57 protein-coding genes and 1 tRNA gene are annotated in these 57671 nt (G+C 67.8%); 50 read left to right on the forward strand and 8 right to left on the reverse strand.

Annotated features, from left to right (window positions below):
* The first annotated feature begins 93 nt into the window (after positions 1–93).
* From OXK16_07855 to OXK16_07895, 9 genes are all read left to right on the forward strand, one after another.
* A complete protein-coding gene (locus tag OXK16_07855) occupies positions 94–1017 on the forward strand; it encodes a WYL domain-containing protein (GenBank protein MDE0375858.1) in 924 nt (307 codons plus the stop codon).
* Entirely contained in the window at positions 1014–1961 is a 948-nt protein-coding gene (locus OXK16_07860; GenBank protein ID MDE0375859.1) for a WYL domain-containing protein, read from the forward strand. Before OXK16_07855 ends, OXK16_07860 begins: the two co-directional genes overlap by 4 nt.
* 43 nt (positions 1962–2004) lie before the next feature.
* The gene (locus tag OXK16_07865; GenBank protein MDE0375860.1) at positions 2005–2583 is read left to right on the forward strand and encodes a twin-arginine translocase TatA/TatE family subunit; all 579 of its coding nucleotides are present in this window, start codon (positions 2005–2007) and stop codon (positions 2581–2583) included.
* A complete protein-coding gene (gene tatC / locus OXK16_07870; GenBank protein ID MDE0375861.1) occupies positions 2580–3299 on the forward strand; it encodes a twin-arginine translocase subunit TatC in 720 nt (239 codons plus the stop codon). The genes OXK16_07865 and tatC overlap by 4 nt, the downstream gene beginning before the upstream one ends.
* Positions 3296–5332 (forward strand): DEAD/DEAH box helicase, encoded by a 2037-nt coding sequence (locus OXK16_07875; GenBank protein MDE0375862.1) that lies wholly within the window; start codon positions 3296–3298, stop codon positions 5330–5332. Before tatC ends, OXK16_07875 begins: the two co-directional genes overlap by 4 nt.
* Positions 5329–6213, forward strand: coding sequence for a diacylglycerol kinase family protein (locus tag OXK16_07880; protein ID MDE0375863.1), 885 nt, complete (start codon positions 5329–5331; stop codon positions 6211–6213). Before OXK16_07875 ends, OXK16_07880 begins: the two co-directional genes overlap by 4 nt.
* 72 nt (positions 6214–6285) lie before the next feature.
* Positions 6286–6633 carry a DUF4193 family protein gene (locus tag OXK16_07885; GenBank protein ID MDE0375864.1) on the forward strand — a complete coding sequence of 116 codons (348 nt, stop codon included), beginning with the start codon at positions 6286–6288 and terminating at the stop codon, positions 6631–6633.
* Positions 6634–6681: 48 nt separating this feature from the next.
* The gene (locus OXK16_07890) at positions 6682–7212 is read left to right on the forward strand and encodes a GNAT family N-acetyltransferase (protein MDE0375865.1); all 531 of its coding nucleotides are present in this window, start codon (positions 6682–6684) and stop codon (positions 7210–7212) included.
* Entirely contained in the window at positions 7209–7616 is a 408-nt protein-coding gene (locus OXK16_07895; GenBank protein MDE0375866.1) for an NUDIX domain-containing protein, read from the forward strand. Before OXK16_07890 ends, OXK16_07895 begins: the two co-directional genes overlap by 4 nt.
* A gap of 3 nt (positions 7617–7619) precedes the next feature.
* Here OXK16_07895 and OXK16_07900 read toward each other — a convergent pair whose 3' ends face one another.
* Positions 7620–8357: a rhomboid family intramembrane serine protease gene (locus OXK16_07900; GenBank protein MDE0375867.1), complete on the reverse strand. Its 738-nt coding sequence runs from the start codon at positions 8355–8357 to the stop codon at positions 7620–7622.
* 129 nt (positions 8358–8486) lie between these two features.
* Here OXK16_07900 and OXK16_07905 point away from each other — a divergent pair, with 129 nt between their 5' ends.
* The 14 genes from OXK16_07905 to OXK16_07970 all read left to right on the forward strand — a co-directional run bounded on the left by OXK16_07905 (position 8487) and on the right by OXK16_07970 (position 20807).
* Positions 8487–8732 (forward strand): hypothetical protein, encoded by a 246-nt coding sequence (locus OXK16_07905; protein MDE0375868.1) that lies wholly within the window; start codon positions 8487–8489, stop codon positions 8730–8732.
* The gene (locus OXK16_07910) at positions 8729–9502 is read left to right on the forward strand and encodes a TlyA family RNA methyltransferase (GenBank protein MDE0375869.1); all 774 of its coding nucleotides are present in this window, start codon (positions 8729–8731) and stop codon (positions 9500–9502) included. Before OXK16_07905 ends, OXK16_07910 begins: the two co-directional genes overlap by 4 nt.
* A complete protein-coding gene (locus tag OXK16_07915; GenBank protein ID MDE0375870.1) occupies positions 9499–10320 on the forward strand; it encodes an NAD(+)/NADH kinase in 822 nt (273 codons plus the stop codon). The genes OXK16_07910 and OXK16_07915 overlap by 4 nt, the downstream gene beginning before the upstream one ends.
* Positions 10321–10323: 3 nt before the next feature.
* Positions 10324–11931: a hypothetical protein gene (locus tag OXK16_07920; GenBank protein MDE0375871.1), complete on the forward strand. Its 1608-nt coding sequence runs from the start codon at positions 10324–10326 to the stop codon at positions 11929–11931.
* Between the two features lie 63 nt (positions 11932–11994).
* Entirely contained in the window at positions 11995–13650 is a 1656-nt protein-coding gene (locus OXK16_07925; protein ID MDE0375872.1) for a CTP synthase, read from the forward strand.
* Between the two features lie 7 nt (positions 13651–13657).
* Positions 13658–14536 carry a site-specific tyrosine recombinase XerD gene (locus OXK16_07930; protein ID MDE0375873.1) on the forward strand — a complete coding sequence of 293 codons (879 nt, stop codon included), beginning with the start codon at positions 13658–13660 and terminating at the stop codon, positions 14534–14536.
* 142 nt (positions 14537–14678) lie between these two features.
* Entirely contained in the window at positions 14679–15170 is a 492-nt protein-coding gene (locus OXK16_07935; protein ID MDE0375874.1) for an HD domain-containing protein, read from the forward strand.
* An 88-nt stretch (positions 15171–15258) separates the two neighbouring features.
* The gene (locus OXK16_07940; GenBank protein MDE0375875.1) at positions 15259–16017 is read left to right on the forward strand and encodes a segregation/condensation protein A; all 759 of its coding nucleotides are present in this window, start codon (positions 15259–15261) and stop codon (positions 16015–16017) included.
* The gene (gene scpB / locus OXK16_07945; GenBank protein MDE0375876.1) at positions 16014–16592 is read left to right on the forward strand and encodes an SMC-Scp complex subunit ScpB; all 579 of its coding nucleotides are present in this window, start codon (positions 16014–16016) and stop codon (positions 16590–16592) included. The genes OXK16_07940 and scpB overlap by 4 nt, the downstream gene beginning before the upstream one ends.
* Positions 16567–17331: a pseudouridine synthase gene (locus tag OXK16_07950; GenBank protein MDE0375877.1), complete on the forward strand. Its 765-nt coding sequence runs from the start codon at positions 16567–16569 to the stop codon at positions 17329–17331. Before scpB ends, OXK16_07950 begins: the two co-directional genes overlap by 26 nt.
* The gene (aroA, locus tag OXK16_07955; protein ID MDE0375878.1) at positions 17328–18581 is read left to right on the forward strand and encodes a 3-phosphoshikimate 1-carboxyvinyltransferase; all 1254 of its coding nucleotides are present in this window, start codon (positions 17328–17330) and stop codon (positions 18579–18581) included. Before OXK16_07950 ends, aroA begins: the two co-directional genes overlap by 4 nt.
* Entirely contained in the window at positions 18578–19258 is a 681-nt protein-coding gene (gene cmk, locus OXK16_07960; protein MDE0375879.1) for a (d)CMP kinase, read from the forward strand. The genes aroA and cmk overlap by 4 nt, the downstream gene beginning before the upstream one ends.
* Before the next feature lie 83 nt (positions 19259–19341).
* Positions 19342–20667, forward strand: a complete 1326-nt coding sequence (der, locus tag OXK16_07965) for a ribosome biogenesis GTPase Der (protein MDE0375880.1) — start codon at positions 19342–19344, stop codon at positions 20665–20667.
* Positions 20664–20807 (forward strand): hypothetical protein, encoded by a 144-nt coding sequence (locus tag OXK16_07970; protein MDE0375881.1) that lies wholly within the window; start codon positions 20664–20666, stop codon positions 20805–20807. The genes der and OXK16_07970 overlap by 4 nt, the downstream gene beginning before the upstream one ends.
* 13 nt (positions 20808–20820) lie before the next feature.
* Here OXK16_07970 and OXK16_07975 read toward each other — a convergent pair.
* A tRNA-Pro gene (locus OXK16_07975) sits at positions 20821–20897 on the reverse strand.
* 480 nt (positions 20898–21377) lie between these two features.
* Between OXK16_07975 and OXK16_07980 the strand changes: the two genes are divergently transcribed.
* From OXK16_07980 to OXK16_08055, 16 genes are all read left to right on the forward strand, one after another.
* Positions 21378–23096: an ABC transporter substrate-binding protein gene (locus tag OXK16_07980; GenBank protein ID MDE0375882.1), complete on the forward strand. Its 1719-nt coding sequence runs from the start codon at positions 21378–21380 to the stop codon at positions 23094–23096.
* A gap of 324 nt (positions 23097–23420) precedes the next feature.
* A complete protein-coding gene (locus OXK16_07985) occupies positions 23421–25649 on the forward strand; it encodes an ABC transporter substrate-binding protein (protein MDE0375883.1) in 2229 nt (742 codons plus the stop codon).
* A 105-nt stretch (positions 25650–25754) separates the two neighbouring features.
* Entirely contained in the window at positions 25755–26954 is a 1200-nt protein-coding gene (locus OXK16_07990; protein MDE0375884.1) for an ABC transporter permease, read from the forward strand.
* Positions 26951–28210, forward strand: a complete 1260-nt coding sequence (locus OXK16_07995; protein ID MDE0375885.1) for an ABC transporter permease — start codon at positions 26951–26953, stop codon at positions 28208–28210. Before OXK16_07990 ends, OXK16_07995 begins: the two co-directional genes overlap by 4 nt.
* 76 nt (positions 28211–28286) lie before the next feature.
* Complete coding sequence (locus OXK16_08000) at positions 28287–29720, forward strand: ABC transporter ATP-binding protein (protein MDE0375886.1); 1434 nt, start codon at positions 28287–28289, stop codon at positions 29718–29720.
* Entirely contained in the window at positions 29717–30721 is a 1005-nt protein-coding gene (locus OXK16_08005) for an ATP-binding cassette domain-containing protein (protein MDE0375887.1), read from the forward strand. The genes OXK16_08000 and OXK16_08005 overlap by 4 nt, the downstream gene beginning before the upstream one ends.
* Positions 30718–31299: a CDP-alcohol phosphatidyltransferase family protein gene (locus OXK16_08010; protein MDE0375888.1), complete on the forward strand. Its 582-nt coding sequence runs from the start codon at positions 30718–30720 to the stop codon at positions 31297–31299. Before OXK16_08005 ends, OXK16_08010 begins: the two co-directional genes overlap by 4 nt.
* A gap of 147 nt (positions 31300–31446) precedes the next feature.
* Complete coding sequence (locus OXK16_08015) at positions 31447–31890, forward strand: FHA domain-containing protein (GenBank protein MDE0375889.1); 444 nt, start codon at positions 31447–31449, stop codon at positions 31888–31890.
* The gene (locus OXK16_08020; GenBank protein MDE0375890.1) at positions 31887–32579 is read left to right on the forward strand and encodes a MerR family transcriptional regulator; all 693 of its coding nucleotides are present in this window, start codon (positions 31887–31889) and stop codon (positions 32577–32579) included. Before OXK16_08015 ends, OXK16_08020 begins: the two co-directional genes overlap by 4 nt.
* A gap of 7 nt (positions 32580–32586) precedes the next feature.
* Entirely contained in the window at positions 32587–33741 is a 1155-nt protein-coding gene (locus OXK16_08025) for a D-alanyl-D-alanine carboxypeptidase (GenBank protein MDE0375891.1), read from the forward strand.
* Positions 33738–34304 carry a hypoxanthine phosphoribosyltransferase gene (gene hpt / locus OXK16_08030; protein MDE0375892.1) on the forward strand — a complete coding sequence of 189 codons (567 nt, stop codon included), beginning with the start codon at positions 33738–33740 and terminating at the stop codon, positions 34302–34304. Before OXK16_08025 ends, hpt begins: the two co-directional genes overlap by 4 nt.
* A gap of 9 nt (positions 34305–34313) precedes the next feature.
* A complete protein-coding gene (locus OXK16_08035; GenBank protein MDE0375893.1) occupies positions 34314–34802 on the forward strand; it encodes a bifunctional nuclease family protein in 489 nt (162 codons plus the stop codon).
* A gap of 169 nt (positions 34803–34971) precedes the next feature.
* Positions 34972–35499 carry a MerR family transcriptional regulator gene (locus OXK16_08040; protein MDE0375894.1) on the forward strand — a complete coding sequence of 176 codons (528 nt, stop codon included), beginning with the start codon at positions 34972–34974 and terminating at the stop codon, positions 35497–35499.
* 98 nt (positions 35500–35597) lie between these two features.
* Entirely contained in the window at positions 35598–35948 is a 351-nt protein-coding gene (locus OXK16_08045) for a hypothetical protein (protein MDE0375895.1), read from the forward strand.
* Between the two features lie 126 nt (positions 35949–36074).
* Positions 36075–36905, forward strand: coding sequence for a lysophospholipase (locus tag OXK16_08050; protein ID MDE0375896.1), 831 nt, complete (start codon positions 36075–36077; stop codon positions 36903–36905).
* A gap of 12 nt (positions 36906–36917) precedes the next feature.
* The gene (locus tag OXK16_08055) at positions 36918–37895 is read left to right on the forward strand and encodes an EamA family transporter (GenBank protein MDE0375897.1); all 978 of its coding nucleotides are present in this window, start codon (positions 36918–36920) and stop codon (positions 37893–37895) included.
* Here OXK16_08055 and OXK16_08060 read toward each other — a convergent pair.
* A complete protein-coding gene (locus OXK16_08060; protein MDE0375898.1) occupies positions 37834–38694 on the reverse strand; it encodes a hypothetical protein in 861 nt (286 codons plus the stop codon). The two genes, OXK16_08055 and OXK16_08060, sit on opposite strands and share 62 nt — an antisense overlap.
* Before the next feature lie 56 nt (positions 38695–38750).
* Between OXK16_08060 and mshD the strand changes: the two genes are divergently transcribed.
* Positions 38751–39635, forward strand: coding sequence for a mycothiol synthase (gene mshD / locus OXK16_08065; protein MDE0375899.1), 885 nt, complete (start codon positions 38751–38753; stop codon positions 39633–39635).
* A 60-nt stretch (positions 39636–39695) separates the two neighbouring features.
* Positions 39696–41630 carry a threonine--tRNA ligase gene (thrS, locus tag OXK16_08070; protein ID MDE0375900.1) on the forward strand — a complete coding sequence of 645 codons (1935 nt, stop codon included), beginning with the start codon at positions 39696–39698 and terminating at the stop codon, positions 41628–41630.
* Positions 41631–41656: 26 nt separating this feature from the next.
* Here the strand turns inward: thrS and OXK16_08075 are convergent, their stop codons facing one another.
* Genes OXK16_08075 through fusA form a run of 3 tightly spaced genes read right to left on the reverse strand, consistent with a single transcriptional unit; the run spans position 41657 to position 45483 of the window.
* Entirely contained in the window at positions 41657–42136 is a 480-nt protein-coding gene (locus OXK16_08075) for a hypothetical protein (GenBank protein ID MDE0375901.1), read from the reverse strand.
* The gene (locus OXK16_08080) at positions 42136–43416 is read right to left on the reverse strand and encodes a citrate synthase (protein ID MDE0375902.1); all 1281 of its coding nucleotides are present in this window, start codon (positions 43414–43416) and stop codon (positions 42136–42138) included. Before OXK16_08080 ends, OXK16_08075 begins: the two co-directional genes overlap by 1 nt.
* Positions 43417–43434: 18 nt before the next feature.
* Positions 43435–45483, reverse strand: a complete 2049-nt coding sequence (fusA, locus tag OXK16_08085) for an elongation factor G (protein ID MDE0375903.1) — start codon at positions 45481–45483, stop codon at positions 43435–43437.
* Between the two features lie 89 nt (positions 45484–45572).
* On the opposite strand from fusA, the gene OXK16_08090 reads away from it, so the two are divergent.
* The 6 genes from OXK16_08090 (at position 45573) to OXK16_08115 (ending at position 50407) form a co-directional block, all read left to right on the forward strand.
* A complete protein-coding gene (locus OXK16_08090; protein ID MDE0375904.1) occupies positions 45573–46172 on the forward strand; it encodes a CDP-alcohol phosphatidyltransferase family protein in 600 nt (199 codons plus the stop codon).
* Positions 46165–47070: a phosphatidylinositol mannoside acyltransferase gene (locus OXK16_08095; protein MDE0375905.1), complete on the forward strand. Its 906-nt coding sequence runs from the start codon at positions 46165–46167 to the stop codon at positions 47068–47070. Before OXK16_08090 ends, OXK16_08095 begins: the two co-directional genes overlap by 8 nt.
* Positions 47067–48098, forward strand: coding sequence for a glycosyltransferase family 4 protein (locus OXK16_08100; protein MDE0375906.1), 1032 nt, complete (start codon positions 47067–47069; stop codon positions 48096–48098). The genes OXK16_08095 and OXK16_08100 overlap by 4 nt, the downstream gene beginning before the upstream one ends.
* A 79-nt stretch (positions 48099–48177) precedes the next feature.
* Entirely contained in the window at positions 48178–49080 is a 903-nt protein-coding gene (gene pdxS / locus OXK16_08105) for a pyridoxal 5'-phosphate synthase lyase subunit PdxS (GenBank protein ID MDE0375907.1), read from the forward strand.
* 20 nt (positions 49081–49100) lie between these two features.
* A complete protein-coding gene (pdxT, locus tag OXK16_08110) occupies positions 49101–49661 on the forward strand; it encodes a pyridoxal 5'-phosphate synthase glutaminase subunit PdxT (protein MDE0375908.1) in 561 nt (186 codons plus the stop codon).
* Positions 49662–49666: 5 nt separating this feature from the next.
* Positions 49667–50407 (forward strand): YebC/PmpR family DNA-binding transcriptional regulator, encoded by a 741-nt coding sequence (locus OXK16_08115; protein MDE0375909.1) that lies wholly within the window; start codon positions 49667–49669, stop codon positions 50405–50407.
* 181 nt (positions 50408–50588) lie between these two features.
* On the opposite strand, the gene OXK16_08120 is transcribed toward OXK16_08115, so the two are convergent.
* The gene (locus OXK16_08120) at positions 50589–52307 is read right to left on the reverse strand and encodes a molybdopterin-dependent oxidoreductase (protein ID MDE0375910.1); all 1719 of its coding nucleotides are present in this window, start codon (positions 52305–52307) and stop codon (positions 50589–50591) included.
* A 197-nt stretch (positions 52308–52504) separates the two neighbouring features.
* Here OXK16_08120 and msrB point away from each other — a divergent pair, with 197 nt between their 5' ends.
* Positions 52505–52918, forward strand: coding sequence for a peptide-methionine (R)-S-oxide reductase MsrB (gene msrB, locus OXK16_08125; GenBank protein MDE0375911.1), 414 nt, complete (start codon positions 52505–52507; stop codon positions 52916–52918).
* Positions 52919–53188: 270 nt separating this feature from the next.
* Here msrB and OXK16_08130 read toward each other — a convergent pair whose 3' ends face one another.
* Complete coding sequence (locus OXK16_08130) at positions 53189–53932, reverse strand: TIGR00266 family protein (GenBank protein MDE0375912.1); 744 nt, start codon at positions 53930–53932, stop codon at positions 53189–53191.
* Between the two features lie 167 nt (positions 53933–54099).
* Between OXK16_08130 and OXK16_08135 the strand changes: the two genes are divergently transcribed.
* Positions 54100–55338 (forward strand): YncE family protein, encoded by a 1239-nt coding sequence (locus tag OXK16_08135; GenBank protein MDE0375913.1) that lies wholly within the window; start codon positions 54100–54102, stop codon positions 55336–55338.
* Positions 55339–55900: 562 nt separating this feature from the next.
* The gene (locus OXK16_08140; protein ID MDE0375914.1) at positions 55901–57514 is read left to right on the forward strand and encodes a hypothetical protein; all 1614 of its coding nucleotides are present in this window, start codon (positions 55901–55903) and stop codon (positions 57512–57514) included.
* Positions 57515–57671: the final 157 nt, after the last annotated feature.

Here is a 57671-nt window from a genome sequence, read left to right on the forward strand (position 1 = left end):
GGGACACCGATGACCGCCAGAACACCCGGTTGTTCCGCAGACAGACCACTATCGCCGACGGCCGGGCATCGACATCTGTACATTTGGCAGACCATGAGCACCGTCGTCGAGCGCCTGATCAATCTGCTGGCATATCTGGTCGACTCCCCGCGTCCCGTTACCGCCGACCAGATCCGGAACACGGTGGCCGGGTACGAGAACCTCTCCGACCAGGCCTTCCATCGCAAGTTCGAGCGCGACAAGGCCAGCCTCCGCGAGTTGGGGATCGAGCTCGAGCAGGAAGCCACCGACGCCTGGGAGGTCGAGTGGGGTTACGTGGTCCCCGAGAGCAACTACCGGACCATCGAGCCGGGACTCACTGACGAGGAACGGACCGCTTTGGCCCTCGCGGTCCACATGGTGCGTTCCGGCGGCTGGCCGTCGGGCGCCAACGGCCTGCTCAAGCTGGGAGGAGCGCGGCTGTCCGACACGGACACACCGGTGGGCGCCGACCTGGGCCTGGGCAGCGAGCACTTGGGTCTGATCTTCCAGGCGGTGCTGGAGCGCCGCCTAATTCGATTCCTCTATCGGGGCCGGTCGCGCAGCCTGTGCGCCTATGGCATGCACCATCGGCGGGGCCACTGGTACTTCGCCGGTGTCGAGCCGGAAAAGGCCGGCGCCATTCGGACCTACCGGCTCGATCGGGCGCAGCGGCTCGAGCTGGTGGGAGAACCGGACGCGTTCCCGCGGCCCGAGGGTTACAGCGCCCGGGACATCCTGTCCGCGCTGCCTTGGGAGCAACAGGCGCCGAAACGTGCCCTGATCGAGTGCGATGCCGGCATTGCCTGGTGGGTCGAGAACCGGTTCCCCGATGCCAGGACCGTGGGGCAGAGCGATGCGGGTGGAACGATTCTGGACATCCCCTACACGAGCGACTCGCTGCTCGACATGGTCATACACCTCGATGACGGGGCGGTGATCCTCGACCCGCCGGAGCTTCGCGCCGAGATGGTCCGGCGGCTGGTGGCCGGCCGGTGACGGCCTCTCGGACCCGGCAGAGGTTGGCGCGGATCCTGGCCCTGGTTCCGTGGGCGCTGGCCAACCCGTATCCGACCGTCACCGAGGTCATGGAGCGGTTCGGATACGAGAGCCGTCCGCAACTCGCCGACGATCTCAACCTGCTCTTCTGTTGCGGGCTACCCGGCTACGGCCCCGGTGACCTGATGGTGGCGTACATGGACGGGGACGAGGTGGTTCTCGACATGGCCGATTACTTCTCCCGGCCCCTCCGGCTCACACCCCATGAGGCCTTGGGTCTGCTGAGCGCCGGGCTGGCGGTGGCCGGCACCTCCCAGGGAGACGAGGCGCTGGCGAGGGCGGTGGAGAAGCTGACCGGCGCCCTCTTCCCGGAGGCCGCCACGGTCATCGCGGCCGAGTTGCCTCCCGAACCCGCCCATCTCGGCACTTTGCGCCGGGCCGCCCGTGACGGAACCGTGCTGACCATCACCTACCTTTCGCTGAGCACCAACCGGACCACGGTTCGAGCCATCGAACCGCTGATGGTCCATGCCTCGATGGGAAGCTGGTACCTCCTGGCGCACTGCCGTCTGGCCGGTGACCGCCGCCTGTTCCGAGTGGACAGGATCCGGTCGGTGGAGGCGTCGGGGGACGTCTTCGAACCCCCCGCCCGCCCGCTTGCTCCCACGAACGTCGACTACACCCCGTCCGCTGACGCTATCTACGCCCGGCTTGCCCTGGGACCCGGCGCCAGGTGGGTGGCCGAGTACTACCCGGTCGAGGTCCTGGAGGACACGGGCGAGGAGATGGTCATCCGCTTCGCCATGTCCGACGCGCGGGTGGGAGCCCGCCTGCTGCTCCGGCTGGGCGACCAGGCCCGCTTGATCGAGGGCCGGGAAGTCCGGGAGGAGACCGAACGCCTGCGCGAGGCGATCCTGGCCCGATACGAGGTCTCCCTAGCCTGAGCCGCGGTGGGGCGGGCTAGGCGTGCGCCGGTACCATGGGATCGTGTTCGACACGTTCAGCGGTCTCGAGATACTCACCATCGCCGTGGTGGCCCTGGTGGTCTTCGGACCGAACCGCCTGCCCGAGATAGCCCGCACCATCGGCAGATACGTCCGCGAGCTCCGGGAGGCGGTGAGAGACCTTCGCGAAGGAATCGAGCGGGAGGTCGCTCCGATGCGCGAGCCGATCAAGGACCTCCGCCAAGAACTCACCGAGGGGGCCAGCGACGTGAAGCGCACCCTGGCCGAGACCGCCGATGCAGCCGCCTCGGTTGAACGGGACATACGGCGATCTGTGAAGGACGCCGGCCGAACCGCCCCGGACGAGGCCACTTCCGGCCCGGAGGTGCCGGAGGCGCGATGGGTGGCCCCTGAACCCCGGGTCGGCGTGTCGCCGAGCGAAGTGTGGGAGGGCTTGGACGATCCGATGCCCGAGAATGTGGTGGCGCCCGAGGCGTCCGGCCCTCCTCCGGAGAACAGGCAGGACGTGTCGGCCGAGAACCCTCCGGCAGGGGAGGGCGACCAGGTCGCGGACACGCCGGCCGGCCATGACGGGGACGAGCCACCGGACAAGGGCGAATGACGGAAGGAGCCGATCCGTCCGGCCAGCCGTTGATGGGGCACCTGACGGAGCTCCGGTCACGCCTCGTCAAGACCTTCATAGCGGTCGGAGTCGCCACCGTGGTTGCCTTCTTCTTCCGCAACCAGATGCTCTATCTCCTGCAGAGCTCCTACAGCGAGGTAGCGGGCCGGGATCTGGTGGTGACCGGCCCCACCGACCAGTTCTCGATCGCCATGCGCATGGCGCTCTTCGGCGGGACGGTCCTGGCCAGCCCCGTGATCGCCTACCAGGCGTGGTGCTTCATCAACCCGGGCCTCACCCAGAGGGAACGCAAGTGGGCGTTCCCCGTGGTGGCGGCGCTGGTCACCCTGTTCTGCCTCGGGGTCGGATTCGCCTACTGGAGCCTTCCCCGGGCGGTCGCGTTCCTCGTGTCGATCTTCGAGGACCTGGAGAATCTCTGGACAGTCGAGCTCTACACCCGCTTCGTGATCCGCTTCCTGCTGCTGTTCGGCATCTCGTTCCAGTTCCCGGTGTTCCTGTACGGCGCCGCTGCGGCCGGCGTGGTGACCTCCGACAAGTTGGCTGCCGGTCGGCGCTGGGCGGTACTCATCATCGTGGTGGTGGGGGCCGCGGTCAGCCCCACCGGCGACCCGGTCACGCTCCTGCTGCTCTCGACCCCGCTCTACCTGTTCTACGAGGCCACCATCTGGTTGATCCGCCTGACCCTGAAGAAATGAGGGTTCACACCTTCTTCGACTCCCTTCCCTTCACGGCGGATCCCTATCAGGTGCTGGCCGCCGAGATGGTGGAGATGGGTCGGTCGGTGGTGGTGACGGCCCCAACCGGCGCCGGTAAGACCCTGATCGCCGAAGCGGCCATCCATCTCAGCCTGGCCAACCGGCGCCGCGTGTTCTACACGACGCCCCTCAAGGCGCTGTCCAACCAGAAGTTCCGAGACTTCGGCGCCATCCATGGAAGCGACCAGGTCGGGCTCCTGACCGGCGACAACACCATCAACCGCGACGCACCCGTTGTGGTGATGACCACTGAGGTGCTGCGCAACATGATCTACTCCGGATCGGACCTGTCCATGGTCGACACGGTGGTCCTCGACGAGGTTCACTACCTCCAAGACCGGTTCCGCGGCGCGGTATGGGAGGAGGTGATCATCCACGCTCCGCCCCACATCCGGTTGGTTTGCCTGTCGGCGACGGTCTCCAACGCGGCCGAGTTCACCGACTGGTTACGCACCCGGCGGGGACCCACCGAGTTGGTGGTCGAGGAGCACCGGCCGGTACGCCTCGAACGGTGGTGGTCGGTCTGGGATCGCTTCGAGCGGGAGGTCCATCTCCTGCCGCTCTACATGGAGACGTCCGGTGGGATGAAGCCCAACGCCGCCATTCCCCGCCTCCTGGCCCGGCGAGGTGGCCGCCGCCGCCGCTTCTCGACCCCCAGACGGACATCGGTGGTGGAGCATCTCGCCTTTCTCGACCTGCTCCCGGCCATCTACTTCCTGTTCTCGAGAGCCGGGTGTGACGACGCTGCCGACCGGACGGTCGCCGCCGGTATCCGGCTCACCGATGACGCCGAACGGGACGAGATCCGGCGCCGGGCCGAGCAGGGAACCGCCCACCTCGACTGGTCCGACCTGCGCACCCTGGGACACGACCGGTGGCTGGCGAGGCTCGAGCGGGGAGTGGCGGCCCACCATGCCGGCCTCGTGCCGGCCTTCAAGGAGGTGGTCGAGCAACTCTTCTGCGATGGGCTGATCAAGGTGGTGTTCGCCACCGAGACCCTGGCCCTGGGCATCAACATGCCCGCCCGGACCGTCGTACTCGACCGCCTGTCGAGGTTCACCGGCGAGACTCACGAGCTGCTGCTCCCCGGGGAGTTCACCCAGTTGACCGGCCGGGCCGGACGCCGGGGCATCGACACGGTGGGCCACGGCGTGGTGCTGCACTCGCCCTTCGTGCCGTTCGAGCGGATGGCGTCGATCGCCCGGCTCGGCAGCCATCCCCTGCGGTCCAGCTTCCGCCCGACCTACAACATGCTGGTCAACCTGGTGGCCAACTACTCCCGCCGCCAGGCCGAGCGGCTCCTCGCTGCATCGTTCGCGGAGTTCCAGGACCGGCGGCTGAAAGGCCGGCCACGCGGGAACGGGCCCGGCCGCAGGTCGCCTCGCCGGAGCACCCTCCTGGAGAGGTTCGACCGGTCCCGGCGGCTCCTGGAGCAACGAGGGCACATCCGGGACTGGACGCTCGAACCCGGAGGGGAGACGCTCCGCGTGGTCTACAACGACTCGGGCCTTCTCCTCGTGGAGGCGATACGCAGCGGGATTCTCGACGAGCTGCGCGCGCCGGAACTGGCGGCCCTGCTATCGGCCTTCGTCTACGAGCCGCGACGCGACGCCGAGGAGCCGGAAGGATTGCCCACGGAGCCACTCGAGGATGCTTGGAGCCGGTTGGTGGAGCTGGCGGAGGACCTCGCCGCTGCCGAGGAACGCCTTCGCCTGCCGGTGACCCGCTTCCCCCATCCCGGGTTCGCGTGGCTCGCCTACGCCTGGGCGCTCCGGATCGACCTCGAGGAGCTCCTCGACGAGGGCTCGCTGGCCGCCGGGGACTTCGTCCGTACCACCCGGTCTGTTCTGGACCTCCTGCGCCAGGTGGGCGACGCGGCGCGTGTTCTGGGTAAGGGCGAACTCGAGCGGGCGGCAGGCCGGGCCCGCTCCGGTATCGATCGGGGAATCGTCACCGCCGGCGGCGTGATATGACCCCATGGCTGGTGCTGGTGAACCCGCACGCCGGCCGCGGCCGCTCGGCCGAGGCCGACGCCCTGGCTGCCCTCAGGTCCCATTCGGTGCCCGCCGAAGTCCTGGAGGTGGATGGGCTGACCGCGCTCAGGGGCGCCGTCAGGGCCGCCGCCGCCGCCGACCGGCGGCGCCTGGTGGCGGTGGGTGGTGATGGGACGGTCAATGCAGTGCTCAACGAGATCATGGCTCACGGATGGAAGGCGGCGCCCTTACTGGGCATACTCCCGACCGGTACGGGCTGCGACCTGCTCCGCACCTTCGGGATCGGGCCCGGTCTCGACTCGGCCGCCGCCCGGCTGGTCGAGGGGACGCCGTATCCGGTGGACGTCGGTCTGGCGATAGGCGAGTGGGGCCGGAGGTACTTCCTCAACGTGGCCAGCGCCGGCGCCACGGCCCATGCCGCCAAGACCGCCCAACGCATACCGGGACGGTTGGGCTCGTTTCGCTACGTCGCGGCGGTTGCCGCATCCCTGCCCTCCTGGCGCAGGATCGACGCTCGCGTCGAGGCCGGCAGGCGGGAGTTCTCCGGCCCGGCCCTGACCGTGGTGGTGGCCAACGCCCAGTTCTTCGGTGGTGGCTTCAACATCGCCCCCCGAGCCTCCATGGTCGACGGGCTGCTCGACGTCCAGGTCATCACCAGCCGGAGGAGGGAGGTGGCTGCCCTGATGCGGAAGGCCAGAGGCGGAGATCACCTCGCCGACCCGGGTGTCCGGCGGTTCGTGACCCCCGAGGCGCGGATAGAGACCGACCCACCCTGGCCGGTGGAAGTGGACGGGGAACCCATCGGCCGGACGCCGCTCCTGGTCCGGCTTGAGGCCGGTGGCCTCCGATTGATGATCTGAAACCACCGTCCGTTCGCAGACCGGGACGGGATGCGTATACTCTCGCCGCGATCAGACAGCGGGAATCGAGGATTGGATGACGCCATCCGAGATCCGTTCGAAGGGGAAGGCGGCGACGACCTGGCTAACGAGAACCGCGGCCACCATGCCGGCCACGAGGACAACGATGACGAGAACGGCAACGGCGTTGTCGAACTCGACGCCCTCGAGGCCGAGGAGTTGGAGACTGTCGAGGCTACCGAGTCGGCCACCATGCTCGTCGACGAGACCAGCGAGATACGGGAAATCCGCCGCTCCGAGATGAACCTCGACATCGAGGCGGAGCAGATGCGGGGCGACGAGTTCGTCTGCCGCTCGTGCTTCCTGCGCCTCAAGAAGGTGCAGCTGGCTGCTGACGCCCTCTGTCGCGACTGCGCCTGATAGAGCAGGCCGGCAACGGAGCCTTCCGGTCTGGCTACCGTCTGTGGCATGGATATCTCGGTCACCGCCCGGCGCGCCGATGCCCCGGACGTGGTCTTCCTGGTCGACCTCTATCGCAAGCTGGAGGCGGAGATGAGCGCCATACACCCGATGTGGCCCAGAGCCGACGGCTTGGACGAGCCCGTCGATGAGGCGTTTCTAGCCTGCCTTGGCGACTCGGGCACCCGTATCTACCTCGGTGAGATAGACGGATACCCGCTCGGCTTCATCCTGGGCCGGTCCCGGGAGCTGCTCGTCCACGAGGCGGGGGTGCGGGTGGCCGCCATACGCATGGTCTTCGTGGAGCAGGATGCCCGCGGGGTCGGGGTGGGGGAGGTGATGCGCGACACTCTCATGGAGGAGTTCCGCAGCACCGGCCACCAACTCTTCGACTCCCATGTCCTACCCGGCCACCGCCTCGCCAAGAACTTCTTCGAAGCGGGGGGCTTCGCAGCCCGGTCGATCATCATGCATCACAGCGACCTGGGTGACGGCGGGCGCCGCATCCGGGCCCAGTTCCTGCCCCCGGCCGAGTCGTGACCGACCGGCCATCACCGCTCGTCGGTGTGGGTGTGGTGGTGATCGAGCAGGGCCGGATGCTGCTCGTGGAGCGGGGCAGGGGCATCCTGGCCGGCTCGTGGGCCATACCCGGGGGCAAGGTCCGCTACGGCGAGCGCCTCACCGACGCCGCGGTCCGCGAGGTGATGGAGGAGACCGGCCTCGAGGTGGCGCTGGGCGAGGTGGTCTGGACCGGAGAGTCCCTCGGCGCCTCGGAACCTCCCGAGCACCACGTCGTCCTGGTGGACTTCACCGCCAAGGTGACCGGCGGGGAACTCCGGGCCGGAGACGACGCCGCCGACGTCGCCTTCGTGCCGCTGGAGGACCTGAGGTCGTGGCCGCTCACCCCGACCATGTACGACCTGCTGGCCCGGCTGGGCCTCTGATCCTCAGGCGAAGCCGGCCGCATCTCTCCTCTCGGCCAGGCGGGCGGTCAGCCCCCGCCGGAACAACAGCGTCACCACCATCCCGAAGAGGAATCCCGCCACGTGGGCTTCCCACGCGATTGCCGATGTACCCCCGGCCAGGAGGAACTGGGCCCCCAGCCAGAGCAGCAGGAACAGGGCGGCCGGCATGCGGAAGGGGATGAAGATCGGCGGGATGATGCTCAGTACCCGTGCCCCGGGGAACAACACGAAGTAGGCCCCCATCACCCCGGCGATAGCGCCGGAGGCACCGACCAGGGGGGCCGTGGAGTCCGGATTCAGCACCACGAAGCCGAAGGTGGCCACGACGCCCGATAGCAGGTAGAGCAGCAGGTAGCCGCCCCGACCGTAGGCGTCCTCGACGTTGTTGCCGAACAGCCAGAGGCTCCAGACGTTGCCGATCAGATGGGCCAGACCGCCGTGCAGGAAGATGGATACCAGCACGCTGAGCGGCACGGACTTCTCCGGGAAGACCGGATTGCCATCTCCGGCGACGCACAGCTCGGATCGGATCTCCTCCAGAGAGACGGCCTCGTTGGTGCTGATCTCGCACCCGATGGCCGCCTGCTCTACCAGGAACTCGTACTCGTCGACCGGGTCCGCCGGTTGGATCAGGAAATAGACCGCCACCACGGATGCGATCAACAACAGGGAGACCACGGGTCGCCTGAGACCGGGGTTCAGATCGCGGATCGGGATCATCCGGTCGGCTTCCGATTGGGTGTGCCTGACTGCATGCGCAGCCCACACTAGGAGGGTGAGGTCTGGTACGCAGGCCGGCCACCGGCTACCGGGGTAGCAATCCCGGCGTGACGCGCAATAATTAGGAGCATGAGCCAAGCTCCCGAGCATCCCACCCATCCGGGGCCGGAGGGCCAACCGCCCGCTGAAGCCACCATCGAGGCCTACGTGCGCGCGGTAGAGGGGTTGGAGGCCGACCGGCTAGCAGGTCCGGCCGCCGCGCTGGCCGAGCTCCTAGAGGCCCGTTTGGGGGGTGCCGACGCTCCGGAGGCTCGCCGGGTGCTCGACGACCTGCTGGCCGACTCCGGCCACGCGACCCACCAGACCGGGGAATGATGCAGCGATTGGACGTCGAGATGGTCCGGCGCCGGCTGGTCGGCTCGCGGAGCGCGGCCGCCCGGGCGATCCGGGAGGGGAGGGTGATCGTGGCCGGCATACCGCTGCCGAAGCCTGCCACCCTGGTGAGCAAGGGCACCCCGCTGCGCTGGGCTGCGTCCCCGCCACGCTATGTCAGCCGGGGCGGGCTCAAGCTGGAGGCCGCCCTGGAGGAGTTCGATGTGGACGTTGCGGGGCTCGACGCCGTCGACGTGGGTGCTTCCACCGGGGGCTTCACCCAGTGCCTGCTGGAACACGGCGCAGCGCGGGTGGTGGCGGTCGATGTCGGATACGGGCAGCTGCACGAGTATCTCCGCGATGACCCCCGGGTCACGGTCGTGGAACGGACCAACATTCGTCACGCCGACCCCGATCACCTCGGGGCCCCCTTCGGTGTGATCGTCGCCGACGTCTCCTTCATCTCGCTCCTGACGATCGCTCCGGCACTGGTGGGTCTAGGGAACACCGGCAGCCACTACATCCTGCTGGTCAAGCCCCAGTTCGAGGCCGGACCCGGCTCGGTCGACCGGCGGGGCGTGCTGCGCGACCCGGCGCTGTGGGACCGGACGGTCGCCGCCACCGTCACCGGACTGTCCGCACGCGGCCTGGGAACGGTCGGCCTACTCCGTTCGCCCCTCGAGGGGGCCAACGGGAACCGAGAGGTCCTGGGATGGTTCCGCCAGGGTCCCATGGTCATCGACCTGGAGAGGGCCGTGAAGGGCCTCCGATGAGGATCGCGCTGGTCCCTCACATCCGCCAGGGCCACACGGTGGCCTGGACTAGGGCCCTCGTGGCCGCCCTCGGCGACCGGGGAGTCGAGGTGGTGGCGGCGCCGGACGCCGCCGACCTCATCGGCGTGGCCTCGACCTCCTTCGGCGGGAGGGACGGCCTCGACCTCGTGGTGGCCATCGGAGGCGACGGAACGGTTCTGAAGGCGGTACGGCTGGGGAGGGGCAGCGGGGCACCGGTCTGCGGGATCAACGACGGGCGCCTGGGCTACCTGGCGGAAGCCCTACCCGACGATCTTCCGGCATTCCTGGACCGGATGGCGGCCGGCGCGTGGCTCACGTCGGAGCGGATGTTGCTGGCCGCCTCCATCAACGGCGCCCCTCCCACGATCGGCCTCAACGACGTGGTGGTGGAGAAGGTAGAGAACCAGCGGACCGTCCGCCTCGCCATCTCGATAGACGGGGAGCCCTTCATCAACTACCCGGCCGACGGGGTGGTGGTGGCGACCGCAACCGGCTCCACCGCCTACAACCTCTCTGCCGGGGGGCCGCTCATCGACCCGGCGCTGGAGGTGATGGTGATGACACCGGTCGCACCCCATTACCTATTCTCCCGAGCCATGGTGTTCCCGCCGCATCACAGGCTCCGTTTCGAGGTCATGGAGGACCGCCCGGCGGGGGTGGGCGTTGACGGCAGGGAGGTCGCCATCATGCGTCCGGGTGACTGGATCGAGGTCGAGGGCGCCGGTCACGTGACGTTCGCCCGCTTCGCCGAGCGCTCCTTCCCGGCATCCGTGAAGCAGAAGTTCTCGCTGGCCTGACCCGTGCTTGACGAGCTGTCGGTCCAAAACCTCGGGATCATCGATACCGCCCGGGTGGGGTTCACGCCCGGAATGGTGGTGGTGAGCGGCGAGACCGGAGCAGGTAAGACCCTGATGCTGGGCGCCCTCCGGATGCTCACCGGGGCTCCCGCCCGTTCCGCGCTCATCGGGCCGCACGGTGAGGAGACGCGGGTCGAGGGCAGGTTCTTCCTCGACGGGGAGGAGGTGGTCGTCGCCCGCTCGATACACCCGGGAGGAAGCCGCGCCTACCTCGACGGCCGCATGGTCCCGGCCCGAGCACTGTCCGAGAGGCTCGGAGGGGAGGTGGAGATCGTGGGCCAGCACGATCCGATCTCTCTCACCCGTTCACGGACGGTCCGCGCTCTGATCGATCTCCGGCTCCGATCCGGCCTCGTCCTGGACGACTACCGGGACGCCTGGCGGGCGCTCCGCGAAGTGCAGGCCCTCCGGGCGGAACTGGGTGGGGGCACGCGGGCGCTGGCACGCGAGATGGATCTGCTGGCCTACCAGGTCGGCGAGATCGATCGGGCCGACTTCCGGCCCGGCGAGGACGAAGAGTTGGAGATGGAGTCGAAAAGGCTCGGAAACGCCGAGGAGGTGGCCGAGCTCCTGGCGGAGGCACACCGGGACCTGAGCGCGGCCCGCGACCGCGTCGGCCCGGTGGTGGATGCGGGCCGGCGGGTTCGGGACCTCGATCCGGCCCGGGGCCCTCTCGCCGAACTCGTAGAGAGCCTCGAGGCCACCCTCACCGACACCCTGAGCGTTACGAGGGAGGCATGGGAAGCGACCGAGCCGGACCCCGGGGCGCTGGCCCGCGTCAACCAGCGCCTGAACCTGCTGGGCGACCTGCGCCGCAAGTACGGATCGGACATCGAGGAGATACTCACCTTCCGGCGCCGGGCTCAGACCCGCCTGGCGGAGATCGAGGGCCTGGTGGAACGGGCGTCCCAGCTGGACGCGGAACATGCCACGGCCAGTGGCCACCTGTTCGAGGCCGGGCGAGAACTCCGGCAGGCTCGCCGGGACGCCTCCGCCCGGATCGCCGAGAGCGCCTGCGGGCACTTGCGTGAGCTCGGGATCAGCGATCCGGTGCTGCGGGTCAAGATCGGGGAGGCCGAGCCGCGGGCGTTCGGGGCCGACACCGTGGAGTTGCTGTTCGCATCCGACTCCCGGCTCGCCCCCGGCCCGGTGGGCAAGGTTGCATCGGGGGGAGAGTTGAGCCGCCTGGTCCTGGCCCTGCGGCTGGCTTCCGGGACCGGCGCCGCCCGGGTCGTGGCCTTCGACGAGATCGACTCCGGGGTCGGAGGGACGACCGCCCTGGCAATGGGTTCCAAGCTGGCCCACTTGTCCGAGGACCGCCAGACCCTCTGCGTCAGCCACCTCCCCCAGGTGGCGGCCTTTGCCGACACGCACATCGTGGTGGAACGGGAAGGCCCCCGCGCCGGGGTGCGGCTGGTCGAGGAGGATGCCCGACTCCGCGAGCTGTCCCGGATGCTCTCCGGGCTGGCCGACTCGGAGCGGGGCCACCATCATGCCCGCGAGCTCCGTTCCCTCGCCATGGCGAGGCGAGCGCCGGTCCCGACCGCGTGAGTACGGCCCGCATCGCCCGGATGAACCGCGGACCCGATGGTCTCTTGTGGTAGCGTCGTGCCGGTGACGAAGTTCGTGTTCGTGACCGGTGGGGTGGTCTCCAGCCTGGGCAAGGGGATCACGGCCTCCTCCCTCGGTCGCCTCATGAAGGCCCGCGGCCTTCGGGTGGTCAACCAGAAGCTCGACCCCTACATCAACGTGGACCCCGGCACGATGAATCCCTTCCAGCACGGCGAGGTCTACGTGACCAACGACGGTGGGGAGACCGACCTGGACCTCGGCCACTACGAGCGCTTCACCGATCAGAGCCTGAGCCGTGACTCGAACGTCACCACCGGGTCCGTCTACTTGGCGGTGCTCAACAAGGAGCGGAGGGGTGACTATCTGGGCGACACGGTCCAGGTAATCCCGCACATAACCAACGAGATCAAGGACCGCATTCGCCGCCTGGGGGACCGGGAGGACGTGGACATGGTCATCGCCGAGATCGGCGGCACGGTGGGTGACATCGAGATCCTGCCCTTCCTCGAGGCGGTCCGCCAGTTCCGGAACGATGTCGGGTCCCGCAACGTGGTTCACATCCATGTCACGCTGGTTCCCCAGATCGGTCCCACCGAGGAGCTCAAGACCAAGCCCACCCAGCACTCGGTGGCCGATCTGCGATCCCGGGGCATCCGTCCCGACATCATCGTGGTCCGCTCGGAGACACCCATCGATGACGGAGTCCGCCAGAAGATCTCCCTCTTCTGCGATGTCGATCCTGACGCCGTTATCCCCGCCCCGGATGTGGGCGACATCCACGAGATGCCCCTCATCCTGCGGGATCACGATCTCGATGACGCCATCGTCGACCTGCTCGGCCTGGATGCGCCGGCGCCCGACCTGGCCGACTGGCAACGGATGGTCGAGCGCGCCAGGGCCGCCAAGCGCACCGTCAGGATCGGCCTGGTCGGCAAGTACACGGGCTTGCCCGACGCCTACCTGTCCGTGGTGGAAGCCATACGGCATGGCGGCCTCGCCAACGGTGTACGGGCCGAGATCCAATGGATCCCTGCCGAAGATCTCGACGGTCTGTTCGGGAGTTCCCACCTGGACGATCTGGACGGCATCCTGGTCCCCGGGGGATTCGGCATCAGGGGCATCGAGGGCAAGATACGAGCCGTGACGCATGCCCGTACCAACCGGATCCCCTTCCTTGGCCTCTGCCTGGGCCTCCAGGCCGCCGTGATCGAGTACGCCCGCAACGTGCTCGGCCTCCGCGATGCCCACAGCACCGAGTTCAAGCCCATGACGCCCCATCCGGTCATCGACCTGATGGAGCGCCAGCAGGGCGTCTCCGACAAGGGCGGCACCATGCGGCTGGGCGTCTACCCCGCCCGGCTCAGGGAGGACTCCCTGGTTCGCCGGCTCTACGGAGCAGAGTTGATCTACGAGCGGCACCGGCATCGGTACGAGGTCAACAACCGCTACCGCAAGGACCTCGAACAGGCAGGGCTGGCGCTGACGGGCATCTCGCCCGACGAACAGTTGGTGGAGTTCATCGAGCTGCCCTCTCATCCCTACTTCATCGGCACCCAAGCCCATCCGGAACTCAAGTCGCGACCGCTCGACCCGCATCCTCTGTTCATCGGCTTCATCGCCGCCGCCGATCGCTACCGCCTCGGCCGGGAAGCCGCGCCGGAGATCCTCGGGAGTGAACGGGAGCCCGGCTACGTCTAACCGGGTAATGCGGCGCCATCTGAACGGCTACCTGGCCGTCCTGTCGGTGGAGCGGGGTCTCAGCGACAACACCATCACCGCCTACCGGCGCGACCTGGAGCATTACCTTGACTTCCTGGGTGACCGATCCGCCGCGCCGGAACTGGTGGACGATTTCCTGGCCTGCCTCCATCAGGATGGCATGCGTTCCACCACCATCGCGCGGAGGCTGGCCGCGGTGCGAGGCTTTCACCGGTTCCTGGTGGCTGAGGACCAGGCCCAGGAAGACCCCACCCGGTTCACCGAGACACCGAGGACCCGGATGGGCTTCCCCAAGGCCCTCGATGTCCACGAGGCTATCCGGCTGGTGGAGGCACCGCCGTCGGACACGGCGCTCGGAAGGCGCGACCGGGCACTACTGGAAACCCTCTACGGCACCGCGGTCCGGGTCAGCGAGCTGGTCGACCTCGATCTGACCGATATGGACATCGACACGCTGAGCGCCATGGTCACCGGCAAGGGTGGCAAGCAACGACTCGTACTCCTGGGCAAGCCGGCCGGCCGGGCCATAGGCGCCTACCTGCCCGACCGGCTTGAGATGTGCCGGAGCCGGAGGGATCACGACGCGTTGTTCGTGAACGCCCGCGGCGGGCGGCTGAGCCGCCAGGGTGTCTTCGGGATCGTTCGCGCCCATGCGGAGGCGGTGGGCATACCCCGGACCCGCATCTCGCCCCACGTGCTCCGCCACTCGGCCGCGACCCACATGGTGGAGAGGGGCGCCGACCTCCGCACCGTGCAGGAGATGCTCGGGCACGCCAGCCTCTCCACCACCCAGGTCTACACCCGGATGTCACTCCAGCACCTACACGAGGTGTACGTGGAGGCCCATCCGAGGGCCCTTCGGTAGAAGGATGCTGGAAAGTGTCCAGTTGCTCTGCAGCCGGTAAAGGAACCCCCGGTCGAAGTGTGAAGCGCCGACCATCGCCGTCTTCTTCCGCACCCTCCGGGATGTCTCGCGACCCGGAACGCCACGTGTGAAGGGACCGAGGATGCGCCCCCTCCACCTGGCGGGCCGCCTGCTCGACGTCATTCTCGCCCGGCCGCTGAGACCGCGGGAGCAGACCGAGGTGGCGACGTTGTTGACGACCGATGCGGAACGGTCGATGTATTGGGACCAGCCACGGGCCGATCAGCGCCACGGGTTGGCCGCGGCTCGGCTGGTCCGGTCAGCCCGGCCCGGCCGGACCGACCTGGTTCGGGCGGCGCTGCTGCACGACGTGGGAAAGCGCCACTCCCGGCTGGGACCGATGGGACGGTCCGTGGCGACCGTCCTGGGCCGGCTCGGCATCGGGGGCTCGGCCAGATTCGTCGACTACCTGGACCATGGCCGGATCGCCGCACTGGAGCTGGATCGGGCGGGCGCCGATCCGCTGGTGGTCGCGTTCGCGCTCCATCACCACCGCGACCGCCCCCAGGAGATCTCTCGCGAGGACTGGCAACTGCTCCAGGCGGCCGATCGCGCCGTGCCGGGAGGGAGTTGAGAACTCATCGCCCCACCGGATCGGTGTTCCTCGGTTTCCGCGAGACCGGCGCCTACCATCAGCGTATGACGAGTCGAGGCGTGCCGGTATGACCTACGAGGTGGAGACTCCCGTCTTCGTAGGTCCTCTCGAGCTGCTCCTCAAGTTGGTCAGCCGCCGCCATGTCGACATCATGGAGGTCAACATCTCCCGCGTCATAGAGGACTACCTGGCCTCCATCGAGGAGAAGGAGGTCAACCTCGAACTGGCCTCCGGTTTCGTACTGATGGCGGCGATGCTCATCCACCTCAAGGCCCGTTTCCTGTTGCCGGAGCCCGACCAGTTGGATCTCGAGGACGAGATGGACCTGCTCGACCAGCGGGACCGGCTGCTGGCCCGCCTGCTCGGCTTCCTGACCTACCAGGGAGTCGCGACAGTCCTCCGTGAGCGCTTGAGGCAGGGTGCGCAGTACGTGGGCCGCTCCGTCGGCATCGACCAGGATCTCGGCACCCGGCACCCGCCGGCCCTACCGGAAGGGGTGACACCGGCCGCGCTGGCCGAGATCATGACCTCGCTGGACGAGGAAGTACGCGCCGAGGTTGAAATCCCGATGGACCACTTCGATCTCGATCTCCCGTCGGTTGAGGAGGCCATCGCCGCCATCCGGAGGAGGGTGGCCGCGGAGCTGGAGTCCACCTTCGAGCGGCTGGTGGCTCACTGCTCGAGCAGGGCGGAGGTGGCGGCCTACTTCCTGGCGATCCTGGAACTGGCCCGATGGGGATTGGTATCCGTATCCCAGGAGGATCCGGAGGACATCTCGGTCCGTCACTCCGAAGGCAGCCCCGCCGGTGGCCGGGTCGGCCTGTGAACACTCCCGCCGCCCTCGAAGCGATCCTCTTCGTCGCCGAGCATCCCGTTCCGGAGTCCGAGCTGGCCCAGGTCCTGGAGACACCGCTCACCACGGTCAGGGACGTTTTGAACAACTGGGCGCGCGAGTTGGAGGCCGATGACCGCGGTATCGCGCTCCGCCACGTGGCGGGCGGGTGGCGCCTCTACACCAAACCGGAGGCACTGCCTTACCTTGAGCGTTTCGCCACCACCGACGACGGGGCCCGGCTGTCGCCGGCCGCCCTCGAGGTGCTGGCCGTGGTGGCGTACCGCCAACCTGTCACGCGCGGCCAGATCTCCGAGCTGCGCGGGGTTGACTCCGCCTCCGCCCTCCGGACCCTGGTACGCCGCGGCCTGGTCGCCGAGGAGGGCCGGCTCTCCACCCCCGGCAATCCCGCCATCTACGGCACCACGGGACGCCTCCTCGAAGCCCTGGGCATGGCGTCCCTGGCCGATCTGCCGCCCCTCACCGACCACATGCCCGCGCCCGAGATGGCGGAGGCGCTGGACCGCCCGCCGACCCGTTCCGGTGAGCTCCCGACCACCGAGGGCTGAACGCCTTCAGAAGGTGATCGCCAGGAGCGGTCTGGCCTCCCGCCGGGTAGCCGATTCGATGATCCTGGACGGTCGGGTACGCGTGGACGGGCAGACCGCCGTCCCCGGCCAGAGGGTGGATCCCGGCCGGGCCGAGGTGGTGGTCGACGGGGTCCCGCTCCCGGTCGATCCCGATCTGGTCTACTACCTGCTGCACAAGCCGTTGGGGGTGATCAGCACCACCAGCGACCCCCACGGCCGGACGCCGGTGGTCGACCTGGTGCCCTCCCATCCCATGGTGTACCCCGTCGGACGCCTCGATGCGGACTCGACCGGGCTGCTGCTCCTGACCAACGACGGCTCCTTCGCCAACCTCGTCGCCCATCCGCGCTCAGGCATCACCAAGACCTACGAGGTGCTGGTTCGGGGGAGTCCATCCCCGGCCGACCTGACCCGGCTCCGCCGGGGCGTCGAGCTGGAGGACGGCCCGGCCGTGCCGGTGGCGGTGCGTAGGATCGGTGCGGCAGGAGGACGCTCCCATCTCGAGTTGATCATGGCCGAAGGACGCAACCGAGAGGTTCGCCGCCTGTGCGCGGCGGCCGGTTATCCGGTGGTGCGCCTCCACAGGGTGGCTATCGGCCCCCTGCGCGACCGGGCGCTCAAGCCCGGGGATTGGCGGAACCTCGACGTGAACGAGGTGCGGGCGTTCCATCGGGCAAGCAAGGGACTACGGGTCCATCACGGCGGGACGCCCGGATGAACACCTATGAAGTGAGGCCTCGAACGGTTGCCGACCGCACGGTCAGGCCGCCGGGCTCCAAGAGCATCACCAACCGAGCCCTGATAGCCGCCGCCCTCGCCGCGGGTGAGTCCCGCCTCGCCAACCCGCTCCGGAGCGACGACACCGCCGCCATGATCGGATGCCTCCGGAATCTGGGTGTCCATGTCTCGGAAACCGGTGACGGGTTGGTAGTGAGATCCGACGGCGTGCTACGGGGCGGAGGGCGCCTCGACGCGCGAGCCTCCGGAACGACCGCCCGCTTCATCACCGCCGCCGCGGCGCTCGCCGGCGGTCCGAGCGTCATCGACGGGACCGCCCGGATGCGGGAGCGACCCATCGGGCCCCTCGTGGCGGCGCTCCGGGGTCTCGGGGTGGAAATCGACGCCGACCGGGACGGCTCGTACCCGCCGGTCCGGACATCCGGAGGGGGTATCCGGGGCGGCCGGATCACGATCGACGGGACCGTCTCCAGCCAGTTCATCTCGGCCGTGCTGCTCAGCTCGCCGCGAGCGGCGCGGACCGTGACGATCCGGCTGTCCGAGGGGACGGTGTCCCGCCCCTACCTGACCACGACGTTGGAGGTCATGGCCTCCTTCGGGGCCGATGCCCGCTGGATCGACCCCGACACGATCACCGTCGCTCCGACCGGCTACCGGCCGACCTCGTTCGAGGTGGAGGCCGACGCCTCCGCCGCCGTCTACCCGTGGGCCGCGGCCGCCGTCACCGGCGCCACCATCACGGTGGCCGGCATCCACCCCCGCAGTACCCAGGCCGACATGGCCGCCCTGGGCGTGCTGGAAGGTATGGGATCGGTGGTGACCACCCCCGGCCGGGGGATCGCGGTGACCGGCCCTCCGCGCCTGGAGGGCGTGGACGCCGACCTCAACCATTGCCCGGATGCGGCACTTGGCCTGGCGGTGGTCGCCACGTTCGCGCGCTCCTCCACACGGTTCACCAACATCGCCAACCTCCGTGTGAAGGAGACCGACCGGCTGGCCGCCCTCGAGGCCGAGCTCACCAGGCTGGGCGCCCGGGTGGAGACGGGGGCCGACTGGATCGAGATCCATCCCGGTCCGCCCCGCCCGGCGTGTATCCGCACCTACGATGACCACCGGATGGCCATGTCCTTCGCGATAGCGGGCCTGGTCCGGCCCGGAATCGTCATCGAGGACCCTGACTGCGTGGCCAAGACGTGGCCCGGGTTCTTCGAGATGCTCGAGTGCCTGTGAACGTTGCCGCGGAGTTGGTGGTAGCCATCGACGGGCCCGGAGGGGTCGGCAAGACCACGGTCTCTCGGGGGGTGGCGCGGGCACTCGGCTACCAGAGCCTCGACACCGGTGCCTTCTACCGGGCCGCAGCCCTGCTGGTGAGACTCCACCGGACCGATCCGGACGACGAGGCCGCGGTCGCGGCGGTGCTGTCCGGCGCCGATCTCGACTATCGGGACGGCGTCATGCTCGTCGAAGGCGTCGACGTCAGCACAGCCATCCGCACGGAGAGCATCACCGCCGCGTCGTCCCGCCTGGCGCGGCTTCCGGGTCTCCGGCTGGTGCTCGTGGAGCGCCAGCGGGCCTGGGTGGCGGTACGGGGGGGTCGAGCGGTCGTCGAGGGGCGCGACATCGGAACCGTCGTCTTCCCGGGCGCAGCCGTCAAGGTCTATCTCGACGCCCCGCCCGACGTGAGGGCTCGCCGCAGGGCCGGACAGACCTCGACCAGGCTCCCGGAAGTCGCCACGCAACTGGGGAGGCGGGACCGGCTCGACTCGACTCGGGCCACGTCCCCTCTTGCCCCGGCGCAGGACGCGGTGGCCATCGACACCGGCGCCCTCACCGCCGACCAGGTCATAGCCCGGGTGCTGGACCTCTGCCGCGGTCGGGGCATCGAGCCCGCCGGCCACCCCGCTTAAGGACGGCCCCGGCCCCGGGGCTAGAATCCGCGACCCGGGTGCACATTCATAGCCGGCATCCACAAGACGCACGGCGGTTCCTCTTGTCCCCTCCCAAACCTCTCGTCGCCATCGTGGGCCGACCGAACGTTGGAAAGTCGACCCTGGCCAACCGCATCGTGGGCCGCCGAGCGGCGGTAGTGCAGGAAAAGCCGGGGGTCACCCGGGACCGGCGCGAGTTCCCGGCCGAATGGAACGGCCGGAGCTTCACGGTGGTCGACACCGGCGGGTGGCAGCAGGGCAAGGACGCCGATCTGATCGAGGACATCTGCCTCCAGGCCGAGATGGCCATTTCCGCCGCCGATCTGATCCTGTTCGTGGTCGACGCCCATGGGGAAATCACTTCCGACGACGCAGCGGTAGCCCGGCTGCTGCGACCCGAGACCGGTCGTGTGGTGATGGTGGCCAACAAGGCCGACAACGACGCCCTGTCCAGGGAGTCCGCGGCCTTCACCCGACTGGGCCTGGGTGAACCCATGCCGGTGTCGGCCATCCACGGCTATGGAGTGGCCGACCTGCTGGACGTCCTGGTCCGGCGCCTACCGGACCCTCCGGACGGCGACCTCATCGAGGACCCCATGCCCGACGTGGCGGTGATCGGACGCCCCAACGTGGGGAAGTCCACCCTGCTCAACCGGCTGGTCGGGGATGAGCGCGTGCTGGTCTCGCCCGTACCCGGCACCACCCGGGACCCGATCGACGTGATGGTCGAACTGGACGGTGCCGCCTACCGGCTCATCGACACCGCCGGCATGCGCCGCAAGCCGAAGATGTCGGAGGACGTCGAGTTCTTCTCGGTGCTGAGGGCGCGGGAGGTGCTACGGCGCGCTCACGCCGCCCTCCTGATGGTGGACGCGACAGACGGTGTCACCCACCAGGACCAGCGAATAACCCGCCTGGCCGCAGACTCGGGCGCGGCGTTGGTGATCCTGGCCAACAAGTGGGACGCGGCCGACCTCGAGCAGCGGGAGCAGACCACGTACGAGTTGGGCGCCAGGCTGGGTTTCGCCGGCTGGGCCCCGGTTCTCCGCATCTCGGCCCTCACCGGGGCGCGCCTGCACCGGCTGGGTCCAGCGCTCGAGACTGTGCTCGAGAACCGATCCCGCCGTATTCCGACCGGCGTTCTCAACCGGCTCATCACCGAGATGGCGGCCGAGCACCCTCCTCCCGTGAGGAGAGACCGGCGCCCCAGGATCCTCTTCGCCGCGCAATCCCGGTCGGCCCCTCCCACCATCGCCCTGTTCGTCAAGGGAAAGCTCGACCGCCCTTACCTGCGATTCATCGAGAGGCGGCTCCGCCAGGCCTACGACTTCACGGGCACGCCGGTTCGGATAGTGGTGCGGCGGGGAGGTGGGCGCGGCGGACGATGACCAGTCCGACCGGCCCCGACCCGGACCGCCGTCCCCCCGGCTCGCCGCTCAGCTTCAAGCTGATGGTGGCGCTGGCAGCGCTGTACCTGGGCTGGCGTCTGGTCGAGGGAGTGATCGCCCTCTACCGGTGGGTCTTCTAAGAGCGGAAACGGATGGTCGGGCTGGCGGGATTTGAACCCACGACCTCTTGACCCCCAGTCAAGCGCGCTACCAAGCTGCGCCACAGCCCGTCTTCGCAGAGTGTATCACCCGGCCTCCCGGCTTTATGGGCGCGTTGTCTGTCAACGAAACAGCCACGCGTGTCATTGGCGGTCGTCGGCGCCCCGGCGCTGCCTAGGCCAAGCCACACCGCCATCCCAACTAGCCTCCCACCCGACGCCGAAAGGGGAGACCAGGGCCATGCCGGTCAGGGGGAAGTTCCAAGCATCCACGCGGCCGGCGATAGCGGCGGTGCTGCTGGCGATGGCTGCTCACGGGTGCGGGGGCCCGGGTGGTCCGGGTGATACGGCCGCTACGACTCCGGCGGCCACCCGGGCGCCAACCACGGATGGCCAGACCACGTCGACATCCGCCCCTCCTTCCACGGGAGCCGGGGAGACATCCGCGTCACCGGACGCGCCGCGCCGTCGGCCGGCTTCACCTACGAGGTCGCCATCTTCAGCAACCCGACCACCGACAATCCGTGGGCCTACTTCGACACGGAGCCGGACGTGTGGAACCAGTACACCCTGGCCGGCACCCTCCCGTCCCTGTACGGGTCCGCCTTCCCGACCTTCACCATCATTCCCGTTCTGGCTGCGGATGCAGAGCCCCCGCAAGGCGCCGCTGACGGCGACCGCTGGGTGATCGATGTGACCATGCGCCCCGGGGCCGAATGGAGCGACAGAACACCGATCACAGCCCACGACGTCGCCTTCACGTTCAACGCCGTGAAGGACCTGGAGATGGGTGGCAACTGGCTCGCCGCCCTTCCCATGGCCCGCCCGGACGATCCCCAGACCGAGGAGGACGACACCTACGACGGCCTGATCTCGGTGGAGGCGCTGGACGACCGCACGGTGCGTTACACCTGGAGCGCCCGGCCCGGGCTGGCGCAGTGGCAGTTCGGAGCGGCCCAGTCCCCGATCTTCCCGGAGTCGTTCTGGGGCCCGCACGTCGAGGCCGCCGATGAGCCCGCCGATCTCTACGCCGTATCGGGAATAGCGGCGCCCTCGGGCGGGTCGATGATCTACGACCGCCGGGAGCCGGGCGCCTTCGTCCGGACCGAGGCCAATCATGGCGTGTTCGGCAGGGGCGACGTCGTGACCAGTTACTCGACCGGAGGCGCCACCAGTGAAGGCGCGGCCTCCTGGGAAGTGGGGGACACGTCAGGAGAGGTACTGGCGCGGTGGGCCGAAGGTCCCCACGCCGCCGCCGCCATCTACTCGGTCTACGACACCCAGGATGCTGCGGTCCTCGCCCTGCGGGACGGCGAGGTGGACTTCATGCTCAACCCGCTCGGCCTCCAGCGCGGCCTGCAGTCCACCGTCATCGAGGCGGGCGACCTCGAAGTGATCGCCAATTCACCCAACGGCTTCCGCTACGTGGCGTTCAACACCCGCCGTTTCCCCGGATCCGAGCCCTCCTTCCGGCAGGCCATCGCCTGCATCATCGACAAGGACTTCATGGCCACCAACGTTCTCCAGGGCGTGGCGACGCCGCTCAACTCGTTGATCCCGCCCGGCAACACCTACTGGGCCAACCCGGACGTGTTCGTCTGGTGCGGCGGGTTGAGCATGGAGGAACGTGTCGGCATGGCCGTTCAGATCCTCAAGGACGCGGGGTGGACCTGGGAAGTGGAGCCGCGGTGGGACGCGGACAACCAGGACGTTATACCTCGGGGTGAAGGATTGCGCGGTCCGGATGGCACGGAGTTGGAACCCATGGAACTGCTGGCGCCGGGTCCGGGATACGACCCGCTGCGGGCTACCTACAGCCTGTTCATCGCCGATTGGGCGAACGACCTGGGCGTCCCCTTGCGGGCGCAGCCGACCGGGTTCTCGGTGATCGTGGACAGAGTGTTCGGTCCGGTCGACTGGGACATGTACATGCTCGGATGGTCCACCACCATCTTTCCCGACCACCTGGCCGACTTCTTCGAGACCAGGGCCGATTCGGCCACGACCGGAGGGTTCAACCTTCCCGGCTATTCGAATCCCGACTACGACCGGCTGGCACAGGATCTGAAGTCGTCTACCGACCTGGAGGAAGCCGCCGGCATCGCCAGGAGAATGGACGGCATCATCGCTCGCGACGTGCCCTACATTGTCCTCTTCGACACCCCCATCCTGGAGGCTTATCGCAACACGCTTGCCTATCCTTCCACGACCGTGCTGAACGGCTTGCAAGGGTTCTCAGGGCTCCCCGGATCGGTGAACGTGGCCGAGTAGCCTCCTCCAGGGTGGATTTAGACAACGTACATCCGTGTCTCCGCTATCTCCCAACTATTCAAGTCTTCTAGGGAATCTGGCGATCCAATCGCAGAACCCGGAAATATTGACGTACTCAATTGGAATCGATCCGGCGAAACCGACGTGTGCGAACGGCGCCCATAGAGGGCTTACCGACCTTCCATCCTTTACCGGTCTACTGCCCCGGACCGGCGCGGTTCAATGAAAAAGTAACCCGGCTTTCTGACCGACTATCCGCGGCCATCAAGATAGACTTGTGGAATCTGTACTGAAGCAGACGGGCCCATAACCAGGGAGGATTCCATGAGGGCACCATCGATGCGTACATACCTACGATGGCTGGCGGTCGCGGCCGTTCTGGCCCTGCTCGCCACAGCATGCGGGGCAGACGACGAAACGGACGAAGCAGCCGCCGCACAGGCTCAGGCTCAGGCGGAGGCAGCAGCTGCGGCACAGGCACAGGCAGACGCGGCACAGGCAGAGGCAGACGCAGCCGAGGCTGCGCTATCCCAGGCACAGGCCGATCTCGAAGCCGCCCAGGCGGCCGCGGCCGAGGCCATGGAGGGCGACGATGCCGCCCAGGCCGAACTAGCCGCAGCGCTCGCCGACGCCGAGGCAGCCCTGGAGGAAGCCGAGATGGCAGCCGAGGAGGCCATGGAGGCGGCCGAGGCAGCCGCGGCGGAGCAAGCCGCGGCGACTACCACGACCGCACCAGAGGCGATGCCGGAAGCCGGTCCGTTCACCTACAAGCTGGCCATCTTCAGCGACCCGACCACCGACAACCCGTGGGCCTACCTCGACACGGAGGCGGACGTGTGGAACCAGTACGTGCTGTCACCGGCGATCCCGACCCTGTACGGATCGACGTTCCCGAGTTACACGGTGGTGCCGAATCTCGCGGCCGACGTCGAACCCCCGCTGGGCGCCGCCTCCGGAGACAACTGGGTGATCGACGTGAACATGAGGCAGGGTCTGGTCTGGAGCGACGGCTCACCGATCACCGCCAACGACGTGGCCTTCACCTTCAACGCGGTCAAGGGTCTCCAGATGGGCGGCAACTGGTTCTCCCTGCTGCCGCTGGCACGGGAGGACGACCCGGCCACAGAGGAGAACGAAGGGGCCGAGGGCCTGATCTCCGTCGATGCGCTCGACGACTATACCGTCCGGTACACGTGGAGTTCCCAGCCGGGCCTGGCCCAGTGGCAGTTCGGCGCGGCCCAGGCCGCGGTCTTCTCCGAGGCTCACTGGGGCTCACACGTGGCCGCTTCCGGCGACGCCGGCGAGCTCTACGCCGTGTCCGGCGAGGGTGCGCTATCGGGCGGGAGCATGGTCTTCGACCGGCGCGAGCCCGGCGCCTTCGCCCGGAGCGTGGCGAACGCGAACGCGAACGACCAGGGAGCGCAGACCACCAGTTACTCGTCCGGCGGCGTCACCTTCTCGGGTGACGTGAGCTGGCAGGTGGGCGACACGTCCGGAGACGTCATCGCCGACTCGGTCGGCGGGCCTCACGCGGGCGACGCCATCTACTCGGTGTACGACACCCAGGATGCGGCGGTCCTGGCCCTGCGCGACGGGGAGGTGGACTTCCTGCTCAACCCGCTGGGTCTCCAGCGCGGTCTCCAGTCCACGGTCCTGGAAGCGGGTGACCTCGACGTGATCGCCAACGCTTCCAACGGCTTCCGCTACCTGGCCTTCAACACCCGGAGTTTCCCCGGTTCGGACGTGGCTTTCCGCCAGGCGATGGCGTGCATGATCGACAAGGAGTTCATGGCCACCAACGTCCTCCAGGGTGTGGCCATCCCGCTGAACTCCATGGTGCCTCCCGGCAACGCCTTCTGGGCCAACCCGGAACTGGATGCCTGGTGCGCGGGCCAGAGCCAGGAGGAGCGGGTCAATTCGGCCGTCCAGATCCTGAAGGACGCCGGGTGGACCTGGGATGTCGAGCCCCAGTGGAATGCCGACAACCGGGACGTGATCCCGAAGGGTGAAGGCCTCCGGGGACCGGACGGCACGCTGGTCGGCAATCTCGAGTTGCTGGCCCCCGGGCCCGGATACGACCCGCTGCGGGCCACCTACAGCCTGTTCATCGCCGACTGGGCCAACGACCTCGGGATACCGCTGACAGCGGAGCCCACCGGCTTCTCGGTGATCGTGGACAGGGTGTTCGGGCCGGTGGACTGGGACATGTACATCCTCGGATGGGGTCTCACCATCTTCCCCGACTACGTTGCCGACTTCTTCGACTCGCGCGCCGACTCGGCCACCGCCGGCGGGTTCAACATCCCCGGCTACGCCAACCCGGAGTTCGATGCGATGGCGGATCGGTTGAAGGCGGAGACCGACATCAACGAGGCCGCCGCCATCGTGCGCCAGATGGACGCGGTGCTCGCCCAGGACGTCCCGTACGTGATCCTGTTCACGACGCCCGTACTCGAGGCATTCCGTAACACCTTGGAGTTCCCCAGCACCACCACTCTCGACGGCTTGCAGAACTTCCAAGGGCTGCCCGGAGCGGTGAACCTGGCACAGTAGCGATCGCCAGAGGACAGAGCGGTGGGACAGGCCTGATGGCCGTCCCACCGCCTCGCCCGACCGCCCGGAGCAAGACGGGAGCAGCGAGGAGAAGGCTGCGATGAGATGATTCGATACATTGCGCGGCGCACCGTGCAGATGTTCGTGCTGTTCATCATCTTCCTGACGCTCACCTTCCTGCTTCTCACCGCCCTGCCCGGCGATACCGTCAAGCAGCGGTTCGCCACCAATCCCAACATCCCGCCGGAGGCGGCGCAGCTGGCCATCGAGCGTCTCGGTCTCGACAAGCCGCTGTGGGAGCAGTACACCAGCTACATGTGGAACTTCTTCCGCGGAGACTTCGGGTTCTCCTTCCTCCAGTACCCGCGGCCGGTCTCCGACATCATCCTGGAGCGACTGCCGCGGACCCTGGTGCTGTTCCTCACGGTGCTGGTGAGTTACTACATCCTCGGGTTCGTGGCCGGTAAGTTCATCGCCTGGAGGCGGGGCCGGAGGGGCGAGCATGCCATAACCATCGGCAGCGTGTTCCTCTACACGGTGTTCTACCCCTGGTTCGCGCTGATGCTGATCTGGTTCTTCGCCTTCTATGCCGACGTGGTGCCGATAAACAAGTTCCTCGACCCTCAGGAGTGGGTGGACGCTCCCTTCAGTTCCAACCATGTGTTCATGGTGATATTCGGGGTGATGCTGGTGAGCGGGATTGCCGCGCTCACGCTGTGGATAGTGTCCCGCCGCATCAGGGACTCCGACCTGCGGAGGAGGACCGTGTGGGTGGGTTACGGCGCGCTGGCCGTGGTGATGCTCTGGTTCTGGTACCTCAGCGACTTCGGGTCGGCCCGGCGCCTGTACGCCGGGGACATCCTGCACCACATGATCCTCCCGGTTGTCACGATCACGCTGATCAGCTTCGCCGGGATCATGCTCCTGACCCGGAGTTCCATGCTGGAGACCATGCGCGAGGACTTCATCCTGACCGCCCGCGCCAAGGGCCTGGCGGAGAAGACGGTACGCGACCGCCACGCCGCCCGCACCGCCCTGCTCCCGGTCACCACCAGCCTGGTGATCGCGGTGGCCACCGTCATCGACGGGGGGATCATCACCGAGACCGTCTACTCGTGGCCGGGCATGGGAGAGCTGCTCTTCACGTCGGTGGTCGGGCAGGACACGAACCTGGCTATCGCCGCCTTCTCGTTCGTGGGCGTCATGGCCATGGTCGGGCACCTGGTGGTGGACATCCTCTACGTGTTCCTCGACCCCCGCATCAGGGTGACGGGGGGGGTGACGATGCCGGAACCCGTGCGATGACGGATCTGCTCGAAGCCCGGCCGGCGACCCCCGTGGCCGCGAAGGGTTCGCTGTGGAGGATCCGGGCCAACCTGGTGTGGGCCGGCGTGACCAACAACTGGAACCTGTTCCGAGCCAACCGGGTCGGCATCGTGGGTCTGGCCATCATCCTGTTCTTCGCGCTGATGGCCCTCATACATCCCGTTCTGATGTCCGGCATGCGCTGGTACTCCGGCGCCGCGCTGTTCCTGCTGATCTGGCCGGTCGTGGCCTGGGTGGTCTGGCCGCTGTTGGGTCGCCTTCGCCACGAGCGGAGGGTCACCCTCCCGCTCACGGTCGGAATCACAGCCGCCCTGCTGGTGGTGGCAGGGGTGACGCTCGGTGGAGTGTGGGATGCCGGTACCTACCACCCCGTGGTGGGGAACGAGGCGAACCCGCCGGTCCTGTACAGGACGGTGGTCAACGAGGTCGCGGACCCGGCGACGGAGATGTCGATACGCGAGGCGCTGCTCTACTCGAACCCTGACGGATCTCCTCTGCTCCTCGGAGACGTCGCCGAGATCCGGGAGCAACCCACAGGTCCCTACGGCCGGCACTGGCTCGGAACCGACCCGCTGGGGCGCGACATCCTGTCCCAACTCATGAAGGGCGCCCAGGGAGCGTTCCTGCTGGGAATGGTGGCGGCCCTGGTCACCGTCCTCTTCGCCACCTCGGTCGGCGCAGTGGCCGCCTATCTGGGTGGCTGGATCGACTCGTTCTTCATGCGGCTGGCCGACCTGTTGCTGATGCTCCCCGCGCTGGCCATCTTCATCGTGATGAGTTCGGTGTTTCGCTTCGAGCTGTGGCACCTGGCCATCCTGATCGGGGTGCTGTCGGGATTCGGCGGAGTGGCCATCGTCCTCAAGTCGCAGGCCCTGGCGGTGAAGGTCAAGCCCTTCATCGAGGCCGCCCGGGTGGCGGGTGGCTCCACGTTCCGTGTCATAACCGTCCACGTGATACCCAACGTGATGCCGCTCAGCTTCCTGTACATGATGTTCACCGTCACCGCCGCCATCCAGACCGAGGCGATCCTCTCCTTCCTCGGCCTGCTCAACATCGACATGAGCTGGGGGTTGATGATCGAACTGGCCAGAAACCAGGGTTACTTCCTCACCGGCATGCGCTTCTGGTGGCTGGTGTTCCCCGCCGGGTTGTGCGTGTCCCTCCTCGCCGCCGCGTTCTTCCTGGTCGGCCGGGCCATGGACGAGGTGGTCAATCCCAGGCTGAGGAAACGATGACCGCGGCCGACACGAGGACCATGGCGTACCCGGCCTGCCTCGATCCCGGAGGCACACCGGTGCTGCGGGAGAACGGATGAGCGCAACCCCGGCCTCCCGTCCGCCCCGGCTGAACCTGCCGGCGATCGTCCTCGGGGTCGCCGTCATCGCGTTGCTCAACTCTTGGTTGGGAGCGTGGATAACCCCCGCGGAGGACCAGTACCGGCCCGGGTACCTGGTGATCCTGGTGGCCTTGCTGCTGCCGGGATTCCTCGGCGCCCTCGTTTCCGGTCTGGCCGCCCGTCATCGGTTCCCCACCCACGGGCTGATGGCCGGGCTGGGTATGTTCTTCGTCGAGCTCATCTGGGGCGCGGTCGGGGGCGAATTGGCCATCGGTACGGTCATCGTGCGCGCTCTGGGATTCGCCTCAGGAGCAGCACTGGGCGGGCAAGCGGCAGGCCGGATGGCGGGCTACCTACGTTCCGCCCGGGCCGAGGCCGCGGATCGGGTCGCCAGGACCTCGGAAACCGCCCCGCTCCTGGAGGTGGACAGCCTCAGCATGCATTACAGGACCAGCATCGGATGGGTATCCGCGGTCGACGGGGTCAGCTTCGAGCTGCGCAAGGGCGAGGCACTGGGACTGGTGGGGGAGTCCGGTTGTGGCAAGACCTCGGTCGCGATGTCGCTCCTGCGGTTGTTACCCGAGAACGCCGAGTTCCGAGGCGGATCTGTACGTCTCAACGGGATCGACCTCCTCGACATGACCGAGGACGAGATGAGAAGCCGCCGCTGGTCGGACATCGCCATGGTCTTCCAGGGCGCCATGAACGCATGGAACCCCGTGTACACCGTCTACGAGCAGATCCGGGAGGCGATGGTCACCCACTTCGGGGGCGACCTGACAGAGGAACAGATCCGGGACCGGGTCGGCGAGTTGTTCGACCTGGTCGGCTTGAACCGGGCGATGGTGGATCGTTACCCGCACGAGTTCTCGGGGGGCATGCGGCAGCGGGCGATCATCGCGATGGCCCTATCGTGCGATCCCCAGGTAATCATCGCGGACGAACCGACCACCGCCCTCGACGTCATAGTGCAGGACCAGATCCTTCAGGAGTTGAAGCAGGTCCAGACCGCACTGGGAATGAGCATCATCTACATCTCCCACGACATCGCGGTCATCGCCGAGGTGACCGAGGCGATGGGCGTGATGTACGCGGGCCGCCTCGTGGAGCTGGGCCCGACCGCGGAGGTGTTCTCCCGGCCCCGCCATCCCTACACCTACCTGCTGCTGCGGTCCACCCCGTCGGTGACCGGGCCCCGCCGCGTGCTGGCGCCGCTCGAGGGTGAGCCGCCCAACCTGGTCGATCCGCCCACGGGATGCCGGTTCCATCCCCGATGCCCTTATGCCGACCAGCGGTGCCGGGAGGAGAACCCGGCCATGGAGGTCATCGATCCACAGTCCGGCCATGGCGTCGCCTGCTGGAACTGGACGAGCGTCCCGGTCCGGATAGGCAAGGGTGTAGAGGCATGACGCGGCCACTGGTCAGGGTCGAGAACCTGACCAAGCGGTTCCCGATCGCCCGCAATGCCTTCAGCCGGGCAACCGAATACGTCCACGCGGTGGACGGGATCAGCTTCGACATCGCCCCGGGCGAGACCCTTGGCCTGGTGGGGGAGTCGGGTTGCGGCAAGAGCACCACCGGGAAGCTGATGGTGAAGCTGCTCGAGGCCGGCTCCGGACGGATCATGATCGAGGCGGACGGCGAGATGGTCGACATGGCCGGCATCACCGACAAGGATGACCTGCGACGCTTCCGGCGCCGGGTGCAGATGATCTTCCAGGATCCGTTCGAGTCGCTCAACCCGCGGCGCACCGTGTACGACACGATCGCGGAGCCCCTGACCGTGCAGCGCATCGGGAGCGTGAGGGAACGCGAGGAACGGGCGATGCAGCTCCTGGAGCTGGTAGGGCTGACGCCGCCATCGACCTTCCTGTTCCGCTACCCGCACGAGCTGTCGGGAGGGCAGAGGCAGCGGATCGCCATCGCCCGGGCATTGGTGGTCGATCCGGCCTTCGTAGTGGCCGACGAACCCACCTCCATGCTCGACGTCTCGATCCGGATCTCGATCATGGACCTGATGCTGAAGCTGGCTGAGCAACTGGACGTCTCGTACCTGTACATAACCCATGACCTGGCGGTGGCGCGCTACATGTGCGACCGGATCGCGGTCATGTATCTCGGCAAGATCGTGGAGATGGGGGAGACGGAGCAAATCCTCAGCAACCCGCAGCATCCCTACACAAGGGCATTGCTGGCTTCCGTGCCGGTTCCCGATCCCGCCCACCAACGGGAGGGCGCGGACATCCGCGGCGGGATATCCAAGGCGATCGACCCGCCACCCAGGTGCCGCTTCATCGATCGGTGTCCGATGGCCGCCGACATCTGCCGCTCCAGCGACCATCCACCCCTCGAGGAGGCCAACCCCGGCCATTTGGTAGCTTGCTACCGATGGGAGGACGTGCCGGTGTGAGCGAGGCAACAACCGACCAGCCGGCTACCCAGGATGCCGGACTCTGGACCGTGCCCAACCTGATCTCCGTCCTGAGGATCCTGGCCCTGCCCGTCTTCCTGTGGGTGTTGCTGGGTCTCGACCGCCCGTTCCTGGCCGCCGTTCTCCTCGGATTGATATCGGTGACCGACCTGCTCGACGGCATGCTGGCCCGTCGTCTGGACCAGGTGTCCGAGATCGGCAAGATGCTCGATCCGGTGGCGGACCGGCTAGTGGTCTTCGCAGGCGTGGTGGGCGGAATGGCGGCGGGTCTGGTCCCGCTGTGGCTGGGGGGGTCCCTGCTCGTCCGGGAGGCGATCATCGGACCCACCACCATCTATTACCTGGTACGCCGCAACATCCGGGTGCCGGTCCGGCGGATGGGTAAGACCGCCACCGCCCTCATCTTCTTCGCGGTGCCCTTCTACTACCTGACCGCTACCAGCTTCATGCCCCTCTTCTGGGAGGTCGTGGCCACGATCCTCGGTGTGCTGGGCCTGATCCTGTACCTCATCGTGACCTGGCGCTATCTGGGCGATCTGCGCCGTGCTCGGGGGTGAGTCACCCACCCAAAGGTTCTAGCTAAACTTTAATGACGAGACACGGATGCGAAGTCGTTGCTCGACAATGCCCGACTATTTGAGCACCTGTAAACAGCTCCAATGAAAGCGTCCCCGGTCGTGGGTCTCTACAACTACACTCGCGGTATGGATGACTCGCACCCGGCGCCGGACGTGACCGGTCGCCAGCCCGGTGAGGATGCCACCTCTCCGGGGGACGTTACCGAGGTCCTCGATCTCTTCGATGACGAGGGGAACCCCATCGGGACCGGCCGGCCCGGGTCGGAGGAGGGCGGCCCGTCCTACAAGCTGATAGTGCGAAGCGGCCAGCAGGCCGGACGGTCATGGCGGGTACCGTCCGGCGACACCCGGATCGGGCGCCATCCGTACAACGACATCGCCCTCGACCACATCACCGTCTCCCGGAGCCATTGCCTGCTAACGCTCGATGACACGGGAATGACCCTCACCGATCTGGGATCCACCAACGGGACCTACGTGAACGGCAGGCGCGCTGAGAGCACAACCATCCTTCCCGGCGACGAGCTGATGATCGGGATGTTCCGGCTCCTGCTGGCCCGGGGACGATGACCGATTCTCCGACCCTCACCATCGGCCGGGTCCGGGAGCTGCTCAACGACGAGTTCCCCGACGTGACCACCTCCAAGATCCGATTCCTCGAGACCAACGGCCTCGTCCATCCGGCCCGGTCGCCGTCCGGATACCGGCATTTCCGCCAGTCCGACGTCGACCGGCTCCGCTTCATCCTTCGCCAGCAGCGCGACCACTTCCTTCCCCTCAAGGTCATCAAGTCGCAGCTGACCCGGCTCGAGAGGGGCGAGATACCGGGCGGCGGGGTGGAACCCGAGGAGCCGCTACCGGTCCCGGAGATCGCCGACGAGACATTCAGCCTGAACGAACTGGCCCGACGGTCCGACCTGACCCCCGCCCAGGTTCGCCAACTCCTCGACCACGGCCTGCTGGCCCCGCTCAACACCGAGGGCCCCCACCAGTTCACCACCGGGGACGTGGCCGTGGCCCGCCAGTGCGGGGTGCTGCTCGCGGAGGGTCTCGAACCCCGGCACATCCGCCAGGTTCGCCAGGGCGTCTCCCGCCAGGTCGAACTGCTCGACAGGCTCACCCTCGCCATGCGCCTGAGCCCGAGCCGGGCCAGCCGGCGCCAGGCCGCCAGGACCTTGAGCCGGGGGGCCGAGGCGATCCGGCTGCTCTCCCAGTCCTTCCTCCAGGCGGACGTAAAGCGGCTCCTCGGCGAGGACTGACCTCCACATGCGAAGACTTCGGGCAGGTGCTCTGCTCGCAGCAACCAGCCTGGCGGTCCTGCTCGTAGCGGCCCCGCCCGGCCGGGCCCACCATCCAACGGACCTGGGGCTACTCGCACCGGATCCTCCGGAGGTCACGGCCGAGGCATGGATCGTGTACGACGACACCTACGGCCAGGTACTGGCCGAGATGGACGCCGACTCCCGCCGCTCGGTCGCCTCGGTCACCAAGATACTGACCGCTCTGGTGGTGCTCGAGACCGTGGGCGGGGACGACCTCGTCACCATCACCCATACGGCCGCCTCGGTGGGCGAGTCGGAGATCGGCCTGGTGGCGGGAGAGGCGGCCTGGACGGTCGAGGAGCTCCTGGCAGCCCTGATCCTCCGCAGCGCCAACGATGCGGCTGTGGCGCTTGCCCAGCACGTGGGCGGGTCGGTAGCGGGGTTCGCGGAGTTGATGAACCGGGAGGCCACCCGGCTCGGCCTCACCGACTCCAACTTCGTCAACCCGCACGGCCTCGATCACGCCGACCACTACAGCTCGGCCCGCGACATTCTCCGCATCTCCGTCGCCGCGATGCAGAGCCCGGCGTTCTCCCGGATCGCCGCCACCCGGAGCTTCAGCCTCCCGCCCACACCGGAAGGGGAGTCGCGGGTGGCCGTCAACCGCAACGACCTGCTCGCCACCTATCCGGGCACGCTCGGCATCAAGACCGGCTACACCGGCCGCGCCCTCCAGACGCTCTCGGCGGTGGCCCAGCGGGATCAACGCCGGATCTACGTGGTGGTGTTGGGCTCCCAGGATCACTTCGCCGATGTCACCCTGCTGCTCGACTACGGCTTCGGCGGCTTCGGGCCGTTGACCCTGGTCCCGGCCACATCCGACCTGAGCCGGCCGCTGGCAGGCGGTGTCGCCGCACAGCCCGGTACCGACTTCGAGGTCTTCCCGGCTCGGGCGGAGCAGCCTCCGCCGGATACCGTGGAGCCGGTGGCCGCCGATGCGCCGGGGACCGGAACCGGCCCGTCCGCTGTCGACCCTGAAGCCGAGGTTCCCGCCGCTCCCGTGACCCAGCGCATTGAACGTCAGGTAGAGCTTCCGGGTATCCGCGACGCGCTGGCATGGGTATGGAAGTACTGGCAAGGACTGAGGGGCGAACAATGATCGCTGCGGAGGCGATAAGCGAAGGCGACATCACCGAGCGCATCGCGGAGTTGGGAGAACGCATCGCCCACGACTACCGGGGCCTGCGGCCCGTGCTGGTGTGCGTGCTGTCGGGATCCCTGGTGTTCCTGGCAGACCTGATCCGCCAGATCCCCATCGAGTGCGAGGCCGACTTTCTCGGGCTGACCAAGTTCGGGGAGGGTGGCCGGGTACGCGTGGCGATGGACACCGCCACCAATCTCGCCGCCCGTCACGTGCTCATCGTGGAGGACATCGTGGACACCGGCCTCACGCTCCGCCTGCTCCGTCAGATGATGGAGGAACGCGATTGCGCCAGCCTCCAGACGGTATCGCTCCTGGACCGGACCACCCGGCGTATCGTTGACGTACCCATCGAGTACCGGGGCTTCGAGGTTGGGGATGAGTTCCTGGTGGGGTACGGTCTCGACTGGAAGGGCGAGTTCCGCAACCTGCGATCCTTGTGGGCCATCCTCGATTTTGCCTCCTTCGCGGCCGACCCGTCCGCACTGGTGCCCATTGCAGAGCCGGCTCGTCGTGAATAGGCTCGCACCATGAGCGAGTCGGTTCCCATGGATCTCATCGGGGTCAGGATCGAGTACCCGACCAACCAGCCGATAGTCCTGCTGCGCGAGTCGCACGGTAAGCGCTTTCTCGCCATCTGGATCGGGGCCATGGAAGCCACCGCCATCGCCTACGCCCTCGAGGGCGTCGACACCCCCCGCCCGTTCACCCACGACCTGCTGCGGATCACGACCGAGGTCTTGGGGGGACAGGTGACCCGGGTGACGGTGACCGAGCTACGGGACAGCGTCTACTACGCAGACCTGGTTCTCTCACGGGACGGTGAGGAGATCCATGTCAGCTCCCGCCCCTCCGACGCCATCGCCCTGGCCGCCCGTACCGGAGCGCCGGTATTCGCCACTCCGGAGGTCCTTGACGACGCCGGCATCGAGATCAAGGACGATCACCAGGAGGCGGAGGTGGAAGCGTTCCGGGAGTTCCTCGAAGATCTCTCGCCCGAGGACTTCAGAACCGGCTAGTCATCCCGACCCGGGAAACCCGCGCCCGGGCGGCTGGTATCCCATCGGAAACCGTTGGAACATGGCTCCCGATGGTCTATCGTACGGCTCGCAAACAGGTAATTACCTGGCTGTAATGACCAGGTGATACGGGTCGGCTTCGACCCACCGGGGAGGGAGCCCCGTTCCGATGGACCGAGATACCAACACCGAGGACCCGACCGTGGGGATGGAGGGCTACCGGGCGCCCCAGGTTTGCAAGCTGGCCGGCATCACCTATCGACAGCTCGACTACTGGGACCGCACCGAGTTGCTGCAGCCTTCATTGATAGCGGCGCAGGGATCCGGGACCCAGCGGCTCTACTCCTTCTCCGACCTCGTCCGGCTACGGGTCATCAAGGGTCTCCTCGACACAGGCCTCCACCTCAACCGGATCCGGCAGGCGGTCGAATGGCTCCGCGAGCAGGAGATCGACCAGCCGCTCTCCGAAGCCAACCTGATCAGCGACGGCGCCACCATCCTGGCCAGCTTCGACCGCGAGGGAACCCAGGAGTACCTGATGGACGCTCTCCAACGCGGTCAGGGAGTATTCGCCATCGCCGTGGGGCGGATTCAACGTGACCTCGAGGGTGAGTTGCTGGACTTCGCTCCGAGCGCGGTGCAGGCCGAGCTCCCTTTTGCTGAGCTCCAATCCGATCCCGAGGCGGCCACCAGCTGACCTCCTCCGGCCCGAGTCCGGTCACATCTTCCCCTAGAGGCGTCGCCTTCGCCCACCACAGCGAGATCCAGTTCGCCCGGCTGCTCGACTTCTACCACGTGCGCTGGGAGTACGAGCCCCGGTCGTTCCCCATCCAATGGGACGACGATGGCCGGCCCACCAAGAGCTTCACCCCTGACTTCTACCTGCCGGACGAGGACGTCTTCGTGGAGATCACCACCATGAAGCAGAGCCTGGTCACCAAGAAGAAGCGCAAGGTCCGCCTGTTCCGGGCCCGGTATCCCGACGTGGACATCCGGCTGCTGTACCGGCGGGACTACCTGCACCTGGTCTACAAGTACGGCCTCGACTCCGCGCCACCGTCCGGATCCGCGCTGGTCCCGACCCGTCACACCGGGCCACCGCTCGTGACCCGGCTGACCGATAGGGCCCGGAGCATGTCCGGGTAGAGGGAGCCCACGCTCCTGGTGGTCTTCGGCCGGACAACCCTGGCGCCGCCTCACGGACAGACCGTTAGAGTGGCGGCCAGACTCGTGGCCACGGACCACTCCGGCTCCCAGGCAAGGTATCTTCGTATGACCGCCCCGCCCGCCACCAGCATGGAGATCGTCACCACCCGCGGCGGTGTCACCGAGTTGCGCCGCCGATGGGAAGCCGAGGATCCATGGGCCTCCCTCCTGATCGTCCACGGCTTGGCAGAGCACTCGGGGCGCTACCGGAACGTCGGCGCCCGGTTGGCGGCAGCCGGTATCGACACCCACGCCTTCGACCTCATGGGCTTCGGAGCGTCAGGGGGGACCCGGGCCGACGTAGCGCACTGGCACACCTACCTGTTCCAGCTGTCGGACAACCTGGCCCGGTTGCCGGACCGTGGCCTTCCGAGAGTGGTGCTGGGCCACTCCGTCGGGGGCCTGCTCACCATCGACTACGCCATGTCGCGCCATCGCCAACCCGATCTGGTGGTCCTCAATGCGCCCGCCGTGGACGCGGTAGTGCCGGCCTGGAAACGGAGGGCCTCCCCAATCCTGGCCGGGCTGGTTCCCACCCTGACCCTCGCCAACCCGATAGACCCCTACCAGATATTCAGTGACCCCGCCACAACCGCCGGCTACCTCGCCGACCCACTGCTGGAACCCCGCACCACGGTCCGGCTGGGCGCCCACCTGCTCAGCGCCATGGACCGGGTCACCGCATCCGTCGACCGCTTCACCGCCCCCTGCCTGCTGACGCACGGCGCGGACGACACTCTCGTGCCACCGGCAACGAGCGTCGCGCTGGGTCGGCTTCCCAACGTCGAGCGGCGACTGTACCCGGGCACCCGGCACGCCTCCCTGCAGGAGCCGGCAGGCGGGATGATCCTTGATGACATCGTGGCATGGATCCGGGCCATGACCGGGAACTCCTAGAAGCCCGTCAGCATGATGCGCCGCACAGCGACCGTACTGCCCGCCCGCGCCAGAGGAATCCTGCTGGTGGCCGCCGCCGGGACCCTGTGGAGCACCCTCGGCCTCGGCGTTCGGATCATGGACACCGCCACCATCTGGCAGATCCTGTTCTACCGGGCCATCGCCCAGGTAATAGTGATAGGCGCCTGGGTGGCCATGCGGCGGGGACGCGGGTTCGCCCGCTCGTTCATGGACATCGGCGCCGACGGGGTCATCGCCGGCGCCTCCATCTCCATGTCCTCGATCGCGTTCGTGTACGCCCTCAGGCTCACCACGGTGGCGGAGGTGGTGTTCCTCTTCAGCATGGCGCCGGTCCTGGCGGGGCTGCTGGGATGGGTGGTGTTGCGAGACCCCATCACCCGGATCACCTGGCTGGCGATGGCGTTGGTGCTGGCCGGGATCGCCGTGATGAACGGCCCGGCCGGGTCGGCGGGGGTCTCGGCGGGGACCTTCCTGGCCTTCCTGTCTGCACTCGGATTCGCTTCGTTCACGGTGCTGCAACGCCGCCGCAGGCATGTCGACATGTTGCCGGCCATCGCCGTGTCGGGCCTGATCACGGCGGCGGCCACGGCATGGCTCATCGGCGGCACCGTCCCGGGCCCCCGCGACCTGGCGGTCGCTTTCTGGCTGGGAGGAGTCGCCCTGGCCGGTGGGTTGGCGCTGTACACGGTCGGGGCGCGCTACGTGAGGCCTGCCGAGTCGGTGCTCATATCGATGACCGAGGTCGTGCTGGCGCCGCTCTGGGTGTGGTGGATATTCGACGAGACGGCGGGCGTCGCCACCCTGGCGGGCGGTGCTGTCGTGCTTACCGGCGTGCTGATCCAGGCGCTGGGCAGCGAATCCAACTCCCGGGGCCGGCGGGGGCAGCCGGGAGACACGCCGGACCGGGCTACCCCTCGACGTCGCCTTCGCCGACGTCCGGAGCCGGCCGCAGCTCCTCCGCCGCCGTAGCCACCTGGCCGACGAGAAGACCGAACTCGAAGGCAGCCGTCTCGAAGGCCAGCAGGCCGGCGCGACGGGTCTCCCCGGTGTCGGTCGACTCCAGGCCCTCCTGCATGGTCTCGGCCGCCGAGACGAGGGCGGCGACGGAGCCGGCCAGACCCTGCTGGAGTCGGGTATTGATCCCCGGTGGCGTAGCCACCCGAGCCAGCCGGGCGGGAAGGACGCTCACCCGGGAGACCAGAGCGCCCATCTGCTGGACCGCCGCGTCGTATTCGAGGCTGCCGCTGTCCCACCCGTCGTTGATCTGCCGCCCGGTGTCCATTGCATCCGCCACGTCCAGGGCCAGCAGCGAGATCTCATCTGCGTACAACCGCAGGGCCGCCGCGTCGCGCTCCACGGATGTGGTCTCGACGACAGGCTCCGGGGCCTCCGAGGAGTCACGGCTGGTCAGGGTTCGGAGCCCGAGCACCAGGGCGACCACCACCGCGAGGATCAGGCCGATCCGCCGCATGGAGCCCGGGCCGGAAGCGAAACGTCCCGGCCGGGTGGAGGGTTCGGGCCGTCCGATCCGGTGACGGCACGACCGGCAGATGGAGGTATCGGATATCCACTGCTGGCCGCACTGGGGACAGAAGCGCGGTTCGCCCTCCCGGGAGCCCGCCGCAGCCCGAGTCTCGCCGGACTCCGATCGGGGCGTGACCATCGCATCGGTAACCGGCACCTGCTCGGCTCGGCGGACTCCCGACCAGCGGGAGTCTCCCGGACGGCGGGTACCCTCCGGCGGCTTCCGATCATCCGACCAGGTCACGGCACTAACCCTCCGACGCCAACTCTCCCGGAGGATAGTTGTACCCTCGGGCGCCAATGGAGGTACGTCCCGCTTTGCCCGGCGAACTCGGAGACCAGTTGGCGGATCTCATCGCCACGGTCACCGAGAAGCAGGGGGCCCCGCCTTTCGGAGAGGTCCTGCGAGCAGCCATGCGCGACCCCGACGGGGGAGGCCTCGGCTACGCCGCGCGGTCGCACGGAAGGCTCGTCTCGTACGCCTTCGCCGCCGCCAACCCCGACGGACGGGTCTGGACGCTGGAGGTGGCCGACGGCTCCGGGCAGCAGGATCGGTTTCTGGGTGACGTGGCCCGCGGCCTGGATGCCGCCGGGATCGAGGAAACGGTCCTATGGCTCCACGCCCCGGACATCGAGCCGCCACCGGCGCTCTTCACCCATGAACGCGACCTGTACCGGATGGCGGTGAGACTTCCCGTTCCCGGCATCGCCCGGCCCCCGGCGGGCGTCCGCTTCGCCGGCTTCGACGTCCGGCGGGATGCCCGGGCCCTGATCGAAGTCAACAACCGGGCCTTCGACGGTCATCCCGAGCAGGGCGAATGGTCGCTACAGGACCTGGAGCGGCGCACCTCGCTGCCGTGGTTCGATCCGCGCGGAGTACGTACCGGCTGGATCGACCACCGGCTGGTCGCATTCCACTGGACCAAGGTCCACGACACGCCGGCTCCCGACGGGGGCGCCCTGGGCGAGATCTACGTTCTGGCGGTCGATCCCGCCTTCCTCGGCCGGGGACTGGGCGGCGCCATCGCACTTGAAGGGCTCGACTACCTCTCGCGCCACAGGAGAGCCACCAGAGCGATCCTCTACGTGGACTCGGCCAACATCGCCGCTGTGAAGCTCTACCGGCGCCTCGGCTTCGCAACCGAACACACCGACCGCGCCTACCGAAGGGCTCGAAGTGGTTGACTCCGAGTGCTTGGCGGATTACCGGATTACGATGGCGCCGCCACCTGCCCGGACCCGGTTATGACTATTGAACTGATTCTCCCCGACCAAACCCTGATCCGCCACGAGGCCGGAGTGACCGGACTCCGGGTGGCCGGATCGATCGGCCCGCGCCTGGCCGCTGCGGCCGTCGCGGTCTCGGTCGACGGCGTCCTGATGGACCTGGAGCAGCCGATCCATGCCGGGGGGCGGTTCGCGGTAATCACCCCGGAGTCGGAGGAGGGCCGCCATGTCCTCCGTCACTCGGCCGCCCACATAATGGCCCAGGCGGTGCTCGGACTCTTCGAGGGCGCCACCTTCGCCATCGGACCCGCCATCACCGACGGCTTCTACTACGACTTCGACATCGGACGACCGTTCACACCCGACGACCTGGACGCCATCGAAGAGGAGATGGAGCGCATCGTCGCGGCCGATCAGCCCTTCGTCCGGGAAGAGATGTCGCGGGCCGCGGGACTGGACCTGTTCCGCGAGCACCCCTACAAGCTCGAGATAATCCGCTCGGTAGACGAGTCGGAGGTCGAATCCGGGGACGTGGTGTCCGTTTACCGGAACGAGGGGTTCGTGGACCTGTGCCGGGGCCCACACTTACCTTCAACCGGAAGGTTGAAGGCCTTCAAACTGACCCGCACAGCGGGGGCATACTGGCGGGGGGACGAGAAACGTCCCCAACTCCAGCGCATCTACGGGACCGCCTGGGAGTCGGGCAAGGCGCTGCGGACCTATCTCCACCGGATCGAGGAAGCGGCACGCCGGGACCACCGCAAGCTGGGCCGCGAACTCGACCTGTTCTCGTTCCCGGACGGCCTCGGCCCGGGCCTGGCGGTATGGCACCCGAAGGGCGGGATGCTGAGGCGCCTCGCCGAGGACTACAGCCGGCGCATCCACGAGGCCTTCGGCTTCGACTTCGTCTTCTCACCCCACCTGGCCAGGGCCGATCTCTGGCAGACGTCAGGCCACCTGGACTTCTATGCGGAGAACATGTACCCCGGCCTGGAAATAGACCAGGGTGACGAGTACCGCGTGAAGCCCATGAACTGCCCGTTCCACGTTCTGATCTACCGCTCGGACGCCCGTTCGTACCGGGACCTGCCCATGCGGCTCTCCGAGTTGGGCGCCGTGTACCGCTACGAGCGGTCGGGCGTGGTCCACGGCTTGCTCCGGGCGCGCGGGTTCACCCAGGACGACTCGCACACCTTCTGCACCCGCGACCAGGTCCCGTCCGAGCTGCAGCTCCACCTCGACTTCGTGCTCCGCCTCCTCCGGGACTTCGGCTTCGACGAATTCCAGGCCGATCTCTCGACCCGTCCGGGAGAGAAATGGGTCGGGGAACCGGAGTTGTGGGCGTTGGCCGAAGAGTCGCTCGGGGAAGCGCTCGCAAAGGCCGGCGTCCCGCACCGCGTGGCGGAAGGCGAGGGCGCCTTCTACGGCCCCAAGATCGACGTGCATGTCAATGACGCCATCGGGCGCCGCTGGCAGATGTCCACCATCCAGGTGGACTTCTCCCTCCCGGAGCGGTTCGGCCTCGAATACGTCACTCCCGCCGACACGAGGGAGCGGCCCGTCATGATCCACGCCGCCAAGTTCGGCTCGGTGGAGCGCTTCCTGGGCGTGCTGGTCGAGCACTACGCCGGCGCCATGCCGATGTGGCTGGCGCCCGTCCAAGCCGTGGTCGTGCCGGTCGCCGACCGTCATGACGGCTACGCCGGCCGGGTTGCGGGCAAGCTCCGGGACGGGGGCCTACGGGTCGAGTCCGCCTCGGGACCGGGCAAGCTGGGGGAGAAGATCCGCTCGGCCATCACGGGGAAGGTCCCGGCGATCCTGGTGGTGGGCGACCAGGATGCCGCAAACGACACGGTCGGCCTTCGCCTCCGGTCGGAGAAGAAAGAGAGGCGGGGCGTTCCGATGGACGAGGCACTGGCCGAGCTGGTCGATGCCGCCCGGCCTCCCGGCTGAACGTACTCCTCGAGCCCCCGCCGGGCTCAGCCGGGTTGCTCCAGTTGCTCCGTGTAGACCTCGTCGACGCTGTGCCCGCTGACCGCGTCGATCCGTACCAGTGCCCGCGCCAGCGGCGGGTCCTCCGCCGAGTACAGGATGAGGTTCCAGACCGGGCGCGACCGACCTCCTACGAACCCGAGGGCCGCCGAGGCGTGGCCCACCGGAAACGGAGCCACGGCTGCAGCCATGTCCAGCGCCCGCTCCTGGCCAATCACCAGCGGCCAGGCCGTGCGGTAATGAACGTAGGCGAGTGCCAGCAGCCCGATCGCGACCACCCACAGGCCGGCGCCGAGGTTGGCCAGCGCCCCGAACACGGCCAGCAGCCCCGCGGCCAGGTAGATGCGGGCGCCGATCCGGCGCCGGGACGGGGACGGGAACCGGTACGGACCCAGCTGCCCGGAGTCGAGATCGTCCGGGACACCCGCTTCCCTGGCCACCTCGGCGGGAATGCGGATTCCCTCCATCAACGCTCCGCCTGGGGCACGTAGTCTCGTTGTGAGTAGCCGGTGTAGATCTGGCGCGGGCGCTTGAGCGGGGCGCTCGAGGACTCCCTCATCTCCCGCAGCTGCGCCAGCCATCCCGGTAGCCGGCCCAGGGCGAAAAGCACCGTGAACATCTCGCTGGGAAATCCCATGGCCTGGTAGATGATGCCCGAGTAGTAGTCCACGTTGGGGTAGATGCGCCGCCGGATGAAGAAGTCGTCCGCCAAGGCCTCCTGCTCCAACTTCAACGCCAGGTCCAGGAGAGGATTGCTCTGGTTGTCGAGCAGGGCGCGGGCGTGTCGCTTGATGATCAGCGCCCGGGGATCGAAGTTCCTGTAGACCCGGTGTCCGAAGCCCATGAGCCGGAAGGGGTCGTTCCGGTCCTTCGCCCGGTCCAGGAACAGCCGGGTGTCCCCGCCCGCGGCCCTGATGTCCTCCAGCATCTCGATGACCCGCTGGTTGGCGCCGCCGTGGAGAGGACCCGACAGAGCAAGAACGCCGGCGCATATCGAGGAGAACAGGTCGGTCTGACCCGACCCGACCAGCCGGACCGCCGAGGTGGAGAGGTTCTGGCCGTGGTCGGCGTGGAGGATCAGCAACGCCTCCATCGCCTGGACATGGGCCGGGTTGGGTTGGTAACCCGAGCCGCCGGGGTTGAAGGTCATGTTGAGGAAGTCGGCCGCGTAGCCGAGTCCCGGGTCGGGATCGATATAGACCCGGTCCCGGTCGCTGCGGTGCGACCAGGCCACCAGCGCAGGCATCATCGCCACCAGGCGGGTAGCGGCCAGCCGGTTGGCCTCCACCTCTCCCGATCCTCCCGTTCTCGGGTAGTAGGCGCCCAGCAGGGCGATCGCGGTGGCGATCTTCTGCATCGGATGGGTACCGGCCGGGAACGCCTCCAGGACCTTCTCGAACCCGTCGGGCAGGGCTCGGCACTCCGCGATACGGCTCTCGAAGGCCGCCATCTGATCGGGGGTGGGAAGCTCGCCCCGGTCCAGCAGGTAGGCCACCTCCAGGAACGTGGAGTTCCCGACCAGCTGGTCCACCGGATAGCCGCGGTAGCGAAGGATCCCTGCTTCGCCGTCGATGAACGAGACCTCGCTGGAGGTCTCGGCGGTGTTCCCGTATCCGGGATCGAGGGTGACCATCCCGGTGGCGGCGCGGAGACCCCGGATGTCGAGTGCCCGCTCGCCCTCCGTTCCCGATGCGATCAGTAGGTCGATCGCGTCCTCACCATCGACGCGGATTGTCGCCTTCTCCATGTGCTGCGCTCGTCCCTCCTACTCGGCCGCGGCCTTGGTCGCCGCCACCACCCGCTGCACTTCCTGCGGGGGAGCGGGCTCGTAGCGGGCGAACTCGATGTCGAAGGATCCCCGCCCCCCGGTCATCGACCGCAGATCCACCGAGTAGCGCTGCACCTCTGCCATCGGGACCTCGACATTCAGGACCCGGCTCCGCCCGTCGGCGTCCATCCCGAGCACCCGCCCCCGCTTGGCGTTGATGTCACCGATCACGTCGCCCATGTAGTCCTCGGGCACCCGGATGGTGACCACGGCGATGGGTTCGAGGATGGTAGCCCGCAAATCGGGAGCCGCCGCCCTGACGGCCATGATCCCCGCCATCCGGAAACTGAGCTCATCGGAGTCGACGGAGTGGAACTTACCGTCGTAGACGGTGGCCCGGACATCGATGACGCGGTAGCCGGCCAGGATGCCCCGCTCGAGGGCCTCCCGGATCCCCTTGTCGACCGCCGGGATGAGGCTCCGGGGAATGGACCCGCCCTTGATCTGATCCACGAACTCGTAACCCTCGCCTCGCCGGTTGGGCTCGAACCTCACGTACGCCACGCCGAACTGGCCCCGCCCGCCCGACTGCTTCTTGTGCTTGCCCTCCACGTCGGCCCGCCCCTGGATGGTCTCCCGGTACGGGATGCGCGGCACGCCCGTGTCCACCTCGACCCCGAAGAGCCGCGCCACCTTGGCCAGCGTGACGCTGACATGGGCTTCCCCGAGGCCTGAGAGGACCGTCTCGCTGGTCTCGGCGCGTCGCTCCACCATGATGGTGGGATCCTCCTCCTGGATGCGGGCCAGGGCGGTCGAGAGCTTGTCCTCGTCCTGGGTGGAGCGGGGCGATACCGTCACCTCGTGTACCGGGCGGGGCACCCGGACCGGTGCGATCTCGGTAGCGCTTCCGGGGGCCCTCAGGGTGTCTCCGACCCGCAGGCGGTCGAGCTTGGCCACCGATCCGATGGACCCGACCGTCGCTTCCGGCAGCCCGGTGTGCTCCTTACCCTGGAGCGAGAAGAGGCTGGACATCTTGAGCTTGTCCCCGCCGGGGTTCTCGAGCACGGTGTCGGGCTTGAACGAGCCCGAGAAGACCCGGAAGGTATTGACCCGGCCCACGTACTGATCCCCTGACGTCTTGAACGTGTAGGCCACCGCCGGGCCGTCCGCATCGGGGGCCAGTTCGCCGCTCAAGGTCGCGGGCATGGTCCGTTCCAGGGGATCGGGGCCGAAGTCGACCACGAACTCGGCCAGGGTGTCGATTCCCACCAGCGAGCCCGCGGAACCCACCAGGACCGGGAAGATGTCTCCCGCCAGCATCCCGTCGTGGATGACCTCCACCATGCGTTCCGCCGACGGTTCCTCGCCCTCGAAGTAGGCCTCGAGCAGATCGTCGTCGGTCTCCACCACCGATTCCACGAGCGCTGACCGGGTCTCTTCGAAAGCCTCGGCCACCTCGGCAGGAACGTCGGTAGCCGTGCCCTCCGTCCGGCCCGATTCGTAGCGGTAGGCGCGACCCGACACCAGCCTGACCACCCCGCTCAGGCTCTGCTCCTCGCCGATCGGTATCTGGATGGGAGCGATGCGCTTGCCGAAGGCCTCCACGAGTTCGTCCAGGGTGCGGGAGAACGAGGCGCGGTCCCGGTCGAGCTTGTTGACGAACACCACCCGGGGAATGCCCTCCAGGCGGGCGGCCTCCCAGAGGATCTCGGTCTGTACCTCGACTCCGTCCACGGCGGAGACCACGAACACGGCCAGGTCCACGGCTCGCAACGCCGCCAGCGCCTCACCTACGAAGTCGGCGTACCCGGGGGTGTCGATGAGGTTGACCCGGGTCCCGTTGTGATCGAAGGACGCCACCCCGAGCCCCAGCGAGCTCTGGCGCTCGATCTCCTCGGGCTCATGATCCATGACCGTGTTGCCGGCATCTACGGAACCGACGCGGTTGATCTCGCCGGCGTTGAAGAGGAGGGCCTCGGCGAGGGAGGTCTTACCGGAACCTCCGTGGCCGAACAGGCCCACGTTTCGAATGTTCTCCGGTCGCATCCTCCTCCGCTTCCTTGTGGGGCATCCGAGTGTAGGCAATCATACGATGCTTCCCGTCTGTGGTAGCTTCCCGAGCGGAAGGAGCCACCGTGATCGAAGTCTGGGCCCGCGAGCATGTCGACAAAGTGGTGGCGCCTATCGGACGTGGCCTGGCCCGCCTCGGGGTGCGACCCGCCCACCTGACCGTGACGGGGCTGGTGGTCACCCTGGTCGGATCGACTCTGCTCGCCACTGGCAGCGTGGTCATCGGCGCCCTGGTCATCCTGGGCGGCTCGGCTCTCGACGGGTTGGACGGGTCGGTTGCCCGGGCGTCGGGATCGGACTCACCCCGGGGTGCGCTGCTCGACTCCGTATTCGATCGTATCGGCGAGACGGCCATGTTCGCGGCCTGCTCCTTCTGGCTCACCTCACGGCTCTCACCCGACGAGGGCGACCCTGCCCTCGTCGTGCTCTGCGTCCTGAGCCTGGGCGCATCTCTGGTCATCTCCTACCTGCGGGCCAAGGCCGACATCGGGCGGGTGGAGGGTCGGGGCGGCTTGATGGGCCGGGCGGAGCGGGTCATCCTCTTCGCGGCCGGGTTCATCTTCGATCAGGTCACGGTCATGCTGTGGCTGATGGCCATCCTCACCTGGCTAACCGTCTTCCAGCGGTTCTTCAAGACCTGGCGGCAGCTGTCAGCGGGTGACTGACCTGCTCACCTACCTGACCTACCGGGCAGGCGCGGGGATCTTCGGAGCTCTACCCGAACCGATCGTCCGCCACCTGGGTCGCTGGGCAGGCCGGCTCTGCTGGCTCTGGGCGGGGGAGCGCAAGGCCATGGCGATCCGGCACATGGGAAGGGTGCTCGGCCGGAGCGATGGGCCGGCGGTGGAGCGAGCGGCCCGGGAGGTGTTCAGCGCCTACGGTCGCTACTGGGCGGAGACGCTCTGGTTCCGCCCGCGGCGGGCCGAGGTGGTGAGGTCACGGGTGACGCTGATAGGGCTGGAACACGTCCGGGCGGCCCAGGAGTCCGGGAGGCCGATTGTGGCGGCACTTCCCCACGTGGGCAACTGGGAGTTGGCGGGCACCCTCGCAGAGGATGCGGGAGTCCGGATCACCGCCGTGGCGGAGGCGCTGGCCAACCGCCGCCTGGCCCGGTGGTTCACCGGCATGCGGGCCCAACTCGGCATCCGGGTGGTGCTGGCGGAAGGCCTGTCCACGATGCGGGCACTGCGCAACGACATGATGGAGGGACGGGTGATCGCTCTGGTCGCCGACCGTAACATCGGCGGGCGCGGCGTGGAAGTGGAATTCTTCGGTGAGAAGACCACCCTGCCGGCCGGTCCGGCCGCCCTGGCGATCCGCAACGATGCGGTCCTGCTCCCCGTGGTCTCGTACTTCAAACGGGGTGCTGGTCACCGGGTGGTCGTGCATGCTCCCATCGAGGATCCCGGTCCGGAGGACCCCGAGCGGATGGGCAGCATCACCCAGCAGCTGGCGCACCGGTACGAGGACATGATCCGGGAGGCTCCCACCCAGTGGCACCTGGTGCAACCCAACTGGCCGTCCGACCATGACTTACTCGAACGGCGCCGGGGGGATGCTTGAGGGTCGCCGTAGTCTCCCCGTACGCCCTCGACATCCCGGGGGGCGTCCAGCAGCAGGTACTCGGGCTGGTCGAGCATCTCCGGCGGCTGGGCCAGGAAGCCTTCGCGGTGGGTCCGGGAGCCGGCGCCGCGGGCGCGAATGCGGGCCGACCGGTCATGTTTCCGGTGAACCGCTCCCGCGCGCCCATCGCCCTGTCGCCGATGGCGGTCCGCCGGGTTCGGGCCGCCGTGGCCGGCGCCGACGTGATCCACGTACACGAGCCGATGGTCCCCCTGGTCGGCTGGGCGGCGCTCCGGACCGGACGACCCACCGTGGTTACCTTCCACGCCGACCCGTCGCCCATGTTCCGCGCCGCGTACCGATGGGGGAGAGGCCTGGTGCGGCTGTTGCTGGGGGATGTGCTGGCCACGACGGTGAGCCGGACCGCCCGGAGCGCCGTCGAGCCGCTCGGTCTCGACGTGGTGGAGATCCCCAACGCCGTCGATGTGGGCTCGTTCAGGGTCGAGGCGCAGCGCGATCCTCGCCGGGTGGCCTTCGTGGGCCGGCCCGACCCTCGCAAAGGCCGGGACCTGCTGCTGTCCGCATGGCCGGCCGTGCGCTCCGAGGTACCGGACGCCCGGCTGGTGATAGTGGGTGGAGGGGAGTCACCCCCGGTCGAGGGCGTCGAGTACCTGGGGCGGGTGTCCGAGGCAGAGAAGCGCTCCGTCCTGGCCGGCAGCGGCGTGTTCTGCGCGCCCAACCGGGGCGGTGAGAGCTTCGGGATAACCGTTGCCGAGGGCATGGCGGCCGGGTGTGCCGTGGTGGCCAGCGACCTCCCCGCATTCGGGGACGTCCTCGGCGGGACAGGCCTCGTGTTCAGGAACGGCGACCCGGACGGCCTGGCCGGCGCCCTCAAGGCGGTACTGGCCGACCCGGGGCTGAGGGAGCGCCTGGCGGCGGGTTCTTCGGCCCGGGTCGAACGGTACGACTGGGGGAAGGTGATCTCCCGGTACACCGAGCTGTACCGCCTGGCTACCCGCGCCGGATAGCGCCCTTAAGGGTTGCGCTGAGGCTTGGACACGGTAGAATATTCCTTATAACTGGTACTATGGAAAGGACGAAATCGCCATGGAACAGGGCACCAAGGCGGAGACGACCGGCACGCTGCGGGTAAAGCGTGGCCTGGCCGAGATGCTCAAGGGTGGCGTGATCATGGATGTCGTCAACGCCGACCAGGCGAGCATCGCCGAGGAATCCGGGGCGGTGGCGGTCATGGCGCTGGAGCGGGTTCCCGCCGATATCAGGGCGCACGGGGGAGTGGCCCGGATGGCCGATCCCAGCAAGGTCCAGGAGATCATGGAGGCGGTCTCGATTCCGGTCATGGCCAAGGCCCGGATCGGCCACTTCGTGGAGGCGCAGGTGCTCCAGAGCCTCGGTGTCGACTACATCGACGAGTCCGAGGTCCTCACCCCCGCCGACAACAACCACCACATCGACAAGTGGGCCTTCACCACGCCCTTCGTGTGCGGCGCCCGCAACCTCGGGGAGGCGCTGCGCCGTATCGCCGAGGGCGCGGCCATGATCCGTACCAAGGGGGAGCCGGGTACGGGCAACGTGGTCGAGGCCGTCACCCATATGCGGCGGATGAACCGGGAGATCGCCCAGGCGGCCGCCGCCGGCGACGACCAGATGATGGCCCTGGCGCGGGACATGGGCGCACCGGTCGAACTGCTGCGCGAGGTGGCCGGGGCGGGCGGCCTGCCGGTGGTCAACTTCGCCGCCGGCGGCATCGCCACGCCCTCGGACGCCGCCATGATGATGCAGCTGGGATGCGACGGCATCTTCGTGGGCTCGGGAATCTTCAAGAGCGGCGACCCCGCTGTCAGGGCCCGGGCGATCGTGGAGGCCACCACCTTCTACCGTGATCCCGAGATCGTGGCCAAGGTGTCCCGCAATCTCGGCGAGGCCATGGTCGGGATCGAGATCGACGACATACCGGCCGGCCAGCGGATGCAGGAGCGAGGCTGGTAGAGACCGCGCCCGGGGCGCCGGTGGTCGGGGTGCTCGCCCTCCAGGGAGACGTCCGCGAGCACGCCCGGATGGTGGCCGCCTCCGGTGGCGTTCCCCGGGAGATCCGGACGCCCACCGACCTGGAAGGCATCGACGCCCTCATCATCCCGGGAGGAGAGTCGACCACCATCGGGCGGCTCGCCACCCTCTACGGGCTGGTCGACCCCCTCCGCGGCCGCATCTCGGACGGGCTCCCCACCCTCGGCACCTGCGCCGGGATGATCTTCCTGTCCACAGCGGTGACCGGGGGAGACCAACCCCTGCTGGGAGCGCTCGACATGATGGTGGAGCGGAACGCCTTCGGCCGCCAGAACGAGTCGTTCGAATGCGAACTCGCCGTGGAGGGCTGGGAGGATGCGTTCCCTGCGGTCTTCATCCGGGCACCCGTGGTGGACCGGACCGCCCCCGACATCGAGGTGCTGGCCAGCCACGAGGGCCGGCCCGTGCTGGTGAGAAAGGACCATGTCATGGCGTGCGCCTTCCACCCCGAGCTCACGGGCGACGACCGTGTCCACCGGATGCTCATCGACCTCGTGGCCTGACGTCGATGGCCGGTCATTCCAAGTGGGCGAACATCAAGCACCGCAAGGGGCGGCAGGACGCCGCCCGTGGCAACCTGTTCGCCAAGCTGTGCCGCGCCGTGGAGGCCGCGGCTCGTCAGGGTGGGGGCGATCCGGCGGGCAACGCCGTGCTGGCCACCGCCATCGACAAGGCCAGGTCCGCCTCGGTGCCCAAGGACAACATCGAACGGGCCATCAAACGCGGCACCGGAGAGCTGGTCGGCGAACGCCTCGACACGTTCTTCTACGAAGGCTACGCGCCAGGGGGAGTGGCGTTGCTGGTGCAGGCGCTCACCGACAACCGGAACCGGGCCGCCTCCGACATCCGGTCCGCCTTCACCCGGAACGGGGGCAACCTCGGCGAGCCGGGTTCCGTCGCCTACCTGTTCGACCAGAAGGGTTACCTTCTAGTAGACGGTGATGAAGACGAGATCTTGATGGCTGCCCTGGAGTCAGGCGCCGAGGACGTACGGCAGAGCGGGGACCAGTTCGAGGTGATCACGGCGCCCACCGACTTCCCGACCGTCCGGGATGCCCTGGCCAGCGCCGAGCTGTCCGTACAGTCCGCCGAGATCACCCAGCTCCCGTCCACGACCATCCCACTGGACGCTTCGGGCGCCGCCAGGGTCCTGCGCCTGGTGGACACGCTGGACGACCTGGCCGATGTGCAAGGCGTCTACGGCAACTTCGACATCCCCGACGACTATCTCGCCACCCTGGCCGAGTAGTGGTCTGTCTGTGGAATGGCGGCGTGGTATGGCGTCGGCAGCGGTGTTCCTCGCAAGGCCCGCTGACGAAGGCGTACCCGTAGGGTACGTTGAGGAAGCGGAACGCAGCGACGGGACGCCGATGACCGCCAGATCACGCCAAGTTGTTTCGCAGACAGACCACTAGCAGGTCGGCGCCGGATCAGACCACAACCACCTGGACGGTGTGGTAGCCGGTGGCCCCGTCCGGCCGCGGCGGGACTATCTCGGAGGTCTGGGTGTACCCGGTCCGGTCGGTAGCCCGCACCGCGATGGTGTGAGGACCCGGTGTGAAGTCGTACTCGAGGTGCCACTGGCGCCAGGTGTCGATAGCCAACTCCTCGGGCAGGATGGCCTCCATCCACGGCCCGCCATCGACCTGAACCTCGACCGTGTCGATGCCTCGATTCTGCGCCCACGCCACTCCAGCGATGGCCCGCGTACCAGCGCCGACGGTGCCCGGACGGGGCGTGTCGATGCGGGACTGGGTCTTGATCGGGGCCTGCTTGGCCCAGCCGCGCGGAATCCAGTAGGCGTCGAAGTCCTCCCAGCGGGCGAACTCGACCTCGGACAGCCACTTGGTGGCGGAGACGTACCCGTACAGGCCGGAGACCACCAGCCGGGCGGGGAAGCCGTGCCTGACCGGAAGCGGCTCTCCGTTCATGCCGATGGCCAGCAGGGCCTCCCGTCCGTCGAAGACCGCCTCGGTGGGGAAGCCCACCGTGAAGCGATCGACCGAACGGCCGATCAACTGCGTGCCTTCGGGCTGGACCCCGGCCCGCTCCACCAGATCCCTGAGGGGCACGCCGAGCCACTTGGCGTTGCCGATCAGGTCGCCCCCCACGGAGTTGGAGACGCAGCAGATGGTGATGTAGCGCTCCACCATGGGAAGTGCTATCAACTCGTCATAGGTGAGGCTGAAGGGTGAGTCCACGAGGCCGGTGAAGCTGACCTCCCAGGTGTCCAGGTCGACGTTGGGGATGCTGAGAGCGGTGTCGATCCGGTAGAAGGTCTCGTTGGGCGTGATCAACTCCGACACCCCCTCCACCTGGGCGATCTGGGCGGGCGTCGGATCGGCCACGGTGCGTACCACCTCCTCAACGGCCCGGGTGGTGGTTGTCGTGGCCTCCGTCACCGGGGCTTCCTCGACCGCCGCCGCGGTGGCTGCCGTGGTGGTGGCGGCAGGCGCGGCTGTGGTAGTGGGCGAGGCGGCCACCGTAGGAAGGGTGACCTGCTCACGGGCCGCCACCACCGACTGGGTCCGGTCGGCGGCGAGCCGCCCGATCACCACCTGGCCCGCCGCGAGCACCACTGCGGCGCCCGAGGCGGTCATGAACGCCCGCCGGGAGTCCGGAGACACGGCCGGGACGGGATCGGTGCCCTCCGCGGCCGGTCCCTGGAGCAGGCGGCGGAGCAGGACGAGCACGGCGATGCCGCTCACGGCCGCCGCTACAGCCGGAATGAGGGTGGCGCCGGCGGTGGCGAGCGGATCGGTGATTCCCAGGGCGTAGCCGAGCACGCCGAAGGCCACGAAGCCGATCGCCGCCAACTCCATACGCTTGCGGGCCACCACACCCAGCAGGCCGCCGATGATGATCGTCACCACCACGATCCCGCCGATCAGGACCGCCTTGTCGTTGGTTCCGAAGACGGCGATGGCCCAGTCCTTGAGGGCGGCGGGGGTGATGTCGATGAACCGCTGCCCGATGGTCAGCACCAGCGATGGCGCCGACACGAAGAAGGAGGCGAGCATCTCGGAAAAAGCCACGGCGAACCCGCTCGCCACCAGCCCGGCGAGGAAGTAGTCCCTGGTCGATCTCCACCCGCTCGGGGGCGGGTTGCCCGAGGAGATAGCGTCCGGGCCCACAGGTTCAGCGGCCATGGGACAGGGTTAGGATCATCGTGACGGGGACTCTGTGTCTAGCCCCGACCGGGTGTGCTTGTTCAGTTGCCATGGCATAAGGATAGGATCCTTGCGATGGCTATTGCAGGCGTCCTGGCACCGAGCCCGCGGTCGGTCATGCGGAATCCTGCATGTCGCGCCGGAGAACAGCGCTACCAAGGGAAGGAACCGGAACAATGACCCCGACCCCTAGCGAAGCAGCCGCCATCCCGCAGACCGAGGAGGAGTGGCGGGAGAAGCTGACCCCGATGCAGTACCAAGTAGCTCGCGAAGCCGGTACCGAGCGGGCCTTCAGCGGCGAGTACTGGAACACCAAGGACGCCGGCACCTACATGTGCATCGGCTGCGGTATCCCGCTGTTCCGTAGCGAGACCAAGTACGACTCCGGGACCGGGTGGCCCAGCTTCTACGAATCGGTAGAGGGAGCGCCGGTGGAGGAGCGCCACGACTACAGCTACGGAATGGTGCGCACCGAGGTGGTGTGTGGCAGTTGCGACTCACACCTGGGGCACGTCTTCCCCGACGGCCCGCAGCCGACCGGTCTGCGCTACTGCATGAACTCGGCCTCGCTCGATCTCAAGCCCGACTGACCCGGCCGATTCTCGGACAACCTGCGCCGGTCACCCTCCCACAGAGGGGTTGAACGTGTCACTTGGTCGTTGTATGTTGTTGAACAACCGCAATAACCAACGGCCCGGTACGGACGTCTACCAGGCCGCTCGAGGGATCAAATCGTTCGGGGCAGCCCCCACCAGGGCATAGCACAACGCGCCCCGACCCCAGGTGGTGGCGGTGGGGGAGGGCCCAACGGGCGAAGCCCGATCTCCGCGATTTTCGCGTTCTTGGCCGACTAGCGGCCGCTAGCCGCTGTTGCCGGGCGTTGGGATGTAACGGATCACCTCGTCGACCAGCTTGCTGAAGGGGAGCGACTGCAACCAGACCCGTCCGGTGCCTTCCAAGGTCGCCAGGAACAGGCCCTCGCCGCCCAGGAACATGGTCGACGCCCGTCCGGCCCGCTCGATCGAGAACTCGATCTGGGGCTCGAACGCCACTATGCAACCGGTGTCTATCCGGAGTTTCTCGCCCACCAAACGCTTCTCGACGATGGTGCCGCCCGCGTGTAGGAACGCCATACCGTCACCCGAGATGTCCTGGAGGATGAATCCCTCGCCGCCGAAGAATCCGGCGCCGAGTTTCCGGTTGAGGGCGATGTCGAGCTTGGTACCGCGCGCCGCGCAGAGAAACGCCTTCTGCTGGGCCCGGATCCGGCCACCGATCTGCGCGAGGTCGAGCGGCACGATCTTTCCCGGATACGGAGATCCGAACGCCACCTTACGCCGGCCGCCGCCCTGGTTGGTGAAGTGGGCCAGAAACGCCGACTCGCCCGCCAGCGCCCGCTTGCCGGCCGATTTGAGCTTCCCCCACGCCCCCTGGTTGGGTTCCGACCCGTCGCCCATCTTGACCTCGAACGTGATGCCGTCCTCGATGTACATCATCGCCCCGGACTCGGCCACCACCGTCTCCTGCGGGTCCAGTTCCACCTCCACGAACTGCAGGTCATCACCGACAATCCGGTAGTCGACCTCATGACTCCTCACGCCCACCTCCAAAACGCTGATACCGATGGACCACTCCAGAACCTACCACCGCGCCCCGTAGCTGCCGCGCCAATCCGTGCTACACGAGATTCACCAATCGATTCATGTCATAGAAGGTTGATATAGTGTTACACATGTTTAGAGGTGTCCCTCGGGTCTCTATCCGGTCTTCGATGCTTGAACCGGTGCGGATGAACCGGACGGCCCGGGCGGCCGTGATCATCGGCCTTCTACTCGGACTCCTCGCTCCGGGATACCCGGTCGAGGCTGCCGAGCCACGGACCGACACCGCCCCCTTCGGCACCATGGTCGTGAACGGATTCCTGGTGCCGATCCCGCGCCCGAAGAACGACCACCTCGTCATGCACCCGGTGGCCCGGATCAGCGGCGACCTCGCCCCCAAGTCGGTCGTGGCGTCAGGCACCGGGTTGTACCTGGCTCAGAACATGATGTACCGGCACACGATCTCGGTCCTCGACCACACGAAGCGCATCGTCAAGACCATCGACGATGCGGTCAACCTGCGGGAGTTCGGGTATGACGCCTCCGGAGACACCTACCGGGGATCACCCGTGGAGGCGGCCTTCACTTCGGACGGATCGTTCGCATTCGTGTCCAACTACCGCATGTACGGCCCGGGATACGACCCGCAGGCCGGCAGCGACAGCTGCGGTAAGGACCAGGGACAGGACAGTTTCGTGTACCGCATAGACGCCACGGCGCTTGAGATCGACCGTGTCTATCCGGTCGGTCCCGTACCGAAGCACCTGGCCGTGACGCCGGACGACCGTCTCCTGGTGGTATCGAACTGGTGCGGCTTCGATGTCACAGTCATCGACCTGGTCACACATGAGACGCTTGCGGAGATCTACGTCGGTAGGCACCCGAGAGGGGTCGCCATCACGAGCGACGGTACGACCGCGTACGTGGCCGTGATGGGCTCGACCGGCATAGCCGCCATCGACCTCTCGGCGTTCTCATCCGAGGGTGCGGATCGCGGGACAACAGGCCCACCCGCGCCGACGTACATACGCGACGTCGGGATCTCGCCGCGCCATCTGGTGCTGAGCCCGGACGGCAGAACCCTGTATGCGACGCTCAACGGAGAGGACGCGGTGGTAGCGGTCGATCTCGACTCGGGACAGGTCATCCGCCGCGCCCGGACCGGCCAGGCGCCCCGCAGCATTGATATCTCCTCCGACGGCACGGCCCTCTATGTCGTCAACTACAAGTCGCACACCGTGAGCAAGCTACGGGCCCGCGACTTCACCATCCTCCAGGAGCTCGACACGACCCCCAGACCCATCGGGATCACCTACGACCCCTTCAGCAACGAGGTCTGGGTCTCAACCTATTCGGGCACCATCCACGTATACGCCGAGCAGGCCACGGGGCCGGCTTACGGCACCTGACCGTCCCGCAGATAGCGCGGTACCTGAGTCGAAATCCTTCTCTTGGGGCTGTCGATCACAGCGGTGGGGCCACCAGCGACGTGCATCACTAACTCCTCGACGAAGTTACCGTCGTTCCCATGGGAGCCATCCTGATGGCGGGAAGCGTCTTTCGAGTCCCAGCCGCCGAACGGGATGCGTCACGGCGGCGGAGGCTTCACGCTCGGGAATGCTCTTCGGCCGGAGGGTGGCGATCAGGGGAATCAGTTACCGGATTTCGGTGTCGGGAGAGTGACGCGGAGGGTAACCCCTCAGCCGGAAGACACCGACACCACCGGCATCGGCGTCAAGGTCACCAACCCGAGAGTGAGAGTTGGGACCGACCCATCACTCCCACCGTCCTCTCACGAAGCCTCGCTGGCCGACTCCGGCCCGGGAGCGGCAGCGTGTCATTGAGCCACCAACCACTTGGCCGCCCTGTCCCCGTGCCTGGGGTCCTCACCTCTGCGGGATTCCCCGGTGCGAGGGCCAGTTCGGCCGGAACCCGAATTGGCTATACGTGACCTCTGAAAGGAGGTGAGAGATGACCGGAGAAAAGGAGTCATCCAGCAGCAAGACGAAGCCTGGCACCGTCGCCATAACAGTGGCAGGCTTCACGGTGCTGACGACAGTCGCACTGCTCACTGCCTGGCCGACCCCGGCCCTCAGCGTTGTTCCTGATCCCACCCCCGTATGTCCCGCCCCCATCGCCGAGGGCGATTCCGACCGCATCGGGATGCGCTGGGACGGCCCCCCGATCGGCCCCAAGTACTTCTACGCCTCAATCGATGGCCACACCGCCGACTACAGGGACTTCGCGGCCTATGGGAGGCTGAGGGTCGACGCCCAGGGCGATAGCGACACCCTGTGGGTCCCCGTGGTGACGACGCAGGACACCCGGCCTGAACACGACGAGACCTTCGAAATGGGCCTCTTCGCCCATGGCAGATTCCACTCCTGCGTCGTCACGATCGTGGACGACGACGCCCCGACCATCACCGGGGTGGCCGTCACCTCCACGCCTGCCCGGGGAGATAGCTACCGCAGCGGGGAGAACATCGACATCACGCTGACCTTCGACATGGCGGTAGATGTGGCGGACGATGCTTGGCTGACCCTCCGCCTCGGAGACGGAGACCATTACACCCCAAGAGAAGCGCGGTACCTCCGGGGCTCCGGGACCAGACACCTGGTCTTCCGGTACCAGGTCCAACCCTCCGACAGTGACCCTGACGGCATCGCTGTCAGCGGCACCGCCCACGATGACGGCTCAACCCACGGCTTGGGCGGCACCGTCTATGCGCGGGGGACCGACGTACCAATCGATCGCACCCACGCAGGTCTCGAAACGGCGGCCAACCACAAAGTCGACGGCAGACCCTATGTGAAACATGTCGGGGTCATCTCAACGCCGCCCGACGGATGGGAGACCTACCGGGCTGGTCAGGCCATCGAGATCGCACTCACCTTCGACACCAACGTGGTCGTGGAAGGAGAAGTGCGCCTGGGACTCTATGTCGGTCTGATCCATGACAACTGGGCCGAAGCCTGGCGAGAGGCCGGCTACCTCAGAGGCTCGGGCACCGACACCCTGGTCTTCAGCTACACCGTCGCGCCGGGAGACACGGACATCAGGGGGATCGCCATCCCCGGCGGCGCCATCGCAGTCCTGGGAAGCGGGACCATCAAGGCCGAAGGCACCGATGTCGAATACCAGATGCATTTCCCGGCTACCGGCCATCTACCGGATCACAAGATCGACACCGCCGCTCCCACAGTCTCGGGCATCTACGTAACATCCCGGCCCGCCAACGGGCAGGCCTACCGGACGGGCGAAACAATCAGGGTGGAGGTGGTGTTCAGCGAACCGGTCACCGGGACCGGCGACCTCCAGTTGGAACTGGACATCGGCGGTGAGAACCGGCGTGCCACCCTCCGGCCCGACACCAACCCGAACCGGCGCTTCAACAACGACCTGGTGTTCGAATACCAGGTCCAGGCAGACGACACCGACCCCGACGGAATCCAGATCAGCGCCAACAGCATCCAACTCAACGGCGGCACCATCCACGACCGCGCCGGTAACGCCGCCGCCCTCTCCCACCAACCCGTTGCCGCCTACCCGCACCAAAAGGTCAGCACCGACGTCGACTACTAGGAGTTCCTCGGAAGCGGGTGTTACGAGGACTTGGTCCACGTATGCGCTAGTCGGCCGGACGCCTCTCCCGGCTCCCCGCTGATAAACGCTCTCACTCAGTCATTAGCTGTATATGTGTGATAATTTTTCAAGCATCCTTCATAGCTTGTCACAGGGT

It is taken from the genome of bacterium (assembly GCA_028821235.1).
Taxonomy (GTDB): Bacteria; Actinomycetota; Acidimicrobiia; order Spongiisociales; family Spongiisociaceae; genus Spongiisocius.

Excerpts from the sequence above, each read along its gene's own strand:
- OXK16_07855 (MDE0375858.1), top strand. The coding sequence starts at position 94 with ATGAGCACCGTCGTCGAGCGCCTGATCAATCTGCTGGCATATCTGGTC.
- tatC (MDE0375861.1), top strand. The coding sequence starts at position 2,580 with ATGACGGAAGGAGCCGATCCGTCCGGCCAGCCGTTGATGGGGCACCTG.
- OXK16_07875 (MDE0375862.1), top strand. The coding sequence starts at position 3,296 with ATGAGGGTTCACACCTTCTTCGACTCCCTTCCCTTCACGGCGGATCCC.
- OXK16_07880 (MDE0375863.1), top strand. The coding sequence starts at position 5,329 with ATGACCCCATGGCTGGTGCTGGTGAACCCGCACGCCGGCCGCGGCCGC.
- OXK16_07890 (MDE0375865.1), top strand. The coding sequence starts at position 6,682 with ATGGATATCTCGGTCACCGCCCGGCGCGCCGATGCCCCGGACGTGGTC.
- OXK16_07900 (MDE0375867.1), bottom strand. The coding sequence starts at position 8,357 with ATGATCCCGATCCGCGATCTGAACCCCGGTCTCAGGCGACCCGTGGTC.
- OXK16_07905 (MDE0375868.1), top strand. The coding sequence starts at position 8,487 with ATGAGCCAAGCTCCCGAGCATCCCACCCATCCGGGGCCGGAGGGCCAA.
- OXK16_07910 (MDE0375869.1), top strand. The coding sequence starts at position 8,729 with ATGATGCAGCGATTGGACGTCGAGATGGTCCGGCGCCGGCTGGTCGGC.
- OXK16_07915 (MDE0375870.1), top strand. The coding sequence starts at position 9,499 with ATGAGGATCGCGCTGGTCCCTCACATCCGCCAGGGCCACACGGTGGCC.
- OXK16_07930 (MDE0375873.1), top strand. The coding sequence starts at position 13,658 with ATGCGGCGCCATCTGAACGGCTACCTGGCCGTCCTGTCGGTGGAGCGG.
- OXK16_07935 (MDE0375874.1), top strand. The coding sequence starts at position 14,679 with ATGCGCCCCCTCCACCTGGCGGGCCGCCTGCTCGACGTCATTCTCGCC.
- OXK16_07940 (MDE0375875.1), top strand. The coding sequence starts at position 15,259 with ATGACCTACGAGGTGGAGACTCCCGTCTTCGTAGGTCCTCTCGAGCTG.
- aroA (MDE0375878.1), top strand. The coding sequence starts at position 17,328 with ATGAACACCTATGAAGTGAGGCCTCGAACGGTTGCCGACCGCACGGTC.
- OXK16_07970 (MDE0375881.1), top strand. The coding sequence starts at position 20,664 with ATGACCAGTCCGACCGGCCCCGACCCGGACCGCCGTCCCCCCGGCTCG.
- OXK16_07985 (MDE0375883.1), top strand. The coding sequence starts at position 23,421 with ATGAGGGCACCATCGATGCGTACATACCTACGATGGCTGGCGGTCGCG.
- OXK16_07990 (MDE0375884.1), top strand. The coding sequence starts at position 25,755 with ATGATTCGATACATTGCGCGGCGCACCGTGCAGATGTTCGTGCTGTTC.
- OXK16_07995 (MDE0375885.1), top strand. The coding sequence starts at position 26,951 with ATGACGGATCTGCTCGAAGCCCGGCCGGCGACCCCCGTGGCCGCGAAG.
- OXK16_08000 (MDE0375886.1), top strand. The coding sequence starts at position 28,287 with ATGAGCGCAACCCCGGCCTCCCGTCCGCCCCGGCTGAACCTGCCGGCG.
- OXK16_08005 (MDE0375887.1), top strand. The coding sequence starts at position 29,717 with ATGACGCGGCCACTGGTCAGGGTCGAGAACCTGACCAAGCGGTTCCCG.
- OXK16_08015 (MDE0375889.1), top strand. The coding sequence starts at position 31,447 with ATGGATGACTCGCACCCGGCGCCGGACGTGACCGGTCGCCAGCCCGGT.
- OXK16_08020 (MDE0375890.1), top strand. The coding sequence starts at position 31,887 with ATGACCGATTCTCCGACCCTCACCATCGGCCGGGTCCGGGAGCTGCTC.
- OXK16_08025 (MDE0375891.1), top strand. The coding sequence starts at position 32,587 with ATGCGAAGACTTCGGGCAGGTGCTCTGCTCGCAGCAACCAGCCTGGCG.
- hpt (MDE0375892.1), top strand. The coding sequence starts at position 33,738 with ATGATCGCTGCGGAGGCGATAAGCGAAGGCGACATCACCGAGCGCATC.
- OXK16_08035 (MDE0375893.1), top strand. The coding sequence starts at position 34,314 with ATGAGCGAGTCGGTTCCCATGGATCTCATCGGGGTCAGGATCGAGTAC.
- OXK16_08040 (MDE0375894.1), top strand. The coding sequence starts at position 34,972 with ATGGACCGAGATACCAACACCGAGGACCCGACCGTGGGGATGGAGGGC.
- OXK16_08050 (MDE0375896.1), top strand. The coding sequence starts at position 36,075 with ATGACCGCCCCGCCCGCCACCAGCATGGAGATCGTCACCACCCGCGGC.
- OXK16_08055 (MDE0375897.1), top strand. The coding sequence starts at position 36,918 with ATGATGCGCCGCACAGCGACCGTACTGCCCGCCCGCGCCAGAGGAATC.
- mshD (MDE0375899.1), top strand. The coding sequence starts at position 38,751 with ATGGAGGTACGTCCCGCTTTGCCCGGCGAACTCGGAGACCAGTTGGCG.
- thrS (MDE0375900.1), top strand. The coding sequence starts at position 39,696 with ATGACTATTGAACTGATTCTCCCCGACCAAACCCTGATCCGCCACGAG.
- OXK16_08075 (MDE0375901.1), bottom strand. The coding sequence starts at position 42,136 with ATGGAGGGAATCCGCATTCCCGCCGAGGTGGCCAGGGAAGCGGGTGTC.
- OXK16_08080 (MDE0375902.1), bottom strand. The coding sequence starts at position 43,416 with ATGGAGAAGGCGACAATCCGCGTCGATGGTGAGGACGCGATCGACCTA.
- fusA (MDE0375903.1), bottom strand. The coding sequence starts at position 45,483 with ATGCGACCGGAGAACATTCGAAACGTGGGCCTGTTCGGCCACGGAGGT.
- pdxS (MDE0375907.1), top strand. The coding sequence starts at position 48,178 with ATGGAACAGGGCACCAAGGCGGAGACGACCGGCACGCTGCGGGTAAAG.
- OXK16_08115 (MDE0375909.1), top strand. The coding sequence starts at position 49,667 with ATGGCCGGTCATTCCAAGTGGGCGAACATCAAGCACCGCAAGGGGCGG.
- OXK16_08120 (MDE0375910.1), bottom strand. The coding sequence starts at position 52,307 with ATGGCCGCTGAACCTGTGGGCCCGGACGCTATCTCCTCGGGCAACCCG.
- msrB (MDE0375911.1), top strand. The coding sequence starts at position 52,505 with ATGACCCCGACCCCTAGCGAAGCAGCCGCCATCCCGCAGACCGAGGAG.
- OXK16_08135 (MDE0375913.1), top strand. The coding sequence starts at position 54,100 with ATGCTTGAACCGGTGCGGATGAACCGGACGGCCCGGGCGGCCGTGATC.
- OXK16_08140 (MDE0375914.1), top strand. The coding sequence starts at position 55,901 with ATGACCGGAGAAAAGGAGTCATCCAGCAGCAAGACGAAGCCTGGCACC.